This window comes from Paenibacillus sp. 2TAB23, from assembly GCF_052115165.1.
Lineage (GTDB): Bacteria > Bacillota > Bacilli > Paenibacillales > Paenibacillaceae > Pristimantibacillus.
Genome location: NZ_JBFRGD010000004.1, coordinates 1 through 57,671, shown reverse-complemented (window position 1 = coordinate 57,671; position 57,671 = coordinate 1). Strand labels below are relative to the sequence as shown.

General features: G+C 45.5%; 44 protein-coding genes and 1 pseudogene (1 of these 45 running past the window's edge). 32 read left to right on the top strand and 13 right to left on the bottom strand.

From position 1 onward, the window contains the following. Window positions 1-716: the 5' portion of a YihY/virulence factor BrkB family protein gene (locus AB4Z29_RS07615; protein WP_441942468.1), read on the bottom strand. 184 nt of this gene lie to the left of the window's left edge; only the first 716 of its 900 coding nucleotides appear in the window; the start codon lies at window positions 714-716; its stop codon lies beyond the left edge, outside the window. 152 nt (window positions 717-868) lie between these two features. On the opposite strand from AB4Z29_RS07615, the gene AB4Z29_RS07610 reads away from it, so the two are divergent. The 4 genes from AB4Z29_RS07610 (at window position 869) to AB4Z29_RS07595 (ending at window position 6,974) form a co-directional block, all read left to right on the top strand. Further along, window positions 869-1,276 carry a TerB family tellurite resistance protein gene (locus tag AB4Z29_RS07610; RefSeq protein ID WP_441942467.1) on the top strand — a complete coding sequence of 136 codons (408 nt, stop codon included), beginning with the start codon at window positions 869-871 and terminating at the stop codon, window positions 1,274-1,276. A 164-nt stretch (window positions 1,277-1,440) separates the two neighbouring features. Beyond that, window positions 1,441-2,082 carry a Bax inhibitor-1/YccA family protein gene (locus AB4Z29_RS07605; protein ID WP_441942466.1) on the top strand — a complete coding sequence of 214 codons (642 nt, stop codon included), beginning with the start codon at window positions 1,441-1,443 and terminating at the stop codon, window positions 2,080-2,082. A gap of 303 nt (window positions 2,083-2,385) precedes the next feature. Next, window positions 2,386-5,346, top strand: coding sequence for a family 14 glycosylhydrolase (locus AB4Z29_RS07600; protein ID WP_441942465.1), 2,961 nt, complete (start codon window positions 2,386-2,388; stop codon window positions 5,344-5,346). Window positions 5,347-5,504: 158 nt separating this feature from the next. Continuing rightward, window positions 5,505-6,974, top strand: a complete 1,470-nt coding sequence (locus AB4Z29_RS07595; RefSeq protein ID WP_441942464.1) for a sensor histidine kinase — start codon at window positions 5,505-5,507, stop codon at window positions 6,972-6,974. Here AB4Z29_RS07595 and AB4Z29_RS07590 read toward each other — a convergent pair. Beyond that, window positions 6,971-7,558, bottom strand: coding sequence for a response regulator (locus AB4Z29_RS07590; protein WP_441942463.1), 588 nt, complete (start codon window positions 7,556-7,558; stop codon window positions 6,971-6,973). The genes AB4Z29_RS07595 and AB4Z29_RS07590 overlap by 4 nt on opposite strands. Before the next feature lie 221 nt (window positions 7,559-7,779). On the opposite strand from AB4Z29_RS07590, the gene AB4Z29_RS07585 reads away from it, so the two are divergent. From AB4Z29_RS07585 to AB4Z29_RS07575, 3 genes are all read left to right on the top strand, one after another. Next, window positions 7,780-8,010 (top strand): hypothetical protein, encoded by a 231-nt coding sequence (locus tag AB4Z29_RS07585; protein WP_441942462.1) that lies wholly within the window; start codon window positions 7,780-7,782, stop codon window positions 8,008-8,010. A gap of 225 nt (window positions 8,011-8,235) precedes the next feature. Continuing rightward, complete coding sequence (locus AB4Z29_RS07580; protein ID WP_441942461.1) at window positions 8,236-8,943, top strand: TrkA C-terminal domain-containing protein; 708 nt, start codon at window positions 8,236-8,238, stop codon at window positions 8,941-8,943. 165 nt (window positions 8,944-9,108) lie between these two features. After that, window positions 9,109-11,748 carry a PAS domain S-box protein gene (locus AB4Z29_RS07575; RefSeq protein WP_441942460.1) on the top strand — a complete coding sequence of 880 codons (2,640 nt, stop codon included), beginning with the start codon at window positions 9,109-9,111 and terminating at the stop codon, window positions 11,746-11,748. Between the two features lie 45 nt (window positions 11,749-11,793). Here AB4Z29_RS07575 and AB4Z29_RS07570 read toward each other — a convergent pair whose 3' ends face one another. Both AB4Z29_RS07570 and AB4Z29_RS07565 read right to left on the bottom strand, forming a co-directional pair. Next, window positions 11,794-12,153 carry a GerAB/ArcD/ProY family transporter gene (locus AB4Z29_RS07570; RefSeq protein WP_441942459.1) on the bottom strand — a complete coding sequence of 120 codons (360 nt, stop codon included), beginning with the start codon at window positions 12,151-12,153 and terminating at the stop codon, window positions 11,794-11,796. Next, complete coding sequence (locus AB4Z29_RS07565; RefSeq protein ID WP_441942458.1) at window positions 12,150-12,659, bottom strand: spore germination protein; 510 nt, start codon at window positions 12,657-12,659, stop codon at window positions 12,150-12,152. The genes AB4Z29_RS07570 and AB4Z29_RS07565 overlap by 4 nt, the downstream gene beginning before the upstream one ends. Window positions 12,660-13,007: 348 nt before the next feature. Here AB4Z29_RS07565 and AB4Z29_RS07560 point away from each other — a divergent pair, with 348 nt between their 5' ends. The 3 genes from AB4Z29_RS07560 (at window position 13,008) to AB4Z29_RS07550 (ending at window position 17,628) form a co-directional block, all read left to right on the top strand. Continuing rightward, the gene (locus tag AB4Z29_RS07560; RefSeq protein ID WP_441942457.1) at window positions 13,008-13,910 is read left to right on the top strand and encodes a LysR family transcriptional regulator; all 903 of its coding nucleotides are present in this window, start codon (window positions 13,008-13,010) and stop codon (window positions 13,908-13,910) included. A 107-nt stretch (window positions 13,911-14,017) separates the two neighbouring features. Beyond that, window positions 14,018-16,306, top strand: coding sequence for a 5-methyltetrahydropteroyltriglutamate--homocysteine S-methyltransferase (metE, locus tag AB4Z29_RS07555; RefSeq protein ID WP_441942456.1), 2,289 nt, complete (start codon window positions 14,018-14,020; stop codon window positions 16,304-16,306). A gap of 191 nt (window positions 16,307-16,497) precedes the next feature. Beyond that, a complete protein-coding gene (locus AB4Z29_RS07550) occupies window positions 16,498-17,628 on the top strand; it encodes a WD40/YVTN/BNR-like repeat-containing protein (protein WP_441942455.1) in 1,131 nt (376 codons plus the stop codon). Between the two features lie 64 nt (window positions 17,629-17,692). Here the strand turns inward: AB4Z29_RS07550 and AB4Z29_RS07545 are convergent, their stop codons facing one another. Further along, window positions 17,693-18,562, bottom strand: coding sequence for a pentapeptide repeat-containing protein (locus AB4Z29_RS07545; protein WP_441942454.1), 870 nt, complete (start codon window positions 18,560-18,562; stop codon window positions 17,693-17,695). A gap of 256 nt (window positions 18,563-18,818) precedes the next feature. Between AB4Z29_RS07545 and AB4Z29_RS07540 the strand changes: the two genes are divergently transcribed. Beyond that, a complete protein-coding gene (locus tag AB4Z29_RS07540) occupies window positions 18,819-19,865 on the top strand; it encodes a zinc-dependent alcohol dehydrogenase (RefSeq protein ID WP_441942453.1) in 1,047 nt (348 codons plus the stop codon). Here AB4Z29_RS07540 and AB4Z29_RS07535 read toward each other — a convergent pair. Together AB4Z29_RS07535 and AB4Z29_RS07530 are read right to left on the bottom strand one after the other, a co-directional pair. Further along, a complete protein-coding gene (locus AB4Z29_RS07535; RefSeq protein ID WP_441942452.1) occupies window positions 19,852-21,252 on the bottom strand; it encodes an extracellular solute-binding protein in 1,401 nt (466 codons plus the stop codon). The two genes, AB4Z29_RS07540 and AB4Z29_RS07535, sit on opposite strands and share 14 nt — an antisense overlap. Window positions 21,253-21,343: 91 nt before the next feature. Beyond that, window positions 21,344-21,946 (bottom strand): TetR/AcrR family transcriptional regulator, encoded by a 603-nt coding sequence (locus AB4Z29_RS07530; RefSeq protein ID WP_441942451.1) that lies wholly within the window; start codon window positions 21,944-21,946, stop codon window positions 21,344-21,346. Window positions 21,947-22,168: 222 nt separating this feature from the next. Here AB4Z29_RS07530 and AB4Z29_RS07525 point away from each other — a divergent pair, with 222 nt between their 5' ends. Continuing rightward, the gene (locus AB4Z29_RS07525; protein ID WP_441942450.1) at window positions 22,169-22,927 is read left to right on the top strand and encodes an SDR family oxidoreductase; all 759 of its coding nucleotides are present in this window, start codon (window positions 22,169-22,171) and stop codon (window positions 22,925-22,927) included. A 188-nt stretch (window positions 22,928-23,115) separates the two neighbouring features. Here the strand turns inward: AB4Z29_RS07525 and AB4Z29_RS07520 are convergent, their stop codons facing one another. After that, a complete protein-coding gene (locus tag AB4Z29_RS07520; protein WP_441942807.1) occupies window positions 23,116-24,261 on the bottom strand; it encodes a glycosyl hydrolase family 8 in 1,146 nt (381 codons plus the stop codon). 197 nt (window positions 24,262-24,458) lie between these two features. On the opposite strand from AB4Z29_RS07520, the gene cdaS reads away from it, so the two are divergent. From cdaS to AB4Z29_RS07495, 5 genes are all read left to right on the top strand, one after another. After that, the gene (cdaS, locus tag AB4Z29_RS07515; RefSeq protein WP_441942449.1) at window positions 24,459-25,097 is read left to right on the top strand and encodes a sporulation-specific diadenylate cyclase CdaS; all 639 of its coding nucleotides are present in this window, start codon (window positions 24,459-24,461) and stop codon (window positions 25,095-25,097) included. Window positions 25,098-25,358: 261 nt separating this feature from the next. Next, on the top strand, window positions 25,359-26,015 hold the full coding sequence (locus AB4Z29_RS07510) for a FusB/FusC family EF-G-binding protein (RefSeq protein WP_441942448.1): 657 nt from the start codon (window positions 25,359-25,361) through the stop codon (window positions 26,013-26,015). A 214-nt stretch (window positions 26,016-26,229) separates the two neighbouring features. After that, entirely contained in the window at window positions 26,230-26,781 is a 552-nt protein-coding gene (locus AB4Z29_RS07505; RefSeq protein ID WP_441942447.1) for a hypothetical protein, read from the top strand. Between the two features lie 379 nt (window positions 26,782-27,160). After that, entirely contained in the window at window positions 27,161-31,036 is a 3,876-nt protein-coding gene (locus tag AB4Z29_RS07500) for a discoidin domain-containing protein (protein WP_441942446.1), read from the top strand. A gap of 149 nt (window positions 31,037-31,185) precedes the next feature. Further along, window positions 31,186-31,881 (top strand): formylglycine-generating enzyme family protein, encoded by a 696-nt coding sequence (locus AB4Z29_RS07495; RefSeq protein ID WP_441942445.1) that lies wholly within the window; start codon window positions 31,186-31,188, stop codon window positions 31,879-31,881. 275 nt (window positions 31,882-32,156) lie between these two features. Here AB4Z29_RS07495 and AB4Z29_RS07490 read toward each other — a convergent pair whose 3' ends face one another. Beyond that, window positions 32,157-33,107, bottom strand: coding sequence for a substrate-binding domain-containing protein (locus tag AB4Z29_RS07490; protein WP_441942444.1), 951 nt, complete (start codon window positions 33,105-33,107; stop codon window positions 32,157-32,159). A 164-nt stretch (window positions 33,108-33,271) separates the two neighbouring features. Between AB4Z29_RS07490 and modA the strand changes: the two genes are divergently transcribed. From modA to AB4Z29_RS07460, 6 genes are all read left to right on the top strand, one after another. Beyond that, window positions 33,272-34,129: a molybdate ABC transporter substrate-binding protein gene (gene modA, locus AB4Z29_RS07485; protein ID WP_441942443.1), complete on the top strand. Its 858-nt coding sequence runs from the start codon at window positions 33,272-33,274 to the stop codon at window positions 34,127-34,129. Further along, window positions 34,129-34,794 carry a molybdate ABC transporter permease subunit gene (gene modB / locus AB4Z29_RS07480; RefSeq protein WP_441942442.1) on the top strand — a complete coding sequence of 222 codons (666 nt, stop codon included), beginning with the start codon at window positions 34,129-34,131 and terminating at the stop codon, window positions 34,792-34,794. The genes modA and modB overlap by 1 nt, the downstream gene beginning before the upstream one ends. A 357-nt stretch (window positions 34,795-35,151) precedes the next feature. Next, window positions 35,152-38,190 (top strand): family 43 glycosylhydrolase, encoded by a 3,039-nt coding sequence (locus AB4Z29_RS07475; RefSeq protein ID WP_441942441.1) that lies wholly within the window; start codon window positions 35,152-35,154, stop codon window positions 38,188-38,190. A 171-nt stretch (window positions 38,191-38,361) separates the two neighbouring features. Further along, the gene (locus tag AB4Z29_RS07470) at window positions 38,362-39,342 is read left to right on the top strand and encodes a glycerophosphodiester phosphodiesterase family protein (protein WP_441942440.1); all 981 of its coding nucleotides are present in this window, start codon (window positions 38,362-38,364) and stop codon (window positions 39,340-39,342) included. A gap of 130 nt (window positions 39,343-39,472) precedes the next feature. Then, the gene (locus AB4Z29_RS07465) at window positions 39,473-39,871 is read left to right on the top strand and encodes an RrF2 family transcriptional regulator (RefSeq protein WP_441942439.1); all 399 of its coding nucleotides are present in this window, start codon (window positions 39,473-39,475) and stop codon (window positions 39,869-39,871) included. A 128-nt stretch (window positions 39,872-39,999) separates the two neighbouring features. Further along, window positions 40,000-40,701, top strand: coding sequence for a class I SAM-dependent methyltransferase (locus tag AB4Z29_RS07460; RefSeq protein ID WP_441942438.1), 702 nt, complete (start codon window positions 40,000-40,002; stop codon window positions 40,699-40,701). Between the two features lie 11 nt (window positions 40,702-40,712). Here AB4Z29_RS07460 and AB4Z29_RS07455 read toward each other — a convergent pair whose 3' ends face one another. After that, on the bottom strand, window positions 40,713-42,101 hold the full coding sequence (locus tag AB4Z29_RS07455) for an MFS transporter (protein ID WP_441942437.1): 1,389 nt from the start codon (window positions 42,099-42,101) through the stop codon (window positions 40,713-40,715). A 111-nt stretch (window positions 42,102-42,212) separates the two neighbouring features. Between AB4Z29_RS07455 and AB4Z29_RS07450 the strand changes: the two genes are divergently transcribed. The 5 genes from AB4Z29_RS07450 (at window position 42,213) to AB4Z29_RS07430 (ending at window position 50,140) form a co-directional block, all read left to right on the top strand. Beyond that, a complete protein-coding gene (locus tag AB4Z29_RS07450; protein WP_441942436.1) occupies window positions 42,213-43,103 on the top strand; it encodes a LysR family transcriptional regulator in 891 nt (296 codons plus the stop codon). A gap of 566 nt (window positions 43,104-43,669) precedes the next feature. Further along, window positions 43,670-46,351 carry an IPT/TIG domain-containing protein gene (locus AB4Z29_RS07445; RefSeq protein WP_441942435.1) on the top strand — a complete coding sequence of 894 codons (2,682 nt, stop codon included), beginning with the start codon at window positions 43,670-43,672 and terminating at the stop codon, window positions 46,349-46,351. Between the two features lie 637 nt (window positions 46,352-46,988). Continuing rightward, window positions 46,989-47,318 (top strand): ArsR/SmtB family transcription factor, encoded by a 330-nt coding sequence (locus tag AB4Z29_RS07440; protein WP_441942434.1) that lies wholly within the window; start codon window positions 46,989-46,991, stop codon window positions 47,316-47,318. Then, window positions 47,315-47,713 carry an SRPBCC family protein gene (locus AB4Z29_RS07435; protein WP_441942433.1) on the top strand — a complete coding sequence of 133 codons (399 nt, stop codon included), beginning with the start codon at window positions 47,315-47,317 and terminating at the stop codon, window positions 47,711-47,713. Before AB4Z29_RS07440 ends, AB4Z29_RS07435 begins: the two co-directional genes overlap by 4 nt. A 171-nt stretch (window positions 47,714-47,884) precedes the next feature. Beyond that, window positions 47,885-50,140, top strand: a complete 2,256-nt coding sequence (locus tag AB4Z29_RS07430) for an ATP-binding cassette domain-containing protein (protein ID WP_441942432.1) — start codon at window positions 47,885-47,887, stop codon at window positions 50,138-50,140. Window positions 50,141-50,317: 177 nt separating this feature from the next. On the opposite strand, the gene AB4Z29_RS07425 is transcribed toward AB4Z29_RS07430, so the two are convergent. Together AB4Z29_RS07425 and AB4Z29_RS07420 are read right to left on the bottom strand one after the other, a co-directional pair. Continuing rightward, window positions 50,318-51,469 (bottom strand): epoxide hydrolase family protein, encoded by a 1,152-nt coding sequence (locus AB4Z29_RS07425; RefSeq protein ID WP_441942431.1) that lies wholly within the window; start codon window positions 51,467-51,469, stop codon window positions 50,318-50,320. Window positions 51,470-51,652: 183 nt separating this feature from the next. Continuing rightward, window positions 51,653-51,862: a hypothetical protein gene (locus AB4Z29_RS07420; protein ID WP_441942430.1), complete on the bottom strand. Its 210-nt coding sequence runs from the start codon at window positions 51,860-51,862 to the stop codon at window positions 51,653-51,655. Here AB4Z29_RS07420 and AB4Z29_RS07415 point away from each other — a divergent pair. The 4 genes from AB4Z29_RS07415 (at window position 51,861) to AB4Z29_RS07400 (ending at window position 57,340) form a co-directional block, all read left to right on the top strand. Then, the gene (locus tag AB4Z29_RS07415) at window positions 51,861-52,532 is read left to right on the top strand and encodes a sensor domain-containing protein (protein ID WP_441942429.1); all 672 of its coding nucleotides are present in this window, start codon (window positions 51,861-51,863) and stop codon (window positions 52,530-52,532) included. The two genes, AB4Z29_RS07420 and AB4Z29_RS07415, sit on opposite strands and share 2 nt — an antisense overlap. Window positions 52,533-52,835: 303 nt before the next feature. Beyond that, entirely contained in the window at window positions 52,836-54,179 is a 1,344-nt protein-coding gene (locus AB4Z29_RS07410; RefSeq protein ID WP_441942428.1) for an FAD-binding oxidoreductase, read from the top strand. A gap of 301 nt (window positions 54,180-54,480) precedes the next feature. Further along, window positions 54,481-57,096: a phosphoenolpyruvate synthase gene (gene ppsA, locus AB4Z29_RS07405; RefSeq protein WP_441942427.1), complete on the top strand. Its 2,616-nt coding sequence runs from the start codon at window positions 54,481-54,483 to the stop codon at window positions 57,094-57,096. Window positions 57,097-57,211: 115 nt separating this feature from the next. Beyond that, window positions 57,212-57,340 carry a DUF6254 family protein gene (locus AB4Z29_RS07400; protein ID WP_441942426.1) on the top strand — a complete coding sequence of 43 codons (129 nt, stop codon included), beginning with the start codon at window positions 57,212-57,214 and terminating at the stop codon, window positions 57,338-57,340. Between the two features lie 202 nt (window positions 57,341-57,542). Here AB4Z29_RS07400 and AB4Z29_RS07395 read toward each other — a convergent pair. Beyond that, window positions 57,543-57,671 (bottom strand): annotated as a pseudogene (locus tag AB4Z29_RS07395) (IS30 family transposase); the annotation flags it as partial.

The window sequence follows — 57,671 nt, the reverse complement described above, 5'->3', positions numbered from 1 at the left end:
TATGTTTTAGAATAGTTAGAGAAATTGTTGATGTAAAATTGGAAAGCGACCGAAGTGATAATCCAACCGAAGGTTGCGAACAAAGCACCCGGAACCACCTCTTTAAGGCTTAACCTTCGACTCGGCACAATCCAATACAACAGCGTGAAGGCACATGCCATTGCTGCAATCGGAATGAGATATTTGATAATGCCCCATATCGATTGGAAGCCGCTCGGATAACTGAGCCATTCAAATAAATACTGACCGATTGCTTGACCGAATATGAGCATAACCATAACCAATATAATAACCACCACGAGAAAGACAGTAGCAAGCACGGAAATTCCGCGCACCTTCCAGAATGGACGCTGCTCCTCCACGTCATATGCTTTGTTGAGTCCCTTCATAATAGCGTTGATGCCGTTGGAAGCAGACCATATGGTAGCGATCATTCCGAAGGAGAGAAGAGTACCGCTGCCGTTGTCAACAACCTCAGAGAGAATTCCGCTGAGCGTATCGCTTGCTTCCGTAGGAAGCACCCTAATAAATTCTGCGATTACACTATCACCGGACAGCTCGATAAAACCAAGCAAGCTGACCATGAAAATTAAGAATGGGAAAAACGATAGAATCAGGTAATACGTTAGCTGCGCTCCAAGTGCTGGAACGTCATCCTCCCGGAAACGACTGTAAAGGCATTTTATAAATTGTACCGTCTGTGACTTGCTTCTCATTTGTGGTCACGCTCCTTTTCATATAAAATTAAACAGATAGACAGCCGAGTTAAACAGTCCATGCGATAAAAGAAAATAGGAGCTTGTAGGAAATGCTCAAATCGTGTCGAATACGTTAACGATCAATTTAAATAGTAAAGGGAGTGGACCTATTGTTTTTGAATTTCATACAGTCCAAAGAACATAAAATTGCTTTTCTGGAGCTCGCCCATGTCGTCGCAAATGCTGACGGATACGTACATAAGAAGGAACAAAATTATTTGCAATCTTATATGAATGAAATGGATATTCAGTCCTCGGAAGTGCAATTTACACCTGGCAAGCAGCTGACAGATATCGTCGGCAGCTTGAATGACGAGCATTTAAAAAATATCTTTTTTGCTGAAATCCTGCTGCTCATCTACGCCGACGGCGATTACAATGATGATGAAAAGAAATTGACGGAAGATTTAAAGAAACAGTTCGGGCTGTCGGACCATGCTTACGAGACGATAAAGGATTGGGTTACCCGTATGGATCAGTTGAAAATAGAAGGCCTTAAGCTCATTCTAAACACATAAACCATATAGCAGGACCATATGCCAACCACCTTCATTTCTTTTCTAGTCATAAGAATGAAGGTTTTTTTATTTTTATTGGCACATTCATTTGAATGCTCTTTTTAATCACGTTTATTCATGGTATTATGGGGTCAAAATCATATCCATACGAGGAGAAAGAGAAGATGAGCTATAGTCAATCAAGTGGATACGGAAAGCCCATGCAAAAACTGATGTTAACGTTTTTCTTTGCCTTGCTTGTATCAATCGGCGGAATGATGCTTGGAACGCTGCTGCCGCCTGTTGCAAGAATTCCTTTGTTTATTTTGGAGCTTGCACTCATAGTCGGCATTATGTTTTTAAGAAAGTCCAAAGCGATCGGCTATTCATTAATGTATGCGTTTATGGCTGTTTCCGGAGCGACGCTTCAGTTCGCAATTAGTTATTACATAGCGACAATCGGAACAGCGGTCGTACTGGAAACCGTCGGGGTAGCCATTCTTGTATATGCCGGATTGGCTATTTATGCGACCTACTCGAAGGAGGATTTCCGGTTCCTTGGCGGGTTTCTGTTCGCATCGTTAATCGGATTAATTGTACTTGGCCTAATCCAATTTTTCGTTCCGTTTGTTGGCGTAATGGAGACGGTGTATGCGGGCTTTGGCTTGCTGATCTTTATTGGGTATACGCTATATGACTTCAGCAGGATGTCGAAGGAAGGGTTCGATGAGCGCGATATTCCATTAATGGTCGTCAACATCTATCTGGATCTCGTGAATATCATTCTGTTCGCGCTTCGGTTCGTCAAATCCTTGCTTGATGACTAACTGGCAGCACAAAGGCTAATCTCCTTGTTGGAGATTAGTCTTTTTTTGTTGGGGAACCTTTTTAATCGAAGCTGTTTCCATTCTCGTTTTAATTATGAAGCACGCGAAAACAGAGGGAGCTGGAAATCCGCATGAATTAGCCAAGCCTCTGCTTGCAACTTGAGCAGAAGTTCTATTTTGTGCAGAGTAGACAAAATATTCCACCTTTTAGTACAAGGAATTGCGTGTTCAATCGTCATGAATCCTTTTAAGATGAACTTGTAAGCGATTACGAAATTACAAGATAACGGGAGGCTGATCGTATTGAATGCAAGAAAAACGATTTGGAGGAAGGTTCGTTTATTTTTATTAAGTGCCGTGATGTTCTTATCCACCTTCTTCGGTTCCTTTACCGGAGCCGCAAGCGCAAACGTAGCCAATGATTTTCAAGCATCGGTAATGGCACCATTAACAAAAATAACCGATTGGAACGCTTTTAAGAACCAATTAATTACGCTGAAGAATAACGGGGTTTACGCTTTAACGACTGATATTTGGTGGGGTGACGTAGAAGCAGCAGGAGACAACCAATTTGATTGGAGCTATTACAAAACGTACGCGAATGCAGTCATTGAATCGGGATTGAAATGGGTGCCTATTCTATCAACGCATACCTGTGGCGGTAATCCCGGAGATGATTGCAACATACCGATTCCTTCTTGGTTATGGAGCAAAGGGACAGCCGATGAAATGAAGTATAAAAGCGAAAGCGGCTACGTCAACAATGAAGCACTTTCGCCGTTCTGGAGCGGAATCTCTACGCAGTACACTGAACTATACGCCTCATTTGCCCAAAACTTCGCAAGCTATAAGCCCGTCATCTCCAAAATCTATTTAAGCGCTGGCCCGTCAGGCGAGCTGCGCTACCCATCCTATTATAATTCCGCAGGCTGGAGCTATCCTTCACGAGGGAAGTTCCAAGTGTACACCGACACAGCAAAAGCGGCTTTCCGAACAGCCATGACGACCAAATACGGCTCCTTAACAGGGGTAAACCAAGCATGGGGGCTGCAATTAACGAATGTTAGCCAAATCAACCCGCCGTCAGACGGCGATTCCTTCTATGCTACGGGCGGTTATCAATCCAATTACGGAAAGGATTTTCTTGCATGGAACCAAAGCGTGCTTGAGAATCATCTAGGCGTCATCGGAGCGGCAGCACATTCACAGCTCGATTCGACATTCGGCGTTCGGATTGGTGCCAAAATCTCAGGCATCCATTGGCAGATGAACAACCCATCAGCCCCGCATAGCGCAGAGCATGCGGCTGGTTATTATAACTACAATGGCATTATCCAAAAATTCAAAGACAGTGATTTGGATCTAACGTTTACCGCGCTGGAGATGTACGATAGCGGTACGGCACCAGCATATTCGCAGCCTTCGACTTTGGTCGATACGGTTTCCTCGATTGCGAATGTAAAGGGCGTACGCTTGAATGGGGAAAATGCTTTGCCGACCGGCAGCTTCCAGAAGATTGAAGAACAGATCATGAAATGGAGCTACAACGGTTTTACACTGCTTCGTTTAGCAAATGTCGTTAATCAAGATGGCTCGCCTACAGGCAACCTCGCAGGCTTCAAGCAGTATGTTATCAATCATGCGGGTCCTATCGTGCAGCCAGGCGATAACCAAGTGACGATTTATTACAAGAAGGGATATGCATCACCTTATATTCATTATCGACCGACAGGTGGTACATGGACGACGGCACCTGGCCAGCCAATGCCAAATTCTGAAATATCCGGCTATTCCAAAATCACGATCGAGATTGGAGCTGCGATCCAATTAGAAGCAGTCTTCAATAATGGCAGCGGTACCTGGGACAGCAACAATATGCAGAACTATCTCTTTAACGAAGGGGTGTTCACCTACACACCGAGCACAAACGGAACCGCAGGCATGATCACAGCAGGAGCCCCGCAGGGAATAGACACGACAGCGCCAAGCATTCCCGCTAACTTAGTTTCAACAGGAAAAACCGATTCGTCTATTTCTTTAGCATGGTCGGCTTCAACAGATACCGTTGGCGTAACCGGTTATGAGATTTGGCGCGAAGGGGTAAAAGTAGGGACAACCTCCGGTACTGTATATACGCAAACCGGACTTTCGTCATCAACCGTTTACAGCTTCACGGTTAAAGCTTTTGACGCTGCAGGAAATACTTCAGACGCGAGCGCTGCTTTAAGCGTTTCGACCAATGCTGCACCAAGTACAAACACCGTAACCGTTTATTATAAAAAAGGATTTGCAACTCCCTATATCCATTACCGGCCAGTTGGAGGAACGTGGAGCACAGTGCCCGGTACGGCAATGCCAAACGCCGAAATCAGCGGTTACGCCAAGCTGACGCTCAACATTGGAACAGCAACCCAATTGGAGGCCTGCTTTAATAACGGGAGCGGTACATGGGATAGCAATCAATCACAAAACTACCTTTTCAGCACAGGTACTTGGACGTATACACCGGGTGTAAGTGGCGCAGCAGGCATGATTACGGCTGGACCAACTCAAAATCCAGATACGACTGCACCAAGCGCACCAAACAGCTTAGCTGTCACAGGTAAAACGGATTCCGCTGTTACGTTAAGCTGGACGGCATCCAACGATACAGTTGGCGTCACGGGTTACGAGCTTTGGCGTAACGGAGTCAAAGTGGCAGCGACGCCTTCCACAAGCTATACACATACTGGCCTGATTGCGGCAACTGCCTATAGCTTTTCAGTTAGAGCATATGATGCTGCAGGCAATGTCTCGGATGCCAGTAACGTCATATCCGAAACGACTAACCCAGCGGCCGCGGGGAACAGCGTCACGATTTATTACAAGAAGGGGTATGCAACGCCATATATCCACTATCGCCCTGCAGGCGGAGCCTGGACGGCTGTACCCGGCAAGCCTATGACCGATTCTGAGGTTAGCGGCTATGCCAAAATAACGATTGCTCTCGGAACAGCAACCCAGCTCGAAGCGGTGTTCAACAACGGCAGCGGCACTTGGGACAACAACAATGCGCAAAACTATCGGTTCAACGCAGGGCTTAATGTATTTATACCAAGTACGAATGGCACGCCTGGCTCTATCTCACAGCCAGCAGAATTTCCCCCAGCTAACACTGGGGGCGGTTCGCCGCTCAGTACTGCTGAAGCAAACGAAGCAATTGCCGTAAATAGACTGAATCATGTGTGTGAGTTTACTTGTAGGATCCATTTTCAATGGAAATGAATTTAGTGGTGTGGATTCATGCTTGAATTACCGATATCATATACATTGGAGGAATACGATAACGGGATCGTTATGATGCGGGATTAATCGAATAAAGGATATTTTTGCTGTAGGGCGAATACATACGTAAATATAAATATCTAGGTAGGAGGGTACTCGTGAATGTCTTCTATATACTCATGTTCTTATCATTATGGACAATGGGTATCGTTTTTCTTCGTTATAGCTTTAAACGCAATGTTTGGATTTCTTTTACCCTGATTACAGGGGGTATGGCGAGCTTTGCCTTTTCCATACATTTAACGATCATGCCTTTTATACTTCCTTATGAATGGTTAAATCCTTTCTGGAGCACCTTCGTCTTTCATCTCAGCGTAGCGGCGATGACGATCTATTTCTACTTGTTTCCGCTTGCAACAAGTATGGGCGGCTTATGGATGGGGGCTTTGAACTCTTCGAAAGTGAAGTGGATACTAAGCGTGGTGTTAGCTCTGCCGGCATTCATACTGCTAGCATTACATCTGATTCGCGAGCCATGGAACAGCTTCGACATTCGTACGTTTCGTTGGTGGAGCGGCGCTTATTTTTTTTTAGGTTACCTTTTCTATCATGCTGCTTATCTACGTGAGAAGGACCATCTCGTAAGAAGAAACAAGAAGAGGGTAGCTTTTTTATTTTCGTTCGGTACGTTATGGGCTTTTGTCTCTGATTTTATCGGCTTCCGTAAGTTAACGCTGGAGGAATGGCATTTTACTCTGGAAAGTAACGGAGCGTGGCAGCTAAATGCCGTCATCATTTTGGGTCTCGTTGCAGCTATTATCTATTATTCCGTCAAATACGGTTTTCTCGGCGTGAAACTACGATTTGAGCGCGAGAAGCTGGATTCATCCATGCGCGCCTTAACGATGGGGGTATCTATTCTAAACCATTCCATTAAAAATGAAATTCAAAAAATCGATTATTTAACGGAAAAAACGCAAAGCTTTATTCATAACGGACAGACCGAAAAGTCACTCCAATCCATCGAGCAAATTCATGCAGTAACCGCCCATCTGCTGAGCATGGTCAATCAAATCAAGGATAAGGCAGATGATATTATCATAAATGAAACACCTATTCAGCTTCAGCAGCTCTTCGCATCTGTTATCATGCCGATGCAGCCGTTGTTCGATAGGCGTGCGGTTACCATTGAATTTTCCGAAATAAATAGTGGCATTTTGAATGGAGATTCCGTTCATATCAAGGAGGTATTGTCCAATTTGCTGCAGAATGCAGTGGATGCGATGGAAAACGAGGGAGGTACGATTATACTTCGGTCAATCAAAACCAAACGAAACTTCATCATCGAGGTTAAGGATAACGGATGCGGAATACCGAAGGAGCAGCACTCCAAAATTTTCGAGCCTTTCTACACGACCAAAAAAAACACCAGCAATCATGGACTTGGTTTATCTTATTGCGCTGCGGTTATGCGAAAGCATGGCGGTCTATTATCGATCGCCGATACGGAAATCGGGGAGGGCACGACTTTCCTGCTTCAATTCCCCATGAATCGCTATACTTCCATCGAACCTGCTAGCCCTAAAGTCGCCAACGTACTTGCATCAACGCAAAAACCCGAAACCTAATCACCGCGGAAATGAGTTAGTTTGTTTTTGATGCTTTTTAGCTGTGATTTGATCGTGTTGGTTGATTTATGCAGCTTATCCGATATTTGCTGTTTACTTAGGCCTTCCTTGCGCAAATCAAAAACTTCACGTTCCATTGGCGATAACTCCATGAGTTGAATTTCACTTCGCATGATCCGTGCTGCGTCCGCATGAATCGTCGAACGGTCTTGGTGGGCTTCTCTGATCGCCCTAACAATATCCTTGTAACTTTGCTTCGTAATGTAATTAAGAGCGCCTATCTGAAATGATTTCATAATAATTTCACGTTCGGTTAAGGACGTCAGCATGATGACCTTTACTGTATCCGCGTCGATACGTGATAAAATTTCCTTCATGGCATCTAAGCCATCTAGATTATTGCCAGTTAAATTAATATCCATCAGAATAATATCAATAGATTCCCGAAGTGCCGTTTCTACAGCGGACTCCCTCGTGGAAACTACGGCAACGACCTCAATATCCTGTTCTTCCGCCAAATCCGAGCTCAAGTTCTGCTGCCAGAACGGATCATCTTCTACAAGCATAACGCGTATGCGGCTCATGTAAATCCCCTCCAACTGCAGTAGATGCATTACAGTATTAGTATAACAAACATGAAATTGATGAGGCTAGGGTGAACTTTTTTCACCCTCTTCCGTATGCCTGGGGTGAAAAAAGTTCATCCTGCACAGATTGGCGCATTAAAGGATATACTTCGAAATATAAAAGGTGAGCGGATGAGTCTTACACTTACGATGCCTTACATTTCGAGGAGATGACCAAGATGAACATCATAAATGCAATCCATTCAGAATTAAAATGGGATTTTAACAAAGCAGCCCCCATTCTAACATACATGCTGCGTAAGTTTACAATTTATAATAGAAGAACGTTTATTGGTCTTAAAGCATTTGATAAACGATCGGTTCTTTCATCTTCCGCTTCAAGAGCATCTGACTCCGTAACCAATACGGCCTCCATCAGACTCATTATAGATGAATGGTTAAATCAATAGATGCATCAACATATCATGAAATGTAAGAAGCAGCTCCGTTCATCATGTGAACATGGGCTGCTTCTTTTAGACATGTACAAACGCATTCAGATACTTTTTACATACTGATTCACGAATAGGCAACACTCGCTTTATCATGCATTCATATAGGACATAGATTCACTAAGCTCGCTCGATGGTAAGAATAATGCATGTGATGTAAATGTACGGAGAGGGGCAATCGAGATGGACTGGTTATTTATTGTGGTATATGGCGCACTTATTGGCATCGTGGTAGAAATCGCTGCTGCACTGCTTATTATGACGGGACTCGATCATAAAATTGCCCGATTTCAAGCTGTTTCCATGCTTACAGCAACTGGATTTACGACCAAAGAATCAGAGCTGGTTCTACGTCATCCTTTCCGAAGACGGATTGCTATTTTCTTAATAGTGTTCGGCGTATTTTCGTTCGCGGTTATTATTTCCTCGCTGAGCAATATTCTTGCACAGAGCTTTCGTGTATATCAGCTCGGCATTGTAACAGCTGTGCTAGCATTTGTTCTAATTGTTCTAAAAAATAAAAGAATTGCTGCCTATTTAACGCAAAAAACAGAGCATCAGTTAGAAAAAGTTTTCGAGCTTCATGAGCTTCCTATTCATGAGGTGCTCTATATCGATGAAAAGCGTGACATTTTCACAGAAATCATTATTCATGAGCGTTCTACTTTTAATGGACGCCATTTGGTGAACATTATGCAACAAACTAATGATCTTAATATCCTATTTATTCTAAGGGAAAATAAAAAGCTGCGGAAATGCGATATAAAAATCAAAGCACGCGATCATTTATATGTCTACGGGGACAAGCAGGAAATAGAGAAACTTTTCGAAGCGGAACTTGAAAACAAACAGAGGAGAATCGAGAAAGATGAAGAAATAGTCACATTGTAAAATAGCAATAGGGATCTCGTTCATATGGCTAATTGGCTAACTTCACCATATTTTCTCTCGATTCTCTGTTGAATTTCCTCTCAATTCTCTGTTGAAGTAGTATACTAGGAACTAGTAGAGAATTATGCAAAATAATAAGGGAAAATCGCGATTGGAGGCGTTAAATTGCAACATTATGTCAATCAAACAGATTTTTTCTCGCAAGCCTGCGCTTTAGCTCCAATTGGAATGGCTATGGTATCCTCAGAAGGCGCATTTCTTTATGTGAATGAAGCCGGATGTGAAATCATCGGATATACGCAGTCTGAGCTAGCGCTTTTAAACCTAACGGATATGATTGGACACGAAAAAGGTTTGAAGTTAAAGCAGGATATGAATGAAACTAAGCAGCATAATGGAATTTCATTAATTGCTAACGAAATATCATTCATTCAGAAAAACGGCAATGCCAAATGGATCGATTTGAAGCTGTCTTTCATTCGTAATGATAACAAGCATGAAACGCCATTTTTCATTGCGTATATGACTGATATTACCGATAAAAAGACAAATGAGCTGGAATGGCTTGCCATCAAAGAAGATTATGATTTAATTACGGGGAATGTACTGGATCTCATTTCTTATATCACACCGGATGGCATAACCCGGTACATTTCGCCATCTGTGCGTGATTTGCTCGGATACGAGCCGAAAGAGCTGATAGGCAAAACGAATTTCGAGCTTTACCATCCAGATGATTTTCAAATGCTGAAATCCTCAACCCTATCGGATACAGACGTGCTGACATACAGGGTTCGTCATCAAGATGGCCGATATATATGGTTTGAGACAACTTACAAAACCGTAAAGGATGAATTGGGCAACGTTCAGAAGCTCATCGGTATTGGCCGTGATATAACCAATCGCAAGAATCATGAAGATAGCTTGGCAGCCGCGCAAAATATTGCCATGCTTGGAAGCTGGGAATGGGACATTACGAAGCAACTGTTTACGATGTCCGAGCATTGCTATAAAATATTCAATTTGGATACGAAGCAACCTATACAAAGAGAAGAGCTTGTCTCACTTATTCATCCCGACGATCAGAATAAATATAGAACGGCTTTCGAAGAAGCATTGGAAGGATTGCCATTCAATCATGAATTCCGGCATATACAGGCAGACGGCAAGATTAAATTTTTGAATATACGTGTCGCAGTCAATTTTGACGACAATGGGAATCCGATTAAAATGCTGGGTACAACCCAGGATATAAGCGACCGTAAGAGAGTTGAGCTGAATCTGGAAGAAAGCGTGCAGCGGTACACATCCCTGAAAAAATACAATCATGATGCCATCATTTCCATAGATCTGAACGGAAAAATTATAAATGGCAACCCGGTAGCAGAGCAGTTGACCGGCTATCCAGTTAAACAGCTAATCGGATTGAGCATTTCCACCGTAATCGGTATGGAAAATTATAAATCGCTGCTTTCCGATTCTAAGGATTATACGATCGTTGAACGAAACATAGACAAGATCAGCCACAGCAATGGGCACTCTGTTGAAGTATTAGCAACCGTAGCGCCGATTATTGTCAATAAAGGGCTTGTAGGCTATTACCTTATCATGAAGGATATTACGGAGCAGAAAAAGCTGCTCATTGCAAAAGAAACAGCCGAAAAAATGAATAAGGCCAAAAGTGAATTTCTAGCGATGATGAGCCATGAAATTCGTACCCCAATGAATGGGGTCATTGGTATGACTGACTTATTGCTCCAGACGACAGAGCTTGATGAGCAGCAGCTGGAGTATGTCTCTATCATTAGCAAAAGCGGCGAAACATTGCTCAGGCTTATCAATGATATTTTGGACCTGTCCAAAATAGAGTCAGGCAAGACTGAACTGCAAGTCGAGCCTTTTCAAATAAGAGAAAGCATTGCCGAAACGCTTGATCTGCTTACGCATAAGGCACTGGAGAAAAATTTGGAATTGATCATTAACGTAAATCCAAATGTTCCTGAAGTTGTCATAGGCGATCCAAATCGAATGAGACAGGTTTTAATTAATTTAATTGGCAATGCCATTAAGTTTACCTATTCTGGCGGCGTTACCATAACAGTTCAGTGCTTATCATCTGATTTCAACCAGGTGCGATGTCAATTTACGGTGTCAGATACAGGGATCGGTATTCCGCTAGCAAGACATCATCAATTATTTGACCCTTTCTACCAACTCGAACATTTCATGACTCGGAAACAGGAGGGCAGCGGGCTTGGACTCGCAATTAGCAAACGGCTTGTTGAGCTTATGCATGGTGAGATATGGGTGGAGTCCGCTGAAGAAAAAGGTGCCACATTTCATTTTACAGTCGTGCTCCAGGTTGAAAATAACCATGCTGCTTTACATCCAGACAGCAAAAACAACATAGTCGATTCCGATCTGCGCTCCATTAAGGTGTTAATAGCCGAAGATAATGAAGTGAACCAGCTAGTGTTAACAAGGATGCTTGATAAATTGGGAATTGTTTCGGTAAAAACCGCTTTAAACGGGAATGAGGTTATTCAAGCGGTTGCCTATGAGACTTTCGATATCATTTTCATGGACATTGAGATGCCTGAGATGAATGGTGTTGAAGCGACCCGTGTACTGAGGGATACGTTAGAGTCTAAGAAGTGTCCTTATATCATTGCTGTTACTGCCAATGCGTTATTAGGAGATCGGGAGAAATATCTGCAATCGGGGATGGACGATTACATTAGCAAGCCGCTTACGTTTGATAGCATCACTGAAGTACTAAAGAAGTTCAACACGCTGCGGGCATAACAGCTTTATGATTCAGAAGAAGGCTCCTAGCTGGAGCCTTCTTTCTTATTTTCTTCCTGATTGCAGCTTCCTCCCGTTTTTGTTCTTAATGAGTGTGATCACAAATAAGCAAGGGACTAGCAAAATGATAAATCCTAAACCGATGTTCGCATATATACTGGTTAATAAACGGATATGTTCTAAATCCTTGATTAGGCATTCAGCGACAACAAACAAGCCCAGAATCGTAATAAGGCTGTATTTGGGTTTTATTCGAAACGCAAGTTTGAGACTGCGGCAAGCTGCCCATATACTCAAAGAGATATTCGCAACCATTTTGATCAGCCATATGGAGAGCGCTATGGATTTGTTGTTCCTTAAGATCATAGCTAGTTGAATTAAGCAAGACTTTGGGGATAACTTCAAAATGAAAGGATCGTTAACTCTTTCACAATAAGATTCGGTGAGTTTAATTGCATCCGAATGAGATGTATGTTCGTATCCAAATCTTCAACGAAACCGATTTTTGGACCCAGAACACTGAATTCATTTTCAGTTTCGTTGCTTTTCCGAATGCCTTTGTCACTGACTAGAGGAATTAACGCACAGGTATCCGTATTTTCATCCCAGCGGATGATTGCGTAACCTTTGAACAATTTGGATTGGATAACGTCAAAGCAATCCGTAATTTCGATATCATCGATAGGGAAAATAGATCTCAGATCAGACAATTCACGTATATTTGATGCGCTATCAGGCGATTGAAGGACGGTGCTGAAAAGCTGCTGCAGGCGATTATCGTCAATTAACGTACTGTAATAGTTCATGTACAGCGGCGGATCGGTTATGGACAAACGATGGGATTTAAAGTCACTGGATCGCTTGGAGAGCTCGATCAGCTCCTCAAGGCCAGATGCAGATTTAATGGTCATTGTCGGTTTCCTTGGGTTGTGCGTTACTATTTAACAGCGTATGCATGGGGTACAATCCTCCAGCCTTTTTTCGTTGCAAGGATATCTCCTAAAGCATCTCAAATCATGTTAACAATTATACAGATATGTTAGACATTATTTTGAGATTACCCGGACTTGTTGCTCCCAAGGACAAGCATGATACAATAATAGTAAGCAATTTGCGGTAGAAGTATGAACAAATTAGTAATGGTACAACAATGCTGGCTGTTGCTTTCGAAATGGCAGCTTAATTGAGCCATTCCAAGCCATTCCAACTCACAGCATCTGCATAAAGAGTCTATATTTCTAATTGAGAGGAGCATACCCTTGACGTTACAGCAATTAAAATATGTGATCGAAGTCGCTAACCGCGGCTCGATCAACGAAGCCGCTAAGCGTCTGTTTATTTCGCAGCCCAGCCTCTCCAACGCCATAAAGGACCTAGAGGAAGAGCTGCAGCTGGATATTTTTGACCGATCCAACAAGGGGATCTCCTTGTCCAAGGAAGGCGTGGAATTTTTAAGCTATGCCAGACAAGTTGTCGAACAAGCCGARCTGCTGGAGAGCCGCTATTTGAACGCAAAGCCCTCGCCTCAGCATTTCTCGGTGTCAACTCAGCATTATGCTTTTGCGGTTAACGCGTTCGTTAGCTTGATCAGAGAATACGGCCATGATGAATATGAATTGACGCTGCGCGAGACAAAAACCTACGAAATTATAGAGGACGTCAAAAGCTTGCGCAGCGAAATCGGTATTTTATATTTGAATGAGTTCAACGGAAAGGTCATAAATAAGCTGCTCAAAACGGCAAATTTGCAATTTACCAGCCTATTTCAAGCCAAGCCTCATATTTTTATCAGCATCAAAAATCCGCTTGCCCAGCAATCCATGGTTACGATTGAGCAGCTTCAGGATTACCCTTATCTTTCCTTTGACCAAGGCGAATACAATTCCTTTCATTTCTCGGAGGAAATTCTAAGCACGATGTCGCATAAAAAGAGCATTCGCGTGAATGACCGGGCAACGCTCTTTAATTTATTGATAGGCTTGAACGGGTATACCATATCAACAGGCGTGCTAAGCAAAGACCTGAACGGAAACGAAATTATTCCCGTGCCTTTGGACTGCGAAGAGTCGATTAACGTCGGGTGGATTTCCCAGAAAAATGCGACTCTCTCCAAGCTTGGCGCTGCTTATATTGATGCATTGATTTCGGCTACCTCCTACTAACTCTCTGGTATAGCTTACGGCTATAACTAGATATAGTTTAATACAGTTACACTATATCCACTCAACCATGTTATCTTTCTAGTAACAAGTTGCAGAGGAGCTTTCATATGACAAAAAGCAGTGTACTCGGATACCCCCGTATTGGTGCGGATAGAGAATGGAAAAAAGCGCTTGAAGCCTTTTGGTCAGGCAAACTGGAGGAAGCAGACTTTGTCCTTCAGCTGCAAGAGATTCGTTTGAGCCACCTACGCAAGCAAAAAGAAAAAGGTATTGATCTGATTGCTGTCAATGATTTCAGCTATTATGATCACATTCTGGATACGGCCGCAATGTTCGGCATTATTCCAAAACGGTTTACATATAACGGCGGTGTCGTGCCTTTGTCTCTCTATTATGGCATTGCACGCGGTACGAAGGATGCTACCGCAAGCGAAATGACCAAATGGTTCAACACGAACTACCACTATATTGTTCCTGAGTTTGATGGTGCAGTGCCAACCCTTACCGAGAACAAACCGCTGCAAGCCTACCGCGAAGCCAAAGAGAAGCTGGGCATTGAAGGAAAACCGGTCATTGTTGGACCGCTTACCTTCCTAAAGCTGTCCAAAGGCTACGATAAAGCCGAAACGGATGCTTGGTTAGACCGTTTGATTCCGCTTTATGTGCAAATCCTGCAGGAGCTGGCTGCCGAAGGCGTGCAATGGGTTCAAATCGATGAACCGATTCTGGTAACGAAAGCATCGCAAGAGGATCTTAACAGACTTAAAAGCATCTATGCCGCATTCTCGGCTGCAGTACCCAATTTGAACATTATGCTTCAAACCTATTTTGAATCCGTTGACCATTATCAAGACATCGTTGCGCTTCCTGTGAAAGGCATCGGTTTGGATTTCGTTCACGGCTTGTCAGCCAATCTTGCTTCCATTCAAAAGCTAGGCTTCCCGGCAGATAAAGTGCTTGGCGCCGGTGTTATTGACGGCCGAGGAATTTGGAAAGCATCGCTTAACGAGAAGCTTGCTCTGATCAATCAGCTTTCCCGAGTGGTTGACTCCGATCGCTTGATCATTCAATCTTCGAGCAGCCTGCTGCACGTTCCTGTAACCGTGAAGAGCGAGCAGAAGCTGTCTAAAGAACTGAATAACGCTCTCGCCTTTGCCGATGAAAAGCTTGATGAGCTTGTACTTCTTACAAAAGCGGTATCTCAAGGCTCAGGCAGCTATGCGGCAGAGCTGGAAGAAAACGAACGCTCCGTTCAAGCCCTGAAGCAATCTGGTGAAAGAAACCGCAATGACATTCAGCAAGCAGTCGCTTCAATCAGTTCGAAGCAGCCCGTTCGCAGCCTGCCATTCGAGAAGCGTCATGCTGTTCAAGAGCAAAAGTGGCAATTGCCGATATTCCCTACAACAACGATCGGCAGCTTCCCGCAATCCGCCGAGGTACGCAAAGCCCGTCAGCAATGGCGTAAAGGCGAGTGGAACAATGAGCAATATGCACAGTTCATTCGCGATCAAATTGACATCTGGATCAAGCTGCAAGAGGAAATTGGTCTTGACGTTCTCGTACACGGTGAATTCGAGCGGACTGACATGGTTGAATTTTTCGGTGAGAAGCTTGCAGGCTTTGCTTTCACACAGTTTGGATGGGTACAGTCTTACGGCTCGCGCTGCGTGAAACCGCCCATTATTTATGGCGATGTAGCATTCGAAGAGGCGATGACCGTTGAAGAAACGCAATATGCACAATCTAAAACTGCACGTCCTGTTAAAGGCATGCTTACAGGCCCGATTACCATTATGAACTGGTCTTTCGTGCGAGACGATATTTCACGCGAGCAGATTGCTTACCAGCTCGCATATGCTCTTCGTCAAGAGGTCGAAGCGCTTGAGCAAGCAGGAATTGGCATGATTCAAGTCGATGAGCCAGCTGTACGCGAAGGCTTGCCGCTGAAAGAGGAAGACCAAGCCAATTATTTGGCATGGGCGGTCAAAGCTTTCCGTATGACGACCTGCACCGTTCAAGATACAACGCAAATTCATACCCATATGTGCTATTGCGAGTTCCATGACATGATTGGATCGATCGAGGATATGGATGCCGACGTCATCTCGATTGAAACGTCGCGGAGCCACGGCGAGCTGATCCAGAGCTTCGAGCTTAACACGTATAAGCTGGGAATCGGTCTTGGCGTATACGATATCCATAGTCCTCGCGTACCTCATGTTAATGAGATGACTAGCATGATTGATCGTGCTTTGCGCGTTCTGGATCCGAAGCTGTTCTGGATTAACCCGGATTGCGGACTTAAAACACGCGGCTACGAAGAAACGGTTGCTTCTCTCAAAAACATGGTCGAAGCAACGGAGCTGGCTCGTGCAAAACATGCACTGTCCGTATAATGATTAGCTTTATGGCTGTCTCAATCGTCCTTAACATGGGCGGGAGACAGCCATTTTTTTGTCCCCTAAGCCATTCTTTTGCTTCTGAACAACATATAAAGTAGACAGATCAACCGATTCGTTTGAGAACATAAAGGGTATCTTAGGATAAGCATGCTTTGCAACCCATATTGAAACTGGAGGAACATCGAATGAGAATCATTCAGCTTAGATCAGGATTGGCTGCTGCTGCGCTTGCGATTGGCATAACGGCTGCGGTACCGTTCGCACAAGCAGCAGGAAGCGTTGGATCCACAGAATTGTTCAACGGTACGCCGGCAGGCGATTCAAGCTACCATTTCAGCGAAATTCAATTTTTAAACGGGACGACAGGTCGCGCAGCAGGGAATGGGTTCCTCATTGGTACTTCTGACGCTGGCTCGTCCTGGCAGTCTATTTATAAAGGAACCTGGCAATTTACGCAGCTTGATTTTATTTCCAATACCACGGGCTGGGCACTGGCAAAATCGGCAGCAGGCGGCACGAATGCGCTGATTCAAACGACGAATGGCGGAAGTACGTTCACAAAAATTCCAACAGGCGGGATCGCGTTAGAGCGAATCCGTTTTCTTGATGTTAAAAACGGTTTTGGATATACAAGGGCCTTTGCTTATAAGACCACAAATGGCGGTAAGACATGGACAAAAATGTCCACACCGCCAAATACACGCTACGCGGAATTCTCGAATATGAAACAGGGCTGGGCATTAGTCGTTGTGCCTGGCTTCGGATATACGCTGTCGCGTACGACGGATGGAGGCAGCAGCTGGACTACGAAGCTTAGCGTGAGATCTGGCGAGATAAGCGGAGGAGAGCTAAATGTCAGCGGAAGCGAGGTATGGGCGAGGTTCAATGGCGGCGTGGGCATGTCCCAGCAATCTTATTCCCTGTATGCTTCTGCTGATAACGGTTCGAGCTGGCGGAAAGTGATCAGTCAGGCGACCGCAGGGGGAGGACCTGCGCCAGGAGCAGCAGCCGGTATCGCGAAAGAGGGACCAGCCTCTCCCGGAGGTCATGCAAGCAACCTTGAGCTCGTAGACGGCGCAGCTATTCTCGGCGGGTTCTCTCCAGCTGGTGAGCAAATAGGTGTTGGCCGCTCATTGGACCAAGGCAAAACATGGGCAAACCTGAAACCGATTAAAGGTTTCGAGAACGTCATCTCTTTTACAACCAAAAACCATGGCTGGATGGCGGACACTAGCGTATCAAGCCCATCCATATACAGTACAGGCGATGGCGGCAAAACATGGACCAAAAAGCTCAGCATTCCAACAGATCATTAGATATGCAGTTGAACCTAATAAAAGACTGAAGCCAACATGGGCTTCAGTCTTTTGCCGCTAGAACCTAATTGGCCCAGTGAGTAGGTCGGTGTAGCGTCGACGGAAGCTTTGTGCGTGAGTCGCCTTTTGCCGCATTAACTTGAACCTGCGTTAGAAATAGGCTATCTGTTAAATCAGCACCTCGGATGTCTGTATCGCGGAAATCAGCACCGATCAGGTCAGCCGAGCGCAAGTCAGCATCTCTTAAGTCTGCCGCGATGAGGTAAGCGCCTCTTAGATTGGCTCCAAGTAAACTCGCTCCTCTAAGCTTCGCCCCCATAAGATCAGCTCCGCGACCATACTTCTTCTGTGGCTTTCTCGATTTCTGAGCTTGCTCGCTGGCTGCACGAGCCCGGACAAGCTCACTCGTTTGAAGCAGTAGTGCATTCACCAATGCGCGGTGGACGGAAACCTCAAGCTTAATCAGTTCATCTGCATGTAGAAGCGTAAGTCGCTCCGTTTCGTCATATGCTTGTCTTAGATCATGCTGGATGGATTGGGCTGCTTCCAGTCTCATTGCTTCGTTTAAGTACCATAGCAGCTCTTGCAGCTCCCACATGATAGGAAAGACCTCGAACATTTGCTGTGCGTTATCCGGCGACTGTCGCCAGTGCTTGCCGCCGAACGTATGATTGGATACCTTCTGTCCAGCTCCAAAGCAATCATAGACGGTGCATCCCCGAAATCCTTTTCTCCTCAAGGAATCATGAATGCCGCAGCGAAAGTCCGTCTGCAGATTGCTGCAAGGCTGACCCGCATGCTTGTCTTTGGCAAAGTCTACAGAAGCTGAATAGGGTAAAGAAACACAGCATAATCCGAAGCAATTCTCGCAATCTCCCTGTAAGGGATTATTGTGGTTGATCGAGTCCTGCTTGGTTGATGGATTGTCAGTCAATGTGCAGCCTCCAGTAATATAATATCGTGACCATAACGTTCCTATACGGATTACGCATGATCGAGAATGAGAGAAAGATATAACCGTCTATCTATCATATTATGAGCGTAATTTCCCGTCAATCCGGAGGAGATCAGATTCATGTACTGTCCATGTTGATATAAAAAAAAAGTTTGACAGCTTCTATATAAGCGAATACGATAATGTTATGATCCAGATATGAACCAATAAATAATGCAGAAAGAAGGGATACAAAATGAAGGTGGATCGCATGAAAGCTGTGGTTTCAATTCGTGGAAATATAGAAATTATAAATCAGGAATTGCCGCAGCTAGAAGCAGGCATGGTATTAATTGAAACCAGCTGTTCGGCAATTAGCTCGGGTACTGAGCTTCTACTAAAAAACAACATGGCTGATTACCCGATTCCGCTTGGTTACAGCGCGATGGGGTATGTGCGAGAAGTAGGGGAGGGAGTAACGCATGTTCAAGTGGGACAGCGCGCAGCTTGCTACGGCTCTCCATATGTAAAGCACGCGGAATGGTTGGCGGTACCGAAGCATCTGGTCATCCCGCTGCCGGATGAATGCCGGTCATCGGATGCAGCCTTTGTCGGAATTGGCGCGATCGCCATTCATGCGCTGCGCCAATCTGACCTTCACTTCGGGGAAACCATAGTGATTGTCGGGTTAGGCATTCTAGGGCAGATTGCCGGCCGAATTGCTGAAGCTTCCGGTTACCGGCTTATCGGCTTCGATCTTCTGGAAGAGCGCTGCAGCAATCTCTCGGAATCAGGCGTCAATCATGTGTACAGCGACGAATCTAAGGTTCAAACAGCGATAGACGAGATGACGCATGAGCAAGGGGCAGATGCCGTCATCATCTGTGCGAATGGAGCCAACCCCGGCATCATTAATCAAGCGCTGCACTGGATTCGAGACCGAGGCAAGGTCATCATAGTCGGTGATGTCGGCATGAGCTTTGACCGGGAATTGATGTTCAGCAAAGAAGCCCAAATCCTTATATCGCGTGCGGGAGGCCCAGGAAGGTACGACAACAGCTACGAACGCGAGGGAGCAGATTATCCGATTGGGTACATAAGATGGACGGAAGGACGGAATATGGCTGAATTCATCCGTCTTCTGTCGGAGGAACGTATTTCGATAGAAACGCTAATTACGCATGAAATGAATTTATCCTCACTATCACAAGCTTATGAGCTGCTTCGTGAATCGCCTCGCTCCGTGCTCGGCGTGCTTGTTCATTATGAACAGGGTTCGGGAGCGTCAGCTATTCCAGAGTGAACGGAATAGCCTCAAGCTCATCCTCCAGCTTACGGAAGGCCGAATCGAAGTCCTCAAGCCGCGCCCAATATAGCTTGAAATTGCGTTTTATAATTTCCAGCTCGGCTAACGTAATGTTCATATCTGAATAGTTTTGGAAAGTAGAAATAATATCCCTGTACATGTGAAAGCGGGAAGGCCTATTCAGCAGCTCCTTGCCTTTCCACTCTGCCATTGGCTTGCTGCTTGGAATGCTGAGTGAATGCTGGCGAATATGCTGCTGCGCTTCGTTCGATGCCAAATAGTGAAGCAGCGTATGGGCTGCTTCTTTATTGCTGCTGGATCGATTAATCGACAGACCTATTGTCAGCAATTGCGTTCTCGCCTCCTCCAAATAAGGCAGTGGGGCTAGATCATACTCGAATTCAGCGTGGCGCAGGCGATTCAAGCTATAATAGCTCGTTATGATCATAGAAGCCTTTTGCTGCAGGAAAAACAACTCGCTATCTGAATCATTCTCTGACATATACGGCATTTCCGGATTCAATCCTTCAAAGAGTCGCAAGCTCATTTGCATCGCATCACGGAACCTCTCGTTATCCACGATAAGCTTTCCTTCCGGGCTGCGATCGAATACGACCTTATTTTGCAGCAGAAACAATGGCCAACGATTATTGGATTGTAAATGAAAAAACAAACCCATCCGCTCGTGTTTTATCGTTAATGCTTTTGCTGCTGTTTGCACATCAGACCAATGCCAGCAGCCGTCCGGCTCTGGCATCTTTTTTTCCGCGAAATGGTGTTTGTTATAACATAAGACGATCGGAGAGAATGTTAACGGTTGCACATAAACATGACCATCTTGAATAAAAGACTGCAAGAGGAACGGATACGTATCCGTATTTGGTTGGATCGGTTCCAGCATGCCAGGCAAAGCGCCTTGATCCAAAGCGACGCCGAAATGATGTGTGTTTAAGGTGAGGATATCCAGCTCGTCGCGTTCGATCATTTCCTGGGGATTCGCAGCGAGCAATGACTCGGAGATCGGAACCATTTTAACCTCAATGTGAGGAAAGCGCTCCCTAAAGAGCGCAATCAGCTGCGGTAGATTAACCTCCAGCATTAGCGTAGGATAATATCCGAACTTAAGCGTCTTTCCGCTGCTAGCCCCGATTCCGACAACTCTGGTGCCGATTCGAGGCACCTTCTCAATCATTTCCTGCTCTAGCAGCTTATCGAGGCCTTTGCGCACGGAATTTTTGCTTAGTTGGTATCGTTCCACAAGGGTGAGCTCCGAAGGCAAGAAGTCACCGGGCTGAAGCTTCCCGTTAATGATATCAGCACTCAGTGCTGTAATCATATCATCCAGCCTGCTCCGAAAGGTCGATCGTCTAGGTTTTCCCGTCATTCCTTGTATCCTCCAACCGTGTTTATAAGAAAAGTGGTATATATCTGGGCTATATTAAAATGCAATTGTCGCGCATATCCATTTGGTTGCCTTAACGGTTTAATCTAATGGCTGTTTTGGCTGCGGCCGGGCGCCAATTGATCATTTTCACCAATTGCTCCTGCATGTAAGCCGAAGAATGCTTAAAATCACTTTCTACCCAATAAAAGACCAGACCGACTAAAGCATGGATGGAATAAATGGCGTGCAGCTCGCTATCAATCCCGTTATCAAATTGTATCAGTTCTTCCTGCGTAATCTTTTTTAAAGCTGTAAACATTTTTTCTCTAATATTCAATAACACGTCGCTTTTAAAGAGAATGGAATAAACGGAAGCATGTTGATAGATATGGTCAAAAATCATAACTGATTTCGCAGGCAGCTCATCGATTCGGAACAGCTCAACGTTCTCGTATGGAGCCCGAAAGGAACGGAGCAAATCCTGAATGAGTCCGGAGATGATTTCGTCAAGCAACGCTTCTTTGCTCTCATAGTTCGAGTAGAACGTCCCTCTATTATAATTCGCAACCTCCACAATTTCCGTAATCGAAATGGAAGTGAATGGTTTTTTCGACATCAATGACAGCAGCGCTTCTCGTAAAGCTTCTCTGCTTCTTATAATTCGCCGATCTACTTTTTTGTTATTTTCGGTCAACCGGTTCACTTCCTGTCCACGTTTTCGAACAAAATCCATTACTTTGTATAGTAGATAACAAATACGTATTTTTTGCTGATTGTTTAACGATTCCGTATTTGATTATACTCGAAGTAACAGCTGTTAGCTAATGAACAACTGTCGGTTTTTATTCCTCGGAACGGTTAAATGGATCATTTGACCGAGTAACTTATCCTAGACAAAAATATGGAGGCTTCTGACATGAGATTGAATGGAAAAGTAGCAGTCATTACAGGTGCGGCATCAGGTATGGGCAAAGCAATTGCTGAGCTGTTCGCGGCAGAAGGTGCCTCTGTGGTCGTTTCAGACCTTCAAGCCGAATCCGCGCAAACCGTCGTTGCGGCCATTGAGGCAAATGGCGGGAAGGCAATTGCCGTTGCTTGTAACGTTGCGAAGGAAGAGGATGTGCAGCATCTCATAGACACAGCCGTGGAGAAGCTTGGAACGGTTGATATTCTGGTGAACAATGCGGGAATTATGGATAACTTTGTCCCTGCGGGAGAGTTGACAGATGAGCTCTGGGAGCGTGTCTTTGCCATTAATACGACGGGGCCGATGAGAACAACACGCAAAGTTCTGCCGATTTTTACGGAAAGAAAAAGCGGCGTTATCGTTAACATAGCATCCGCAGGCGGCCTGCAAGGCTCAAGAGCTGGTGCTGCATATACAGCTGCCAAGCATGCGATCGTAGGCTTCACCAAAAATGTCGGCTTCCAATATGCGCCGCTCGGTATTCGATGCAATGCAATTGCTCCAGGCGGTGTGAAAACGAATATTAGCAGTTCTATGCAAACTCCCAATCCATTCGGGATGGAGAGAGCAATGATCGGTATGGGCATTAATCCCCGTGTCGGAGAACCGGAAGAAATCGCTAAGGTGGCATTGTTCCTTGCTTCGGATGAAGCGAGCTTCGTTAACGGCACTGTCGTTGCTGCTGATGCGGGCTGGATGGCTTACTAAATCGAGGCTAGCATTTGCTATGGCAAACGTCAGTGCCGTGGCACAGCAATTCGCTGCAGCATTAGAGGAGGGAGCGTCGCTTAGCAACGTGAAGAAGGGCATAAGCGACGACCTTGTTTATCTTTCCTTGTAATTGACTTTGTATCGCAAGAGCTCAAAGAAGGCTTATCCCATTTCAAAATGCAGCATTAATTAGGCATCCAGATTCTGAAATTCCCGCTTAGAGAAAGCATCGCAAATAAATACAAACAATTATCGTAGTATCTGCGCACTCCTGTTCGGAGCGGAGTTTGCCACAGTAAATCAACCATTTTTTTGGCATTAGGGCCATCGGCTGCAGCAAGGGAGGCCATTGCATTCGTGGCCAATAAACCAACTGGATGTAAAGATTTCTCTTCAAATGGTTCGCCTGCAATCGTGTAGCGACGATAGTCGGAGGGAGCAATGCCAGCAAAAAATGCTTGTATGCGGTTTGCTTCCTCTCGCTGCCATTCATCCACGCCAAACCACTCCGTGTCTAGTCCAATGTTAGCGGCGACACGGTAGGAATCACTGAAAAAGTGCCCATATCCGCGTTCATTGTTTGGCGTACCATCATAATAAGCATATTCCGGTGCCAGCCCCGTAGCTTGATGGCATGACAGCTGTAAATAATTCCGGCTAGCTTCTGCAGCTTTTCCCCAAAAATCACGGTCTTCCGGGTTCGCCCAAAGCGCGAATAAATCATAAAAATGCGGCAAGTGGTAGGACGGATCAGAAAAATCACAATTGGGTATGAATTTGATTAAATGGTTGCTCGGCTCCCACATCGGAAAACCATCATTATTCTCTCCCTTATGGACACAGGCATGAAGTAGGTTCCTCGCTTGGATGCTGTAATCAAATGGAGCGTGCCCATCACCCCAGCGATGCGAAGCAAAGAAAAGGGCAAGCGCAAAATACTCCTCGCCGTCAGGCGCAGGCCCGTTAGATCGTCTAGCTCCGTCGATCTCGCATGACCACGCGAAATAACCCGCATTTTCGCCATCCTGCATATACATGTAAGTCTTGGTCCATCTCCAGATGCGATCGAAAATATCTTTGCGACCCATCTGTACTGCCATCATCATGCCATAAGACATACCCTCGGTCCGTACATCGAGGTTCCCCGTATCGAGCAGGTAACCCATGTCTTCTCCTGCCTCATAATAAATCCTTGTATCTTCATCGCCTTCAAATAGTTTGTCCCAAGTATCCTTGACGCGCTTTTCAATTTCTTCATCGTGATATCCGAACTGTTCGAACAAATTTCGGTAATTGCCCGTATAATAAGCCCCGGTTCCTAAAGTCTTCATCATCACCAATCCCTCCAAGCTTCATCGAATACCTTTCAAACTTTACCGTGTGGCAAGCGCAATGCCAACCCAACAATCTATATGCCTTTCTTTTAAAAATATAGGGTTTTGGTTTAACCGTTAGTTACGCTTGTATAGGAAAGCATCCATTGGCAGAGATTAGAGCTATGACTTTTACAAGAATTGGGGGATATGCGTTGAATCAGCTCAGTTGCGACGAATCGCCGATGAAAGAACAATTGAAGCAGCAATTATCTGAAATAACAAATGCGCTTCAGCATAGCTTATCGCTCATAGACGATGACAACCATTGCTTATTAAGTGATTTTGAAAATATCCGAGAATCCTTCAAACAAGCTGAAAGCGTAGCTGCTTCCTTTTATTTGAGATGCTATTTATCCGCGTTCTCGATTGATTACACGGCCATTTCCTTGACCATCCAGCATTTGTCCGCTAGGAGACACGGCGCCTTAATCATGATTCAGAGGAAGGAACCTCTGCTCACTTATATCCATTCCGGTATTGCAATTGGCGCTCAGCTCAGCCACTCCTTGTTGGAATCCATTTTTTATCCCGGGAATCCTCTTCACGACGGAGCCGTTCTGATCATTGAGAACCAAATCGTGTCGGCAGCTAATGTGCTTCCCGTGTCGACGGTTAGTGTTGATGACAAAAAGCTTGGCACGCGCCATAGAGCAGCAATTGGTTTGTCGGAACAGACCGATGCACTCGTTATCGTCATTTCAGAGGAGAGCGGGCAATCTTCCTTCGCGTACAAGGGCAGCTTGTATCCTGTAAGCTTTTCCATGGCTAGGGGACTTTTATCGCAAAGCTGAGCTTGTAACCATTAGAGCGATGATCTGGTAGAGGGAAGTTGCGGATGCGGCGGAATTCCATTTATAATAGTGGAGTAGAGGAGGCGATAGAAATGGCAAATCATATTGCCGGAATAATACGCTGCTCATGCAAAGCCTAATATAGGGCGATACTTTGCATGGGGCCTGACTGAATGAAAGTCGCCCAATATACGCTTATATCGTTTCTAATAATGGCTTTGCACCTTATATTTCCGAATATAAATAAGGGGCTGAGAAGCGATGATCCAACCATTTATTAGAAACCATCAATTCAATTTAGTGAAAAAACAAACAAATCTACTGCAAACTGCCTGCAACACCGTATCTGACCCACGGGTAGTAGACGCGGTTCGTTCCAGCACGGTTGCCAAAATCATAGAAGCCTTCCCTCATGCGACGGAGTTAGAGCTGCAAAGCTTAACAAAGCTGTCAGCGTTAAAAAGGTCGGAAGAATTCCAGCATTACTTGCATGCATTAGAACCACAAATGAAGGAATGGACCCCCGTTACGGCCGCACAGATTAAGAAGCTGTTTCCTAAAGTGAAAAAGCTGAAGCTGCCGGATTTGGCCACTTATGATTATCGCTATTTGACTTATATGGGCTGGACCGATGTCGCAGCAAATCGTATGTTCCTGTTGTATCGCCAAGATGAGCAGCTCATTGGGATTGAGGGTAAAATGACCCCCGTCCATAAGAAAGGCGTTTGTTTCTTATGCAATCGCCATGCAGAGGTAGCGTTATTCTCGGCAATAACGAAGTTCAGGCCAGCTAACGCATCGACTGATTACTACAAAGCAATTGGCAATTACATGTGTGTGAGCAGCGAAGCTTGCAACAGCCATATTGCCGATGTAACCGCCTTGGAGAAATTTATCGGAGTAGTGATGGGGAAATAAGATGACGAGAAAGCACTTGAACAAGCTCTAACCGCAATCATAAAGTGGTCATAAAGTATTAATAGATTGGCTTGCCCTCTTGCAACGGTGCTTATACCAAGCAGGAGAGCAAGCCTTTTTCGTATTGGTTAGGCCATTTGCGTATCTATTAGAATGCTCCATCCATATGATATTTAAAAACGAGTGCTAGGAAATATGAAGGAGGAGGAACTAAATGGCGTTTAAAAGGATAAGGCTTGAGAAACAAGTCTGCTCCAAAATTATATGTAAAAAAACGATTATAAGAAAGACTATCTCTAAAAGACCCATTCGCAGAAAGCCTGTGTGCAAAAGAATTGCCGCAAAGCTTCCTAAAATACAAAAATCAGCTTTCCATGCGATAGCAGGCAGCGATCAATTTATTTTGGACATGATATTCACAAAGGTTAGATATCAGGCTGAGACATTAGATCTTAATCATGAATTCAATACCTCGACATCGACCTTTCAGCCGAAGCAAACCGGAATCTATACCCTCCAAGCAAGCATAATGTTTGAATTAAATTCAATTACAGCAGTAACTCTAGATCTAGAAATCCGAATAAATGGCGTCCCGCGGATATCAGATCAAGAAAACTTCACTTCCCAGACAGGGATGATCGATGCTTCTGGTATCGTACAGTTGAACACACATGATTACGTCGAGGTATTCGCTAGAGCTAGCGGTGCGAGTGGGGATATACGAAGTGGACTGGCATCACGGTTTGAAGGCGCCAGAATAAGTTGATGCTTCAGCTAGCGCCTGGATGTGAGGTGGGATGTATTCTGTTAATTCGATCATTTAATAGAACTCATGCAGCAAGATAGGGAACTCGTGCATCTTACGGGTTCTTTTTTTGAGCCTATAGACGCTGGTATTCCTAATAACTTGGAAATGCATACATTTTCCGTAGGAACGCATCTTATAGCTCCGCCTCATCACTCTCTATAATGAGAATGTGTGACAGAAAGGAGGGAGCAGCTGCTATGCCGTAACTGTTCGCAAAGGGAGAGAACGCTTATCAAGCAACTAATGCTGCGCTTAAATCTCTCAAAATGAAAACGTTATCATTAATCGAAAAAGTACATCCACTTCCCGTATTAACATCTATTTAAGGAGGAATATAATGAACAACAAGTATGTTGCATGGCCGCTTATTCTATCAATGCTGATTTCAAGTTTTTTCCTCGCTGCCGCTCCGTTCGCTCCCGTATCCGCGGCAGGAGGCCCGAACCTGACACTTGGTAAAAACATAACGGCTAGCGGCCAATCCCAAACATATGGTCCGAATAATATCAAAGACAGCAATCAAGCTACTTACTGGGAAAGTACGAACCAAGCATTCCCGCAATGGATTCAAGTTGATCTAGGCGTTTCTACGAGCGTCGACCAAGTCGTTCTTAAAATCCCAGCGGACTGGGGAGCTCGGACACAAACACTGTCTATCGCAGGCAGTACGAACGGAACAACATTTACGAATATCGTTGGCTCCTCGGCTTATGTCTTTAATCCTTCCGCCGGGAATAACGCCGTTACGATCAATTTCTCGGCTACAAGCACACGATACTTGCGCTTTGAAGTGACCGGCAATACCGGCTGGCCTGCAGCGCAAATTTCAGAAATTGAGATCTATGGCAGCGCTGGTCCTACACCAACACCTTCAGCAACGCCAACACCTACTGGTACGTATCAGGCTGAATCAGCTGCGCTTTCCGGCGGGGCAAAAATCAATACTGATCATATCGGGTATGCCGGAACTGGCTTCGTAGATGGTTACTGGACGCAGGGTGCTGCGACAACCTTTACGGTAAATGCATCAGCTGCCGGCAATCGAAATGTAACATTGACCTATGCGAATGCAAGCGGCAGCTCCAAATCCATCAGCATTTACGTCAATGGCGTGAAAATACGACAATCTACGCTCCCAAGCCTTGCCAACTGGGATACCTGGGGGAATAGCGAAGAATTGCTTCAATTGAACGCCGGCAGCAACACCATTGCTTACAAATATGATGCCGGAGATTCAGGCAATATTAATCTTGATCAAATCATTGTAGCAGCCACAACAACCTCTACACCGACGCCAACTCCGCAGATAACACCTCCGCCTACTACAACACCAGTACCTACACCAACGCCGACGCTTACACCTACACCAACGGTCTCGCCAACTGCAACTCCGTCGGTACCTCCAAGCGGCAATCTTGCAATCGGTAAACCGATTAATGCTGCCACGAGTACACAATCCTTTATCGCTGCTAATGCAAACGACAATGATGTCACCACCTACTGGGAAGGCGGCAGCTCAAGCATTCTGACACTTGATCTTGGCGCGAATCATGACGTTACCTCAATCGTGTTGAAGCTAAATCCATCATCCGCTTGGAGCACGCGTACACAAACAATTCAAGTGCTAGGGTCTAATCAGAACACAACGACCTTCAGCAGCCTGGCAGCGGCACAATCATATACATTCAACCCAGCCACCCAGAATACGGTAACGATTCCGATAACAGCCACGGTTAAACGCCTACAGCTTAACATCTCAGCTAACTCTGGGGCTGCTGGAGGGCAGATCGCTGAATTCCAAGTATTCGGTACACCTTCGCCAAACCCTGATTTGGTTATAACGGATGTGATATGGTCACCAGCATCGCCGATCGAAACAAACGCCATTGTTCTGAACGCGACCGTTAAGAACATAGGCAACGCAAGTTCGGCAGCTACTTCAGTCAACTTTTATCTGAACAATTCGCTTGCCGGTACCGCTTCTGTCGGATTGCTGGCAGCAGGCGCTGCGACAACGGTGACTGTAGATGCCGGAACGAAAGCTGCAGCAGCTTATTCTGTCCATGCTAAAGTAGATGAGAGCAATGCCGTTATTGAACAAAATGATACTAACAACAGTTTTACAACTACATCGTCACTCGTCGTTGCTCCTGTTGCAAGCTCCGACCTGATCGGAACGACTTCGTGGACGCCTAGCAATCCAGTCGCGAGTAATGCGGTAACCTTCAATGTTAACCTTAAAAACCAAGGGAATATCGCTTCGGGCAGCGGTGCCCATGGCGTTACAGTCGTTCTGAAAAATGCTGCCGGCACAACGGTTCAAACCTATAATGGTACGTTCACCGGAACTTTAGCAGCTGGCGCATCAATCAATATTGCTATTCCAGGGACATGGACAGCCGTTACAGGCAACTATACCGTATCGACCGCCGTTGCTGCCGATACGAACGAGTTAGCGATCAAGCAGACGAATAACTCGAGTTCAACCAATCTTGTCGTGTACTCCGCACGCGGAGCAAGCATGCCATATAGCCGATATGATACGGATGATGCGACCAGAGGAGGCGGTGCCAGCTTGCAAGCCGCGCCAACCTTTGATCAAACGCTGACGGCTTCGGAAGCTTCCGGACAGCGCTACGTTGCACTGCCTACCAATGGCTCATACCTGCAATGGACAGTAAGGCAGGGTGAAGGCGGAGCAGGCGTAACCATGCGATTTACGATGCCTGATTCTTCTGATGGAATGGGGCTGAGCGGATCACTGGACGTTTACGTAAACGGAGTCAAAGCGAAAACCATTCCGCTCACTTCTTATTATAATTGGCAGTACTTCTCAAGCGATCAACCTGCGGATACGCCAGCCGGCGGTCGCCCGTTATTCCGCTTTGATGAAGTGCATTGGAAATTGGATTCGGCTTTGCAGCCAGGCGATACGATTCGCATACAGAAAAGCAATGCAGATAGCTTGGAGTACGGCGTAGATTTCCTAGAGATTGAACCCGTTCCAGCTGCCCTAGCAAAACCAGCGAATGCCGTGTCCGTAACCGAATACGGTGCTGTAGCGAACGATGGCTTGGATGATCTTGCTGCCTTTGAAGCAACGGTAACTGCCGCTGTTGCAGCTGGAAAAACCCTTTACATTCCTGAAGGGACCTTCCATATAGGGAATATGTGGAAAATCGGATCAGTCAGCAACATGATCGATGATATTACCATAGTTGGCGCGGGTATCTGGCATACCAATATTCAGTTTACCAATCCAAACTCAGCTTCTGGAGGCATCTCGTTCAGAGTGGAGGGCAAGCTTGATTTCAGCAATATCTACATGAATTCAAAGCTGCGCTCACGTTATCATGAAGGCGCCATTTACAAAGGATTTATGGACAATTTCGGTAAAAACTCAAAGGTTCACAATGTGTGGGTTGAGCATTTTGAATGTGGATTCTGGGTGGGGGACTATGCGCATACGCCAGCTATTTATGCAGATGGCCTCTTAATCGAGAACAGCCGTATTCGCAATAACCTTGCCGACGGCGTTAATTTCGCGCAGGGAACGAGCAATTCTACTGTACGCAATAGCAGTGTACGCAACAACGGGGACGATGGACTGGCCGTATGGACGAGTAACGTCAACGGTGCGACAGCAGGTGTAAACAATACCTTCTCGTTTAACACCATCGAGAATAACTGGCGTGCGGCTGCAATTGCATTCTTCGGTGGAGGCGGACATAAGGCTACTCACAACCTCATAATCGACACTGTCGGCGGTTCCGGCATTAGAATGAATACGGTGTTCCCGGGCTACCATTTCCAGAACAATACGGGCATTCTTTTCTCGGATACCACCATTATTAACAGCGGCACCAGCAGAGATCTTTACAATGGCGAACGCGGTGCGATTGATTTGGAGGCCTCCAATGATTCTATCAAAAATGTGACCTTCACCAATATTGACATAATCAATACACAACGAAGCGCTATCCAATTCGGTTATGGCGGAGGCTTTGAAAACATCGTGTTCAACAACATTAATATTAACGGCACTGGCCGAGACGGCATCTTAACCTCGCGGTTCACCTCACCGCATCCCGGAGCTGCTATTTACACCTATACGGGTAATGGCTCTGCGACATTCAACAACTTAACGACCAGTAATATTGCTCACCCGAATGTGAATTATATTCAGAATGGGTTTGGACTGGTTATTCAATAATGATAGGGGGAGGGGCGCTCATTGAGCTCCTCCTCTTTTTGTTTAATCAACCGAACAAGGTGAAATATGGACAGCTGCGAATATTAAGGGTATGTTTATGCCATGGCGTTAGAATCGGTTGAAATGCGAGAGATGAGGAGGGAGCACGCATGATAGAAGATGTAAAAAGCATAAATGATTGGCCTATGATCAACATTCCTGGGGGTCATATTTCATTAAGGGATGATCGCAAAAAGACCAGTTGGACAACAGCATTAAACCCGTTCCAGCTTGCCAAATACCCCGTAACCGTTGATTTCTATAACCTTGTTATGAATCCGTCATCAGATCCATCATCGAATGCATTAGATGGAGGCCATAATCCGGTTGTCCAAATTTCTTGGAATGACGCCGTTTCCTTTTGCAACCAGCTGTCAATTAACGCCGGTCTTAAAGAATGTTATTCTTCAAGCAGCAACGGCGAAGTCATCAGCTGTGATTGGGAAGCAGACGGTTACCGCTTGCCAAGTGAAGCCGAGTGGCAGCATGCCTGTAAAGCAGGGACAACAGGCTACCGTTATGGCGAGCTCGACCATATCGCCTGGTATAACGAAAACGCTGAGGGCAGCATTCATCCCGTAGGCAAGAAAGCCCCTAATGACTGGGGGCTGTATGATATGCTCGGAAATGTATGGGAATGGTGCTGGGATCTTTATGATGAACAAGTATACGGTTCTTACCGCATCTTTCGCGGTGGAAGCTGGGCCGAAGCGGAAAGAGGCTGCGGAGCAACTTGCCGCCGTCGCAGCCACCCGACATTCCGCATCGACGATCTCGGATTCCGATTGGCACGTTCTCAAACATGAAAGGCCTCGCACAACTCCCGTCATCGATTTCTCTTTATGGAAGCATTCCTAAAAACAAGTAAAAGCCTCTTCATTATTGAGAAGAGGCTTTTACTTGTAGTCGGATTAGCATTCGCAAAAGAGAAGTGTAATATATCCTGACATAATTAGATTGATTTATAGTGAGTAACGATATATATTTATTAATATTAGTATAATTTAGACATAAACAGTATAAATACATATGGAAAGGAGCTGCTTTTTTCAAGTGTTTACTTCATTTACATCATCATAAATTAGGTTTCAAGCAAGATTTCTCCTGTTCGAGACAGGTCATAGCCTGAAATCAATCCAAGCTCATTTCGAAATTCATCCGAACGGAGAATGTGAAGCAGCGATGTAATCCAGGTTTGGTTGCTCTGCGTCTTTAGCACAACGAGATCATAGCGCTCTTCAGTTAAGGGCAAAAATTCGACATTGCCTACAATCGATGCCGCTTTCTCGATCCCGACTCCCACGTCCGCAAGTCCGGATGCCACTTGGGAGGCAACACCAAGATGATTGCTTTGTTCTAAGTCATACCCGGCTAATTGCGAAGCCTTAATGCCATGAAGCCGAAGCTGCTCATCTAGCAACACGCGGGCACCAGAGCCTTTCTCCCGATTCGCGAGCCTTATTCCCGAGATGCTTAAATCGGACCAGCCTTTGATAGACAACGGATTTCCTTTCTGCACATAAAAGCCGGCATTGCGAATGAGCAGATTAACGACCATGTAGGAAGAGCCAACGAGCAGCTTTTTGATATATGGCAAATTGTATTCACCCGTATCCCCATCCAGCAAATGAGTACTGACAATATCCGATTCTCCGCGGTACATAGAGATTAAACTGTCTAAACTTCCGACGAAATAACGAAGCGGCCTTATACCAGCATTGCTTTTTTCCAAATGCTTCGCTAGAATGTCCAGACTAAGATCCTGCCCGGTAATTACGATAGGACGTAAACCATTAATTTGGCTTGGAGCTGCAGACCGTATAGGAGCTTCTGATTGGGCAGGGCGATCCTGTATCTGCACACCTTTTGCTCTTTTCTTGTAAGCTTCCAGATCTGCAGGATCTACACGCATTTGTTTCCCGACACGATAAGAGGGCAGCTCGCCTTTTTTTATAAGATCATAAACCGTAAGTTTAGAGATTTGCAGAAGCTTGGCAATATCTTCTGTCGTATATGAGACATCGCTGGACATGATGCTCCTCCTTATAGGCTGTTATTCTAATAAATATCGTTTTTATTGTACCATATTAGAATGTGTACGTTTTGTTAATTGCATTTACAATAGAAGTGTTTTTTCTTTATAATTCATTTTAGATATATCTAATTATAACTAAACATAAACTTGGAGGAACGTTCATGGATCAGAAAACGAAAAGTTATTTATTTTTATCTATTATCCTCGCAACGATGCTCGTATTTGCTGGCTGCAGTGCAGCAGAAGATACGAAAACGAATGCAAATACGAATAATGCTCCTGCTGAAAGCACAGCAGCTCCGACCGAACAGCCTGCAGAGTCTGTTGAGCTCATCATTTCCGCAGCGGCGAGCATGAAAGATGCCTTAACCGAAATTCAAAAAACGTATGAAGAAATCCATCCGAATATCAAATTAAACTTCAATTTCGGCGCATCCGGAGCGCTTCAACAGCAAATCGAGCAAGGTGCGCCTGCCGATCTTTTCTTCTCCGCAGCGGTCAAAAATATGACAGCACTAGTAGATAAACAGCTAATGGATGCTACAAAGCAAGTTAATTTATTGAATAATGAGCTTGTCGTCGTCGTACCGGCTGATGCAGGAGCAACGATAGAAAATGTCAACGGCCTCTCTCAGTCGAACGTAAAAACCGTCGCCATTGGCATTCCAGAGAGCGTGCCAGCAGGGAACTATGCGAAGGAAGCTTTGACGAAAGCTAAGCTTTGGGATGCTTTGCAGCCCAAGACCGTTCAAGGGAAGGATGTAAGACAAGTGCTGCAATATGTGGAAACCGGAAATGCGGATGCCGGTTTTGTCTACAAAACCGATGCGCTGACTTCCGATAAAGTAAAAATAGCATTTTCAGTTGATAAAGAAACCTATCAAACGATCCAGTATCCAATTGGAATCGTTAAAGCGACTAAACATAGCCAAGAAGCCGAGCAGTTTTACCTGTATTTGCAAACACAAGAAGCGCTCGATATATTCGTCACATTCGGCTTTACGATTCCGAACGAATAATGGCTTCCGTAAACTGGGCTGATTTCTGGTTGCCTGTCCGACTCTCCTTACAGGTTGCATTACTCTCGAGCATTATCGTACTTTTCCTTGGAGTAGCAGCCGCATGGTGGATGTCACGCCGCAATTTCAAAGGTAAAACGGCGCTTGAGACGCTATTCATGTTACCGCTGGTACTGCCGCCTACCGTTGTCGGCTTCCTGTTGCTCGTATTGCTGGGACGCAGAAGCTGGCTTGGCGAATGGATCGAATGGATGTTTCATGCTCCAATCGTATTTTCTTGGTGGGCAGCCGTTATTGCAGCGGTCGTCGTTTCATTTCCGCTTGTTTATCAGACGATGAAGGTAGGCTTCGGGGCTGTTGACCATCATTTGGAGGATGCAAGCCGATCAATGGGCGCGAGTGAATGGGAGGTATTCCGATATATTTCGCTTCCACTAGCCTATCGTTCGCTTGGCACTGCTTATATTCTGGGCTTTGCAAGAGGTCTTGGTGAATTTGGTGCAACCTTGATGATAGCCGGAAATATACCCGGGAAAACACAGACGCTGCCGACAGCCATTTACGTTGCGGTTGATTCGGGAAATGCGCATATGGCATGGGCTTGGACAATCGCTATCATCGTCATTTCATTTCTGCTGCTCTTTATCAGTCGCAGCAAGGCGTAAAGCATTGCACTAGGTTAAGATCAATAATCGTTACGGATGTACACACCACACAGGAAACTTGAACACAAACCGCCGATTCGGCGGTTTTTTTATTTTCTTAGACGTTTCACCGGCCATGAGCATCCCGTTCATCCTCAACAAACAAAAATGGATAGAAAATCATATAAAACAGCGGGATTTTATAAATATATCTTTTTTGAAATATGTTACGTTTGTTGAGGAAAGCGAAACTGGAAAAGGAGGAAATAAATGATAAATCATACGTAAGGATTCATCAAACAGCTTTCACAAGTATTTGATCTCTGAACGTCTCACTAGCATTCCATTCTATCAAAGCAGAGAATTGGAGGATAACGGATGAAAAGAGTATTTGGATTACTAATGACGATCATTCTGTTTACTGGGTTGATTTATACATCAAGCAAGGCATATGCTGCGGATCCAACGATGGATGGTCATGGACTTTTGGGGGAATTTTTCAAATGTGAAAGAAACCCGATTGATCGACAAGACATCACTGTATTTACTTTCGATGATTTTCGAGGGGAGAGAACGGTAAGCAATCTGAATGGCGAATCCTTTGGCAGTATTTTCAATCACTTGTCAGGAACGCCAGATTATAATACAGCTCGTTTTACGGGTACGCTAGTGCCGAAATATACGGAAGACTATACCTTCCATATGGAAGGTGACGACGGGTTTCGGCTCTGGATTAATGGAGAGCTAATCATCGATTTCTGGAAGCAAACCTGGGAGGTTCCTCAGGTCAGCACGCCTATTGCATTAGAGTCGGGCAAGCACTACGACATTAAAGTCGAATATTTGCAAGGTTGGGGCGGTACTTGGCTTCGCATGGAGTGGGAAAGCGCCAGCCAGAGCAGAGAAATCGTACCAGAATCAGCGCTCTATTTGCCACCCGATCGTACCATTGCAACCAAAAAAGGAGATTTGTCGGCAGAGATTCTAAAGATTGATTATTTAACAGAAAACTTTTCATCTACTGTTACTGAAAGCGTATACGATCATGTAATAGAAGCAAAAAATTCGGCCGTAGACTTACTAGCTACGATTGACGGCAAAGAGCTGGAGGATCGAGAAAAGGTAGCAGTACTTATTGAAGAAATTGCAAGCGCATCCAAAGCGAGATCAAATTTCATGAGCGAAATGGGCGTAACGAGCTCATCGGTATCCGGCAAGTTTAATAACCCGTTATATCAAGGACAGGATCCCTTTGTAACCTATAAAGACGGCTTTTATTATTTCGTTTCCTCAAGCAATCTGGATTCCAATAATAAAGTATATGTGTCCAAATCCCGTACGCTGATCGATCAAGGCGAAAAGGTGATGGTGTTTGATTCAAAAGGGACGCAAACTCGTATTTTCGCTCCAGAAATCTTCTTCTTTGACGGCAAATGGTATATTTACTATTGTGCGGATCTTAAAGATTACGGCTTCAAGCATATGGCAACCGTCCTAGAATCCGTGACCGATGATCCCCAAGGCGAATATGTGGACAAAGGCGCATTATATGCCGGCGAGAATGGCGAGTACAAACAAGCCAATGATTTCACCGTTTTTGAAAACAATGGTCAGTTGTATGCGGTTTGGGGCACCTTAGGCTCAGGAGAGCCTATCGGCCCAGCGATTGCTCCAATGGATAACCCCTATACGATTACTGCCGATCGCTCTTTCTTGCCAGGCGGCGGAGGTGAAGGCCCGCGTGTATTGCAAAGGGACGGAAAAGTGTTCATTACGATGTCGGAAGGCGACTACGCTTCTAATGGGTATCGATTATCTTATTTCACGAATACCAATGGCGATTTCCTAAACCCAGATTCCTGGACGCGTACAAATGATGTTTTTGTCGCCACTAGTGATGTGTCTGGTCCTGCCCGAGCAGGTTTTGTGAAATCCGCAGACGGTACAGAAGATTGGATGATATACCATTCACGGGTATACAAGGATACTGGCCGCAATTGGTGGCGTCAAGTGAATTTGCAGCAAATCGGCTGGAATAGCGATGGAACCCCTGATTTCGGAACACCTATTTCGCCTTATGAATGGCAAAACTTGCCTTCCGGTGATTTAGGTTTGGGTGACATGTACCAAGCAGAGGATGCGATTCATTACGGCGCCATAACCAAAGATAACCAATATGAAAATTATCAAGGCACCGGCTATATCAACTTGCCCAAGAAATCCGGAGCTGAAGCAAGCTTTGTCGTTCAAGCAGACGAAGCAGGCGATTACATCGTTGGCGTTAGATACGCATATGGGGTGCAAGCAGACGGTGAATCAACAAACAATCCAACGGTACAATTGCCTGCCCAGGCAAAAATCAATGTATTTGTGAATGGTTCTCCCGTAAAAACAATAACCCCTGACAAAACGGCAATCAGCTGGGAGGAGTGGTTCACTGCTTCCGAGCGACTGTCATTAAAAGCAGGCAAAAATGTAATCAGCTATCGCATTGATAATGACAGCGTCGGGAATGTAAATTTGGACTTCATCACCATGTACAAAGCAGACGTGCCTAACGTGCTTCCACCTGCTGAGACTGCGTTAACCGGCACGCTAACGGGGCAATCTCAAGCTCCAGTTGGCTCAAACCTGAAGGTGCTTTATGGATTAAGCCATGTGTCCGCTAAACCTGAAGAAGCGATCTATGCACAGGATCTAATCTTCAACTATGATCCTGACAAACTAGCGTTTGTTTCTGCTGAATCGCTAAGGGAAGGCATGATTGTCATTGATTCCAGTGCCGAATCCGTTGGTCAAGTACGGATTCTGCTCGCGAGCGAAGGCTCAGAGCATCCTGTCAATACCGACGGTGACTTGCTGCAGCTAAACTGGAAGACGCTGGAAGAAGCCACTGACACTGCGATTACGCTCTCACGCGCGCTAATGGCCAACTCAGCAGGCGTAGAAACCTCGCTGACTCCCATTCGCTATAGCGTGGAATTAACGAGAGGCGCTGACCTCGATAAAGAAGCGTTAATCTCTTTAATTGCTGATGCAAAGGCTTCATTGGACGCAGCTGTGGAAGGCAGCACGCCAGGACAATATCCATTCGGATCGAAAGCCACATTGAACACTGCGATCACTGCCGCCATCGACGTGTCCAAAACTGCAGAAACACAAGCGGATATAGATCAAGCCGTTATTAGCTTAAGCGAAGCATGGCAAGCATTTAAGAACGCCGTTCACGCTTCGACACCTGGTGATATCAACACGGATGGAAAAGTAACCATTGGCGATCTTGCCATTGTTGCTGCGAGTTATGGAAAAAATTCGACTAGCCCCGATTGGAATGTAATTAAAAAATCAGACGTTAACCGAGATGGCGTCATCGACATTGCTGATTTAGCGATAATCGCAAATACAATTGTGCAATAATCTGTATGCAGTATGATATCGTGCAGAGAGCGCTTATGCTCTCTGCGCTTTTTTTTAATAAAAATATATAAATAACGCGAGGACAACGCAATACGTTTTCGAATTTGATATACTTTGCTGTAAGACTAATGAAGTGGCTGTTAAACGGAATGAAAATGAAGGGGATAGTAAATGAATAGATTGAAAAACGTGCTGAGAAGCAAATGGTTCATTGCACTCGTGTTGCTGATTGTTTTCATCTACGTCAATAACAACAGCTGGTTCGGAAGCAATCGTGATGGAGATCCGGCCTTGCTTGCGCATCGCGGGCTTGCGCAGACCTTCTCGATGGAAGGCATCCAGAACGATACTTGTACGGCCGAGCGTATAAATGAGCCTGACCATTCCTATTTAGAGAATACGATCGCATCTATTGATGCCGCCTTCCAAGCAGGTGCTGATATCGTCGAATTCGATATCCACATCACGAAGGACAACCAGTTCGCCGTGTTTCACGATTTGACGCTTGAATGCAGGACGAACAGGTCTGGCGTTACCCGTGACTATACAATGGATGAGCTAAAGAAACTGGATATCGGCTATGGATATACCGCCGACGGAGGGAAAACCTTCCCATTCCGCGGCAAAGGGGTAGGGCTGATGCCTTCTTTGACTGAGGTACTCGAGCGATTTCCGAATCAAAAGTTATTGATCGATATCAAAAGCAACGATCCAGATGAAGGGAAGCTCCTTGCGCAATATTTGTCAGAGTTGACTAAGCAGCGAAGAAGCTTGTTAGCCGCATATGGCGGAGACGAACCGATCGCCGAACTAAAAAATAAACTGCCTGATATGCGGGTCATGTCAAAAGCTACGATGAAAAGCTGTTTGCTTCCGTATATGGCCGTAGGATGGACTGGCTATGTTCCTAAGGCCTGCACAAACAGCCAACTTCATGTTCCTGAGAAAATCGGCCCACTGTTATGGGGGTGGCCTGATAAATTTTTGAATCGGATGGACAAAGCTGATAACCGCGTTATCGTGGTCGGCGGAGATGGGAGCGATTTTTCCAGCGGATTCGATACGCAGGATGATATTGAGCGCCTGCCTTCGAATTTCTCGGGCATGATCTGGACGAATCGAATTGAACGTATCGCACCACTATATGAATAAGCTATTTCTATCGAATTGCGCTTCATTTATCAGATTTCGGAAACGACAAGCTAATGTATGAAACAATTACTTGCCATACAGTATGATCAGCGTTATTATAGATTCTTAAAGTCGTTAATGGAGGTGCACAATGAAATATTCCCAGGCGACCGACTATGCGCTTCATGTGATGCTCTATCTGACAGCAGCGCCGACTGATAAGCCTGTTGGCGTTCAATTACTCGCTGAGAAGCTAGGTGTTTCACAGACCTATCTGTCTAAGATGATGACGAAGCTTGTCAAAGCAGGATTAATACAATCCGCGCCTGGTGCAAATGGTGGATACCGGATTAGACGCAATCAGGATGAAATATCCTTTCTCGATATTATCCATGCTATCGAAGGTACAGCTTCTTTGTTTGAATGCAGCTTGGATCACGGAAGCGAATGTCAGATTCAGCGAGTGGTCATCGAAGCCGAGCGAAAGATGGAGCAGCATCTGCTGAACACAAAAATAGCCGATTTGGCGAAGCCTATTAAAACGGAGTAGGACTCCGTTCTTTTTCAGCTTATTAACGACATTGAGAATCTATTATATCATTAATAGCGATATATTCGTGCATGATTGACGAATAATGACTCGCGAAATAGATTTCACTGTACATTAGGAGGTCAACAATGACGGAAGAAATGACTGCAAACGATTCAAAAATGGATTTTGCTTACGACAAAAACGCACGAATCTCAATCCCCTCGTATGATGCGCTATTTACGATGATTCAATCCTATTATCGAGCTCAATTAGGTGAAAAGGAGGCATCATTGCTCGTAGTCGGCGCAGGCGGAGGCAATGAGATAACCGCATGGGGACCCTCTAACCCAAAATGGTCGTTCACCGGAGTCGATCCTTCTGGAGACATGCTTAAGATAGCTGAGCATAAAGCCGTCCAACTAAGTTTAATGAGCCGTGTCACGCTTATCCATGGACCGATTGACTGCTTGCCGCCCGCAGACGCGAAGTTTGATGCTGCGAGCTGTATCTTAGTGCTTCATTTCATTGACGATGTTCAAGAGAAGCTAAAGCTGCTCGGAACCATAAAAAAAAATCTGAAGCAGGGAGCACCATTTGTCCTTGTCAGTGCTTGCGGAGACCGAGATAGCACGGAGCTTCCGCACCAATTAAACGTATGGAAAAGCTTTTGGTTAGATGGCGGACGCGATTGGTCCCAGGTAGATGAGATGATTAAAAAGGTCTTGTCGACGCTTTCCTTCCTTTCTGAGCATCAAATCGAACAGCTGCTGGCCGAAGCTGGCTTTCATAATATCACCCGTTTTTTCACGACTGGCATTTTTTCCGGTTGGATTTGTCATGCAGAATGACAAGTTCGAAGCTACGATTCCTCGGATTGATTCATTGGCTCCCTGCGTCGCCAGCTCAAGCATACCAAGATGATTGCGATTGATGAGAGAATAACCCCCATTAATCTAAATCCACCAGCATTGAACGTATCTCCCATGATGATGCTTAGAAGCAAGGAGGAAAGAATAGTTCCAACATATCTCGATGTCATAAATACGCCAGATGCTACACCGATCATTTGTTTTGGCGAGCTTTTGAACAAGACCGCTTGCATGCCCACGCTGTTCAATCCGTTGCTAATACCGAATGCAGCTAATGCCAAACAAACACTGAAAACCGGTGAAGTTTGATTCAATGTCACTAACCATAATGACCCAAGCGTCATTAACACTCCGGAAACTAACAATGCTGGCCTTGTTCCTGCTTTATCAATCCATCGACCAGCAATTGGAGAAACAATAAGTGAGCACAAGCCTAAGCTGAGCATGAGAAATCCCGTATGGATTTCACTAACATGTCGTACCGTTTGCAAGTAGGACGGAAGTCCAAAAAAGAGCGAGTAATAAAGGATGTTGACGAGTATAAATTCGACATTGACCGAGATCATTGCAGGATACTTGGCGAATGTTCGTAATGGAATAAAAGGTGCCATAGCTTTTAACTCATGTCTAACGAACGCTGCCAATGAAAGGATTCCTATTAATCCGACTATGATATGCATCATTGAGACATGCCCAGCTGATTTTGCTGACAGCATTCCAACTAGAAGAGCTACTAAACCTACAGTAAAGAGCAGAATCCCTGGTGCATCCAACCATGATAGCCACTTACGTATGGTCATGTTGGGAGGCGTTGCTGAGGACGATTCATCCTTCGGAATATTCCGCCAAGCGAGTAGAAAGCTCATTGCTGCGAATGGAACATTGACGAGAAAGATCGCTTGCCAGTCCCACCAATAAATTAATACCCCGCCAAAAAAAGGACCAATGGCCGCCGCTCCTGATAGGAATATGGATAACACGGACAGCGCCGTCGCTTGTTTCTCTGTAACATGAATGCGGACGATAGCCATTCCAACTGAAACGATCATGCTTGTACCAATGGATTGCACAATGCGGAATACGATAAGACACCCAAAGTTTGGTGACAACGGGGCTAAAAGCGATGCGGCAAAGGCTACAACAAGTCCAGACAGGAATATCTTTTTGCGTCCGAATAAATCACTAGCCTTCCCCATAACGGGCTGAGCGATAGCACTCGCAATATAGAAAGAAAAGATAATCCACGAAACGGCCGTATAGTCCAGATGGTAAACCTTCTGCAATCTTGYAATAGCAACAGCAATCATCGATGAATTTAACGGATTCAATAATACACCTAGTCCTACGGAAATTAACAGCCACCTGCTGCGAGCATTCATTCTTGTTCCCCCTCATGTCTATTCATCTCATCGTACTTGAAATCATTTATTGATTCCAACGCATTTTATGTTATGATTCCATAGACTCAAGGGAATGAATGGAGGGGCAGCATGGAACTTCTTCAACTGAAATATTTTCTCGCAGTAGCGCGATTGGAGCATGTAACTGAAGCCGCGAGAAGTCTGCACGTTACTCAATCGTCATTAAGTAAAACGATTCAACGTTTGGAAGAGGATTTAGGCGTTCCCTTATTCGATCGAATAGGGCGGAATCTGCGGTTGAATGCGTTCGGAAGCAGGTTCCTACGCCGTGCGGAAAGGGCCTTGTTTGAATTGGATCAAGGAAAGCAGGAGATTAGTGATTTATCCAGCCCAGAGCAGGGTACTCTTGAATTAGCAGTAACCACTGCAAGTACGCTGCCGCATATTCTTCGGAAATTCCGGAAAAAGTGGCCGAATATCCACTATCATGTCCAAATGCTGACCACACAGGAAATGGTCACGCTTCTGCATAGAGGAGAGGTCGACTTCTGCTTGTCATCTCCTCCTATCTACGGAGATGACATTGAAAGTCAAATCGTTTTTATCGACCCGATTCTTGTAGCTGTTCCAAAGGAACATCGGTTGGCAGAGAGAAGCAGCATCTCCTTAACAGAGCTAAAAGACGAATGGTTTGTCGGTGTAAAAAAAGGCTACGGCACTCGCGATCTAGTGGACTCGATTTGCAATACGCTTGGATTTACACCACAATATGTGTATGAGGGTGATGAGCCTGCAAGGTTGAGCAATCTTGTGGAAGCAGAAATTGGCATCGCATTCATACCAAGCACGGCAAGGTATTCAACGGATTCTATCCATTATCTCCAGGTAGACAATGAAGAATTAGTACGGGAAATCGCTTTAATATGGCATCGGAGTCGTTACATTTCTAAGGCAGCTGATGCATTCCGTGAAGTAGTTATGCAATATTTTGAGACAATATCTGAACCAAACATGGAATAATGCTGAAAATTAATTGAAAATAATTGGATGGTTGGGGCATTTCGAATCAATGCCATTTCTCCAATTAGATCTGCAAAGGCGATTTCGATATCATAGTCCGCTTGGAAGCTTTCCAGCATTGGATTTGACGTCAGCATATCATCTAAAAGAAACCCAACTCAGGCTGAGTTGGGTTTTTAACTTATTTTTTAGCCATTCCCTAACAAATTAAAACAGCTTTAAACCATTACCAAGGTATCATCCCCGCTAATTGTGAAGGGAGGGGTGAAAAAAATTCATCCTCCTCAACATCTGAAACCTATTCCATAATGAACATGAACAGAAGAGGTTAATTTGGGAATGAATAGCACAATCGTGAAGCAGCTAGTCATACAACCTACCATTCAAATAACTCCAAGACTGTGAAACATCTTGTGATGGTGCTAGGCGTTACCATTTCGTTTCTATTGCCAGAAAGGAGGAGCCGCGTCGCATATATCAACTCCGACAAATACCAAGTTGAATCCTATGCTTAGCAAGCAGAGCTTCACAAAACATTTTCCCAATGAAAAGGAGAGTTAATGATAATGTCTAAACGTACTTATGGAACCAATTCGAATGGTGCTATGCAAACGAATGATTTCACGGCGAATCTGACAGCCGGCACATTCACAGCAGCACCGCAGATGGTAAACGACAGGCTAACCTATCATAAAGCGCTGCTTGAAGCTAAAGGTATATCCTCACTTTCCAATCTAGGCACGTTGCGAATCAGCGGCACCGTCGTTCCTCAGTCGGGCGTAACGAAGCCGGGAGCCAGTATGATTAGCGGTGGTACGATGGTTCAGTCTGCAACCCGTTTCATCTCCAGCCAAAAAGGTTCGCCAATAATAAGGACCTTCAGCGGTCAGGCAGATCTTTTGAGCGCGATTCCGTTCACCAGCAAAGACAATGCCTTATTATCGGTGCCTGCACTGGCAACTGGAGCTGATATCTCAATCGATACGGCGTACTGGGTCGGCTCAGAGGTATTTCTGACTAGAGGAACGAACATCGTCTTGAAGTATCCTCATCGCTACCTTATTATCCTCGCTGAAAAGCTAATAGTCGAGGATGAGGTCACATTCAGTTGGGAGCGTCCTTTCCGTAATATTCCGCCGCAAGTTACTCCAGCGCCGTATACACCTGCTGGTGCTCCGATGTCTACGTCGCTAGTTGGCATTCCAGGAACGGATGGTACTTCTGGCTGGACCGGATACCGTGGATACGACGGCGCATCCGCACCGGAGCTTGAGGTATGGGTGCTTGATATGTCAGGGAGGCCGCGATTTGATCTGCGTGGCCAGGATGGTACGCAAGGCGGGCAAGGACAGAATGGCGGTAACGGAGGCAGAGGCGGGAAAGGCAAGCCAGCCGTTCTCGATTGGGCGGGTTTTTGCAAAGCAGGCGCAGGGGCTGGCGGCAATGGCGGTAATGGCGGTATGGCTGGCAACGGAGGCGCTGGCGGCAATGGAGGAACAGGAGGGAGGCTGAGCTTATATGCACCGCAGCCTGTTCTTCAGCAATACGTTAGAGGGGGATTTGATATCCAAATTAACGGTGGGGGTGCAGGTGCAGGCGGACTTGCAGGCGTTCCCGGTTACGGAGGTCTCGGCGGAGATGTAGGAGATTCGAGAGGCTCCTGTGGTCCAGGACCTCGGAAGCCAGGTCAGCCTGGTGGTCCCGGAGCCTCAGGCTATCAAGGGCCGTACGGATGGTCCGGGAGCGTCCTACCTAATCCGGTTAGCTTCTTTGACATTAATCCCGATGACTTCAAAATAAAAATGCTGGAGCCTGCGATCATCCATGTTAGCCCTCTATATGTTAATACCGGCGACAGAGTCACGGTAGAGGGGAAACGTTTCACTATGAGCGATAAAATCATAATTGATGGAGTAGAAGCAGCTACGACAGTTATCAGCGATACACTCCTACAGTTTACGGTACCCGCTCTATTCGGAGGCTCGCGTACGATTCAGGCACGTCAAGTGGATGCAACGCTTTCTAATCGTGCTTCCATTTATATGCTGCCTCAAATTATGAATATCGAGCAGGAAGGAATGGAAGCTCGTACGCCAGAAGAGCTGCCTCGCATCAAACCTGGCATGAAGGTAACATTAAAGGGAAGCAGCTTCGCAGAAGGAGCAATCGTACTCGTTAATGATTTCGAAATGCCGGATGTCCGTGTGATCAACTCGGCTCATATTGAATTTACGATGGTTCGTCCTTCCGATACGGAGATAAATGCATCAGGCGAAAGCGTCACAGTAAAGGTTCGATTCTCGGACGGTACATTGTCAAATGCGCTCCAGTTGGAGCTTGAGACCTTTCATATGCTCGTGATCGGCGATTCCGTCAGTTGGGGCCAAGGCATGCAGGAGCATGAAAAATTTTACTCGCTAGTAGGCGCTGCGATTCAAGCTAATAACGGAAACATCAAGCAATATACGAGTGTTTTGGCACATTCTGGAGCAATCATCGGAGACGGCGATTTCAATATTATTGCGCCACTGAACGGCGAGGTGCCAACTTCCTATCCGACAATTCTACAGCAGTGCGACCTGTTCAGCGGACGGAGAGATAAAGTCGATCTGATTCTAATTGATGGCGGGATGAACGATGTTGATGTTAGAACCGTTATGGATCCCTTCAATCCGACGAATCTGGATGTGCTGTTCGAAAAACATTTTAATCAAAGTATGTATAAGCTTCTGGACAAAGTAACGAAGCTTTATCCAGAATCCAAAATCATCGTCACAGGATATTATGCGCCAATCTCTCGCAAAAGTGATCTAGCAGCCGTTGAAGCACTGCTGATCGCCCTCGGCATATTATTAGGAGGAGCAGGAGGAGGAACGGCGGGAGGCGTATTTGGTCTAGTTGAATTCGAATACATTTGCAAACGTTGCGAGAAGCTGGAAAAAGATTCTAAAATGTACCTTCAACAGGTTGTCGATCGCAAAAATGGGGAATTGAATACGCCTCCTCGGATCTTCTTCGCTGATCCTAACTTCGGCCAAGACCATGCGGCGCTTACCAACGATCCGTATTTGTTCGGCATTAATTTGGATCTGTCGCCGCAGGATTTCATAGCAGACGACAGATTGGTGTCCTGCACGGAAGCCGGTTGTACGGGTTTAGAAATGGAAATATGCAAACGTGCATCGATGGGACATCCGAATCCGAAAGGCGCTCAAGCTTATGCCAACGCAATTTTGCCATTCTTATAATTCTAGTTGCATACAAAGCTTGAAAGGGGAGTAACGGCTGTAAGCTGTTGCTCTCCTTTTCCATTCATAACAGAAAGACATACCAGCTTACCGTTGATGTGACGTACAACATCTACTAGACCATTTGTTGAACCGACCAACCTTCGTTTGGAGGCAAAGAGTGTCTGACAGTCGAATCGCTCAATATCAGATGAACTAAACATGAGTATGCCTTTAATGCTGCGTGAACAAAGTTATTCTGTTATTCTTCCGATCGCGGTTGCAGCCAAATGGTTTGGATTCGTTAACTTCATATATAGTTGCCATTTGGTCTGCAAAAGCGAACCTTGCATTTCTCCAGAACGACTTTATTCGCTCCGCCCGCGTGTTCATTCATCATTTCAATTTATATCGTTGAAAAATGGTCTTCTTTTTAACTAATCCTGGCTCGGAAGCTAGCGCCGGGATATTTGTAAGTATAGAATTTGAAAACATTGTTGACACGACACCAATCGGTGTCCTATAATTAAAAACGTCACTAAACGGTGTCTAATTGGGAATTATCGCCTTGTGGGCGTTGCATCCAAAGAGCTGTATCCGTTAAGCAGGTTGTAACATTAACGGCTGTCCCTTGGTAATAATACTAGGAGAGGGTGTTGTGAGCGATAACAACCGGTTGCGAGATGTCTTTGACGCGATTGCAGATCCAACTAGGCGCCGACTAATCAGTCTGTTAGCAGAGGCAGATGAGCTGCCGCTCCATGAATTAACAGCACAGTTTCAAATGGGCCGAACTGCTGTATCCAAGCATTTGACAATCCTTAAAGAGGCCGGTCTGGTGCTGGACAGAAAAATCGGCAGGGAAACGAAATTTAGGCTTAACGCCACTCCGCTCAAAGAGATTAATGATTGGGTGGCTTTCTACAGCAAATTCTGGAGCATGAATATGAAACGCTTGAACCAACTATTAGAGGAGGATGAAAAATGAGTTTATCACTCACTTTGGATTTTCAATACAAGACCACAATCGAGAAGCTTTGGTCAGCCTTAACCAATTCAGAAACACTTGCCAAATGGGTATTGGAAAATGATTTTGAACCAATCGTAGGACACCGTTTCCAGTTCCGCAATAAGCCATCCGAATATTGGGACGGCATTATTGACGGAGAAGTGCTTGTCGTGGACGCGCCAGACCGATTATCCTATACTTGGGCCGTCGGAGAGGAGAAGCATACGGTTACCTGGACGCTGCAGGATTTAGGAGACGGGAAGGTAAATCTTCATCTCGAGCAAACGGGAATAACGAACGCCCAAGGATACGAAGGAGCGAAGTATGGCTGGAGTAATTGGTGCGGCGAGCTTGAAAAGGTGTTGGCACAATAAGCATATTCGGTGCAACACAAATCCTTCCATTGCTACATAATGGGAGATAATAGTTGAATCTATCATGGCCCAAAACAATATAAACCGGCTGCATGCACGAAGCAGCCGGTTTAAGTCTGCTTATGACAATCTAACTTAGCAGCAAAAAAACCGATTGGAAGGATGTTACCTATGAATGAATACAATCAAGAATATATTGTTATTTCTGGTGCGAGGGAAAACAACCTCAAGAACGTCTCCTTGCGCATTCCCAAGCGAAAGATCACGATCTTCACCGGTGTATCCGGCTCCGGCAAATCATCGATCGTTTTCGACACTATCGCTGCCGAATCCCAGCGTCTCCTTAACGAAAACTTCAGCATGTTCGTCCGCAACTTTTTGCCGCGTGTTCCTCAGCCGGATTCAGATGCGCTCGAGAACTTGAGCATGGCTGTTATTGTGGATCAGAAACGCCTTGGCGGCGGTTCCCATTCCACAATGGGTACAATTACCGATATATCGCCTATTCTCCGTCTACTCTTCTCCCGAGTAGGCCAGCCCAATATAGGACCCGTAAACATGTTCTCGTTTAATGATCCGCAAGGCATGTGTCCGGAATGCAACGGGATCGGTCGCAAACTTGGCGTCGACATGAGCAAGGCGCTGGATATGTCAAAGTCATTGAATGAAGGAGCGATTATGCTGCCGGACTATGCAGTGAGCGGCTGGGAATGGAACATGATCATGCAGTCGGGGGATTTCGATCTCGATAAGAAGCTGTGTGATTTTTCGGATGAGGAACTGGATCAGCTGCTTTACGCTCAGGCAAGAAAAGTTAAGATGGATTTCGCCGGCAAAGCAATGAATATTACAGTGGAAGGCGTCATTGAGAAGTTCACCAACAAATACATCAAGCAGGATGTGAAGACGAAGTCCGAACGCACACAAAAGACTGTTGCGCCTTATATTTCCGAGGGTCCTTGCTCCAGCTGCCGCGGTGCGCGACTTAGTCAGGCTGCACTTAGCTGCAGAATTAATGGACACAACATAGCTGAACTATCCTCCATGGAGGTCGGACAGCTTATCCGTGTCATTCGAGAGATTGACGATGCAGTCGCCGCACCTGTCATCAAAACGCTGTCGGATCGGCTTCAGCATCTGGTGGATATCGGACTTGACTATTTGACGCTGGATCGCGAGACGGATACTTTGTCCGGGGGCGAGTCGCAGCGCGTCAAGATGGTGAAGCACTTGAGCGGAAGTCTAGTAGACGTCACTTACATCTTCGATGAGCCTAGCGTTGGATTGCACCCTCGTGATGTGCATCGATTAAATGAATTGCTTCAGAAGCTGCGCGACAAAGGCAATACCGTAATTGTCGTCGAGCATGATCCCGATGTAATCAAGATCGCTGATCATATCGTCGACGTAGGGCCCCATGCCGGCAGCCGTGGCGGAACGATCATGTACGAAGGAAGCTACCAAGGACTGCTGGAATCAGGTACGCTGACGGGAACCCATATGATGCGACCTCTCAAGCTGAAGCCTGAAAGCAGGCAGCCCTCCGGCAAGCTGTCCATTAAAAATGCTACGCTTCACAACCTACAGAACGTGAGTGTAGATATTCCGACCGGAGTTCTCACTGCCGTTACAGGTGTCGCTGGCTCAGGCAAGAGTACGTTAATTAACGACATATTTCTCAGCAACCATCCGGATGCAATCGTCATCGACCAGTCGTCGGTTGGCGTGTCAACACGTTCGAATCCTGCGACCTATACGGGTATTATGGATGATGTGCGCAAGGCGTTTGCTTCTGCGAACAAGGTGAACCAAGGCTTGTTTAGCTTCAACTCCAAGGGAGCTTGCGAGAACTGCCAAGGATTGGGGGTTGTGTATACTGACCTTGCATTCCTCGATAGCGTGAAGCTGCCTTGCGAAGTATGCGGAGGAAGAAGGTTCAAGGAAGAGGTACTTGCATACAAGCTAAACGACAAGTCCATTGCAGAAGTACTGGAGATGACAGTCGAGCAGGCATTGGAATTTTTCCAGCTAAAAGAAGTTGTTCGCAAGCTCCAAGCGATGAGCGACGTTGGTCTGAACTACATTACGCTCGGCCAGCCGCTCAGCACGCTCTCGGGCGGAGAATGCCAACGTATCAAGCTGGCAAGCGAGCTTCATAAGAAGGGCAGCATCTACGTGATGGACGAGCCGACGACCGGCCTACATATGTCAGACATCGGTCACCTGCTGGAAATTATGAACCGACTCGTGGATACCGGTAACACGGTGATCGTCATTGAGCATAATCTGGATGTGATCAGCCATGCGGATTGGATCATCGATATTGGACCGGATGGAGGCAGCAAGGGTGGACAGGTTGTCTTCGAGGGCACGCCTCCACAGATCGTTCTTGCCGAGCAGTCAATCACGGGAAAATACTTGAAGTAATCCTATCATCCACAATAGTCATATTGGAAATTCGAACTCTTACGACATGATAGAGCACCATCACGTTTAAACGCATGTTTACACATTCGGGCTGCCAGCACAATCGGCAGTCTTTTTATTTAGTTACAGGTAGCGATCATATGTGGGATGTACGCTAAATAAGTATTTTCATTCTGACTAGCGAAGAATCTTGAATGCCGCGCGGAGCTCTGCCGAAAAAAGCTGTGGCTGTTCCCAAGCCGCGAAGTGTCCACCTTTGTCAAGCATGTTGTAGTAGATAAGATTCGGATATGCCTGCTCTGCCCAGCTCTTCGGAGCTTGATAGAGCTCATATGGAAAAACGCTCACGGCAACTGGGATGGTGGATACACCTTTAACATCGAAAAAAGAGAACTTGTTTTCCCAATAAAGGCGAGCCGAAGAAATTGCCGTCTTGGTCAACCAGTATAGTGTGATATTGTCGAGGACATCATCTCGTGAAAGTCCTCCGGGGTTTCCGGCAAAGGCCTGCGAGATTAGCTCCAAACTGCAAGCATCATGGTCGAGCATAAAAGCTGCCAAACCAACGGGCGAATCCACTAGTCCGGTAAGCGTCTGCGGGCGCGTTCCCATCATTTCCGCGTAGCCAATGTGGTTGTAAACGAAATGCAGCTGCATGCACGCTCGCCATTCTTCGGCTGAGAGACCGGAGGGCAGCGGATTGCCGGCTTGGAGCGCCTTATCAATATAAGGCGGAACCGTTCCAGGCATGTTGGAGTGAATGCCGACCAGTCCCGGAGGTGCCTGTACAGCCATCAGGTCCGTAACCATTGCCCCCCAGTCGCCGCCTTGCGCCACATACTTCTTATATCCTATGCGCTTCATCAGCTCGATCCAGGCGCTTGCGATACGGACGGGACCCCAACCTGTCGCAGTCGGCTTACCTGACAATCCATAGCCAGGCAGCGACGGAATCACCAAATGAAAAGCGTCTGATGCCTTCGCACCGTATGCAGTGGGATTGGTAAGCGGATCGATGATTTTCATCAGCTCGACGATCGAGCCGGGCCAGCCATGTGTGATGATGAGCGGCAAGGCATCTTCATGCTTTGACCGAATGTGCATAAAATGAATGTCCAGCCCATCGATATTGGTTATAAACTGCGGCTGGGCGTTCAGCCTCGCTTCAAACTTGCGCCAATCGTAATCCGTCGCCCAATAGCGCGCGAGCTCTTGAATCGTTGCTAGCTGCACGCCTTGCGATATATCTGCGACCGTTTCCTTTTCAGGCCATCTTGCCGCGTTTATGCGGCTGCGCAGCTCGGCAAGCTCCTCTTCTGGAACTTTCAAGTGAAACGGACCCCTAATGGCGTTCTTGTCTATAGATTGCTTATTACTGTGTTGTTTGGTTCGTGTTTGTTCCATATTGATCACCTTTTGATAAGTATTGTATTAATCGGGTTAGTAGGCGGCCGTTTCAGTTCTAAAAACACCATATTCACGCTTCGTGATATTCGTACCTCAACTTGAACGTTATTCCATGTAAGAAGCTGTGCCATAAAGAGGATTGCTAAGTTTATTTGCAAGGGCTTCTTGTCGGTAATAAAATGCGGGCAATCGAGAAATGACGACCGATATACTGGACCAAGGTCCGACATTGATCCATTCGCCGGGAGGATGATGAGCAGCAGGAGAAAGGACTACAATGAGAGCAACAAAATGAGAAAGCGTGGTTGTAATCATGAAGAAACAAAGCGCCTTGCAGGCGTGGAAAATGCTCATCCTGTCGCTTCCCAAAGGAATAGCAGCATTCATCATCATCGTAGTTGGATTATCCGTAAGCCTTCCGCTGTCGGTATTTCTCGTTGGCGTGCCGCTGCTGGCCGCGACACTGACCCTTTGCAAGACGATCATGGTTGGAGAATCAAACCTAGCAGCGGTATGGCTGCAAGGACAGAAGCATTCTGCCGATACCGCTCCGCTGACATTGGCTGCTGGTGAGCAGCATGGATGGAGTTCCTGGTTGAAATCCGTTTTGAAGGATGGGAGATCATACCGCGGTATCCTGTTCGGGATTATGCAGCTTCCAATTTGCATTGCGGCGTTCACTTTCGCCATCGTACTGCCCGTAACGGCTTTTGCGGTCATGCTCTCACCGGTCGCATACGAGGTAAGCATGCGGATGTTTGAATTCAATCTGTTCTCGAGCGAATGGGGGCTTGACCAGCTTTTTGACTGGAGCTTGACGTCCGCCCAGCGCTCTTGGATCTCCGGGGGAGTGGGAGTCATTTTCGTACTGCTGCTTCCCTTATTACTTAAAGGACTTGGCCGCTGGTATGCGGCTTGGATTCTGAGCGTTGCAGGCCCTGAGCCCGCTCGCCGACCAAGCACGGAAGGGTCTTATATCGGATAGTTTGCCTTCAGATGAATTTCCATTCAAAAATAGAGGCTCGCGTGAGCGTCATATACGACGCGTTGGCTAGCCTCTATTTTTCTTTCAGTCTCATAAAATTCTATCTATCGTAAACCATACAACCAAACAGAATAAGAATGAACTAATGAGAGCCGCAATCAAGTGATTGCGGCTCTTTTAACATTTTATTAACAGTAGCCCATACGTGTCAATAATGCCTTTCATACGATAAAAGGGTATGAAGAAATCTGCCCAATAAACTGCAAAAATGTATATTTTGAACAATCATAGGGAGCTGAGATTGTGAAATCAATTACGAAACTTACTGGCCGAGTGATATTTAAGGGGAATCCGGGTTATGAAGCAGCTCGGAAGAATTGGGATCCGCATACAAACAGATTTCCTAAAGTTTTTGTTTTTGCTCAAACAACAAGCGATGTAGCAAATGCGATTAGATGGGCACGCAAATATAATGTACCCATTCGGCCAAGAAGCGGTAGACACGCCTTGGAGACCAACCTTTCCCAGGTTAACGGAGGCATAGTCATTGACGTAAGCAAAATGAAGAACATTAAATTAAATAAAAAATGCAGGACGGTTGTGGTTGAATCAGGTAATCGGGTAGGAAGAGTTGTAGATACGTTAGCCCGGCAAGGATTTATCGCACCGTTTGGTGACAGTCCATCCGTTGGGATCGGCGGAATTACTCTTGGTGGTGGGATTGGTCCGCTCCAAAGGACGACTGGTCTCATCAGCGATAATCTAATCGGATTAGAAATGGTAGACGCCAAGGGAAGAGTAATCCGGGCGAGCAAAAAACGCAATTCCGATCTCCTATGGGCTTCCCGCGGCGGCGGTGGGGGCAACTTTGGCGTATACACCAAATATAAATTCAAAGTACTGCGTGCTCCAGCGAAAGCAACCGTATTTAGCATTGTCTGGCCATGGGAGCAGTTCGAAAAAGTCGTGAGGAAATGGCAGCTATGGGCTCCTAATGCCAGCACCAAGCTGGGCAGTGAACTAAGCATCGGTCCAAAAAAAGGCGGCAATGTCAGCATGATCGGTCTTTATCTGGGATCTAAATCGGAAGCCTTACGTCAATTAGAGCCTATTCTCAGCGTAGGTACGCCTACTCAAAAAACCATCCGGCTTCTACCGTACTTGGAAGCTACTCAGTTTTTATTAGCTCCCGATCCCATTCTTACCCAAAAGTTCAGCAACCAGTTCTCCAGCGGCTTTGGCAGACGTCCATTCCCGGATAAAGCTTATAAAGTTATGAGGGAATTTCTGGAAAAAGCAGAGGGAGGGACTCCAGCCGGATTTTTCTTCCTTAACTGGGGCGGTGCCATTAGTCGGATCGCACCTAGAGCTACTGCATTCTACTGGCGGAAAGCACAATATTATGTAGAATGGAACAGCTCATGGGTTAAGCCATCTCATGCGGCTAAAAATATTGCCTTAGCTCGGAATACCCGGAAGAAGCTGCAGCCTTATATCGTTGGCTCCTATATCAACGTGCCGGACCAAGGAATTAAATGTTCTGGACCCGTATATTATGGCAAAAACTTTCCTAGATTGCGCAGAGTAAAAGCGAAGTATGATCCGACAAACGTGTTTAATAATCCTCAAAGTATTCCGCCGGCCTAAATGATTAACTAGTTATGGGGAAATACTAGCTGAACAGGAGCGCTTGGGAGATATGTAGGAATAGTGTTCAGTTTGAAATAGATGGTTAATCAGCTGAGAAGGGTATCGGGAAATAAAAAATAGAACCTGAGTAATTGATCAGGTTCTTTTCATTTGCATATAAAGAGTCACGATGATATAATCAGGTCACGACTTCACTATTATTCTTAGACAAAGTTAGTGCATCTTATATTTTTATTGTATCACGACCTTGAATTTTTGTCAAATACTATTATCCGTTTACGGTAAGGGGAGATATTGAATGAGTTCATTGGTTCTCGGTTTTCAAGAAATGGATAAAACGCAGTTTTTGCTCGTTGGAGGTAAAGGGGTGAATTTAGGAGAATTATCAAAAATGGAAGGAATACACGTACCCGAAGGATTTTGTGTTACGACAGAAGGCTATCAAAAAGCCATCGAGCAAAATGATGCGTATCATGCATTGTTGGAACGACTCACACTATTAAAGCCAGTAGACCGAGTACAAATTGGTGAAATTAGCAGTCAGATCCGTCGGATCATTATGGAAGCAGAAATTCCTTCCGATGTTGTGGATGCAGTAACTCACTATCTCACTCCGTTTGGTGATGAGCATGCTTATGCCGTGCGTTCCAGCGCGACTGCTGAAGATTTACCACATGCCTCTTTTGCTGGGCAACAAGATACCTATCTAAATATTATTGGCAAAGAAGCAATATTTCAGCATATCAGCAAATGTTGGGCTTCTTTATTTACGGACCGAGCAGTCGTTTACCGTATGCAAAATGGATTTGACCATCGTCTGGTATATTTATCCGTTATCGTTCAAAGGATGGTTTTCCCACAGGTTTCAGGGATATTGTTTACCGCTGATCCCGTTACTTCAAACCGAAAGCTGCTCTCAATCGATGCCAGTTTTGGACTTGGAGAAGCGCTGGTCTCTGGCTTGGTATCTGCCGATTGTTATACCGTACATGAAGGGGAAATCGTCAATAAGAGGATCGCATCCAAGAAATTGGCTATCTACGGATTAAAGGATGGAGGAACGGAGACAAAGGAGATCGACCCTGATCAACAAAACATCCAAGCGCTTACGGAGCAACAAATTGTACAACTGGCACGCATTGGAAGACAAATCGAAGCTTATTTTGGTTTTCCACAAGACATCGAATGGTGTTTAGCCAATGATACCTTTTATATTGTCCAGAGTCGGCCAATCACTACTTTATACCCCATCCCTGAAGCGAATGACCAAGAAAATCACGTCTATGTATCCGTTGGCCATCAACAAATGATGACCGATCCCATGAAAGAATTGGGACTGTCATTTTACTTATTAACGACTCGCGCACCTATGCGTACAGCAGGTGGAAGGTTATTTGTAGATATCACACAAAATCTGGCTGTGCCTGCCATTAGAGATATGGTAATAGATGCCCTGGGAAAATCCGAACCACTCATAAAAGATGCGCTTTTGACCATCGTAGAACGAGAAGGTTTTATTAAATCATCACCAGATAGCAATAAAGCACCGAATTCCATTAAATACAAACAAGATAAATCGTCTTCGGGTTTGCAAACGCCATTCGTAAACAATCCGACAATCGTTACTGACTTGATTAAGAGCAGTCAAACATCGTTAGAAGCGTTAAAACGAGATATCCAAACGAAATCAGGATCAGATTTATTTGATTATATTCTCGAAGATTTCCAGCAATTAAAGGAAATTTTATTTAACCCACAAAGCCTGGAAGTCATTATGGCTGCTATGGATGCTTCAGCATGGATCAATGAAAAAATGAACGATTGGTTAGGTGAAACAAACGCAGCTGACACGCTTTCTCAATCGGTGACCAACAATATTACTTCGCAAATGGGTCTGGCGCTATTGGATGTCGCAGATGTGATTCGTCCATATCCAGAAGTAATCGATTTTTTGCAACATGCAAAAGAGGATAGCTTTTTGGATGAACTGGCTCAGTTTCGTGGTGGGAAAGCTGCCCAAGACGCAATCTATGCTTATCTCAACCAATATGGCATGCGGTGTGCCGGTGAAATCGATGTGACTAAAGCTCGTTGGAGTGAAAAACCGCTTACACTTGTCCCGATCATTCTAGGTAACATCAAAAACTTTGAACCCCATGCTGGCAAACGGAAATTTGAGCAAGGGAGAAAGGAAGCTTTAGAGAAGGAACATGAATTATTAGATCGCTTGAAGCAATTACCGGATGGTGAACAAAAAGCCAAAGAAACAAAACAAATGATCGATCTAATCCGGAATTTCATTGGTTATCGTGAATATCCCAAATACGGCATGATTAATCGCTACTACGTATATAAGCAAGCATTATTGAAAGAAGCCGAACAACTGGTACAAGCAGGCGTGATCGATGAAAAAGAAGATGTCTACTACCTTGCTTTTGAAGAATTTCACGATGTCGTACGTACAAAAAAACTGGATTACCAGATCATCAGTCAACGAAAAAACGATTTCAAATTATATGAAAAACTAACTCCCCCGCGTGTTATGACATCTGACGGTGAAATCATTGCGGGTAAGTATAAACGAGAAAATCTCCCTGTCGGCGCTATTGCAGGCCTGCCTGTTTCTTCCGGATTGATTGAGGGACGAGCACGTGTCATTTTAAGTATGGACCATGCTGATCTAGAAGACGGGGATATATTAGTCACCACCTTTACTGACCCTGGCTGGACACCCTTGTTTGTATCCATAAAAGGTCTAGTCACCGAGGTTGGGGGACTGATGACTCACGGAGCAGTTATCGCACGTGAATATGGCCTGCCGGCGGTGGTAGGGGTAGAAAATGCTACCAGACTGATCAAAGATGGTCAACGAATCCGCGTGCATGGAACAGAAGGGTATATCGAAATATTATGATGGCTGACCCAAATTACTTCCCAGCTAATCACAAAAATCGATGAATTAACGCAGCCCATGAATGACATCATAAAGAAGTAGTATTCATCTCATTTTCCAGAGGAGGTTATCTTTTATGGCTCACCAGAAGAACAGGAAGGAAGCTGCCTGGAAGTCACGAAAGCAAGAACAGCATCCCCATGGTAAAATCAAATCGCTCAAGGAATTGTCCGGCGAGTATGAAGAGAAGCATACTACTCATTAAGTTAATGACTGTCAGAGATGATTTCCTCTGGCAGTCTTCTTTCGTTCAAAAATTTGTAAACTGCCAATACATGGGGCAAACTTGACTAAGGCTACTTGGATTCGATGTTGTAGGTGCGTCGGAAAATGGCTCGCAGCCTATTTCTTTGCAATGAGGGTATACCCGGCACAATTGTGTGCCGGTTTTTTTATTTGATGAATTGTCAAGCTAAGTGCGACACCTCTTCCATGAAGGCTTCGTGAGCCGACCTCCACCCGAGACATTTACGAGGACGGTTGTTAATCAAACGAATGGCATCAGCGAGTTGCTCATCTGTAACGGAAGCGAAGTC

Excerpts from the sequence above, each read along its gene's own strand:
- AB4Z29_RS07605 (WP_441942466.1), top strand. The coding sequence starts at position 1,441 with ATGAGCTATAGTCAATCAAGTGGATACGGAAAGCCCATGCAAAAACTG.
- AB4Z29_RS07590 (WP_441942463.1), bottom strand. The coding sequence starts at position 7,558 with ATGAGCCGCATACGCGTTATGCTTGTAGAAGATGATCCGTTCTGGCAG.
- AB4Z29_RS07585 (WP_441942462.1), top strand. The coding sequence starts at position 7,780 with ATGAACATCATAAATGCAATCCATTCAGAATTAAAATGGGATTTTAAC.
- AB4Z29_RS07580 (WP_441942461.1), top strand. The coding sequence starts at position 8,236 with ATGGACTGGTTATTTATTGTGGTATATGGCGCACTTATTGGCATCGTG.
- AB4Z29_RS07565 (WP_441942458.1), bottom strand. The coding sequence starts at position 12,659 with ATGACCATTAAATCTGCATCTGGCCTTGAGGAGCTGATCGAGCTCTCC.
- metE (WP_441942456.1), top strand. The coding sequence starts at position 14,018 with ATGACAAAAAGCAGTGTACTCGGATACCCCCGTATTGGTGCGGATAGA.
- AB4Z29_RS07550 (WP_441942455.1), top strand. The coding sequence starts at position 16,498 with ATGAGAATCATTCAGCTTAGATCAGGATTGGCTGCTGCTGCGCTTGCG.
- AB4Z29_RS07540 (WP_441942453.1), top strand. The coding sequence starts at position 18,819 with ATGAAGGTGGATCGCATGAAAGCTGTGGTTTCAATTCGTGGAAATATA.
- AB4Z29_RS07535 (WP_441942452.1), bottom strand. The coding sequence starts at position 21,252 with ATGACGGGAAAACCTAGACGATCGACCTTTCGGAGCAGGCTGGATGAT.
- AB4Z29_RS07525 (WP_441942450.1), top strand. The coding sequence starts at position 22,169 with ATGAGATTGAATGGAAAAGTAGCAGTCATTACAGGTGCGGCATCAGGT.
- AB4Z29_RS07520 (WP_441942807.1), bottom strand. The coding sequence starts at position 24,261 with ATGAAGACTTTAGGAACCGGGGCTTATTATACGGGCAATTACCGAAAT.
- AB4Z29_RS07510 (WP_441942448.1), top strand. The coding sequence starts at position 25,359 with ATGATCCAACCATTTATTAGAAACCATCAATTCAATTTAGTGAAAAAA.
- AB4Z29_RS07505 (WP_441942447.1), top strand. The coding sequence starts at position 26,230 with ATGGCGTTTAAAAGGATAAGGCTTGAGAAACAAGTCTGCTCCAAAATT.
- AB4Z29_RS07500 (WP_441942446.1), top strand. The coding sequence starts at position 27,161 with ATGAACAACAAGTATGTTGCATGGCCGCTTATTCTATCAATGCTGATT.
- AB4Z29_RS07495 (WP_441942445.1), top strand. The coding sequence starts at position 31,186 with ATGATAGAAGATGTAAAAAGCATAAATGATTGGCCTATGATCAACATT.
- AB4Z29_RS07490 (WP_441942444.1), bottom strand. The coding sequence starts at position 33,107 with ATGTCCAGCGATGTCTCATATACGACAGAAGATATTGCCAAGCTTCTG.
- modA (WP_441942443.1), top strand. The coding sequence starts at position 33,272 with ATGGATCAGAAAACGAAAAGTTATTTATTTTTATCTATTATCCTCGCA.
- modB (WP_441942442.1), top strand. The coding sequence starts at position 34,129 with ATGGCTTCCGTAAACTGGGCTGATTTCTGGTTGCCTGTCCGACTCTCC.
- AB4Z29_RS07475 (WP_441942441.1), top strand. The coding sequence starts at position 35,152 with ATGAAAAGAGTATTTGGATTACTAATGACGATCATTCTGTTTACTGGG.
- AB4Z29_RS07470 (WP_441942440.1), top strand. The coding sequence starts at position 38,362 with ATGAATAGATTGAAAAACGTGCTGAGAAGCAAATGGTTCATTGCACTC.
- AB4Z29_RS07465 (WP_441942439.1), top strand. The coding sequence starts at position 39,473 with ATGAAATATTCCCAGGCGACCGACTATGCGCTTCATGTGATGCTCTAT.
- AB4Z29_RS07460 (WP_441942438.1), top strand. The coding sequence starts at position 40,000 with ATGACGGAAGAAATGACTGCAAACGATTCAAAAATGGATTTTGCTTAC.
- AB4Z29_RS07450 (WP_441942436.1), top strand. The coding sequence starts at position 42,213 with ATGGAACTTCTTCAACTGAAATATTTTCTCGCAGTAGCGCGATTGGAG.
- AB4Z29_RS07445 (WP_441942435.1), top strand. The coding sequence starts at position 43,670 with ATGTCTAAACGTACTTATGGAACCAATTCGAATGGTGCTATGCAAACG.
- AB4Z29_RS07435 (WP_441942433.1), top strand. The coding sequence starts at position 47,315 with ATGAGTTTATCACTCACTTTGGATTTTCAATACAAGACCACAATCGAG.
- AB4Z29_RS07430 (WP_441942432.1), top strand. The coding sequence starts at position 47,885 with ATGAATGAATACAATCAAGAATATATTGTTATTTCTGGTGCGAGGGAA.
- AB4Z29_RS07415 (WP_441942429.1), top strand. The coding sequence starts at position 51,861 with ATGAAGAAACAAAGCGCCTTGCAGGCGTGGAAAATGCTCATCCTGTCG.
- AB4Z29_RS07420 (WP_441942430.1), bottom strand. The coding sequence starts at position 51,862 with ATGATTACAACCACGCTTTCTCATTTTGTTGCTCTCATTGTAGTCCTT.
- ppsA (WP_441942427.1), top strand. The coding sequence starts at position 54,481 with ATGAGTTCATTGGTTCTCGGTTTTCAAGAAATGGATAAAACGCAGTTT.
- AB4Z29_RS07400 (WP_441942426.1), top strand. The coding sequence starts at position 57,212 with ATGGCTCACCAGAAGAACAGGAAGGAAGCTGCCTGGAAGTCACGAAAG.